General features: G+C 64.8%; 51 protein-coding genes and 2 tRNA genes (1 of these 53 only partly in view). 37 read left to right on the top strand and 16 right to left on the bottom strand.

Going from position 1 to position 56,649, the window contains the following annotated elements; translation table 11 throughout:
• Positions 1–253: 253 nt before the first annotated feature.
• The 11 genes from BJ122_RS07390 (at position 254) to BJ122_RS07440 (ending at position 11,357) form a co-directional block, all read left to right on the top strand.
• The gene (locus BJ122_RS07390) at positions 254–1,582 is read left to right on the top strand and encodes a replication-associated recombination protein A (RefSeq protein ID WP_110780469.1); all 1,329 of its coding nucleotides are present in this window, start codon (positions 254–256) and stop codon (positions 1,580–1,582) included.
• Positions 1,583–1,638: 56 nt separating this feature from the next.
• On the top strand, positions 1,639–2,094 hold the full coding sequence (locus BJ122_RS07395) for a DUF2721 domain-containing protein (protein ID WP_110780470.1): 456 nt from the start codon (positions 1,639–1,641) through the stop codon (positions 2,092–2,094).
• Positions 2,095–2,115: 21 nt separating this feature from the next.
• Entirely contained in the window at positions 2,116–2,535 is a 420-nt protein-coding gene (locus tag BJ122_RS07400; protein WP_103010956.1) for a secondary thiamine-phosphate synthase enzyme YjbQ, read from the top strand.
• Between the two features lie 149 nt (positions 2,536–2,684).
• Entirely contained in the window at positions 2,685–3,749 is a 1,065-nt protein-coding gene (locus tag BJ122_RS07405; protein WP_110780471.1) for a linear amide C-N hydrolase, read from the top strand.
• A gap of 184 nt (positions 3,750–3,933) precedes the next feature.
• Entirely contained in the window at positions 3,934–5,364 is a 1,431-nt protein-coding gene (locus BJ122_RS07410; protein WP_110780472.1) for an RluA family pseudouridine synthase, read from the top strand.
• Positions 5,365–5,404: 40 nt separating this feature from the next.
• Positions 5,405–5,728 (top strand): hypothetical protein, encoded by a 324-nt coding sequence (locus BJ122_RS07415; RefSeq protein WP_110780473.1) that lies wholly within the window; start codon positions 5,405–5,407, stop codon positions 5,726–5,728.
• 12 nt (positions 5,729–5,740) lie between these two features.
• Positions 5,741–6,523, top strand: coding sequence for an ATP12 family chaperone protein (locus BJ122_RS07420; protein WP_110780474.1), 783 nt, complete (start codon positions 5,741–5,743; stop codon positions 6,521–6,523).
• Between the two features lie 61 nt (positions 6,524–6,584).
• Positions 6,585–8,357 (top strand): flagellar hook-length control protein FliK, encoded by a 1,773-nt coding sequence (fliK, locus tag BJ122_RS19805; RefSeq protein WP_110780475.1) that lies wholly within the window; start codon positions 6,585–6,587, stop codon positions 8,355–8,357.
• Complete coding sequence (locus tag BJ122_RS19810; protein WP_110780476.1) at positions 8,354–8,620, top strand: EscU/YscU/HrcU family type III secretion system export apparatus switch protein; 267 nt, start codon at positions 8,354–8,356, stop codon at positions 8,618–8,620. Before fliK ends, BJ122_RS19810 begins: the two co-directional genes overlap by 4 nt.
• An 82-nt stretch (positions 8,621–8,702) precedes the next feature.
• Positions 8,703–9,521, top strand: a complete 819-nt coding sequence (locus tag BJ122_RS07435) for a penicillin-binding transpeptidase domain-containing protein (protein ID WP_110780477.1) — start codon at positions 8,703–8,705, stop codon at positions 9,519–9,521.
• A gap of 303 nt (positions 9,522–9,824) precedes the next feature.
• Positions 9,825–11,357: an acyl-CoA carboxylase subunit beta gene (locus BJ122_RS07440; RefSeq protein ID WP_110780478.1), complete on the top strand. Its 1,533-nt coding sequence runs from the start codon at positions 9,825–9,827 to the stop codon at positions 11,355–11,357.
• A gap of 101 nt (positions 11,358–11,458) precedes the next feature.
• Here BJ122_RS07440 and BJ122_RS07445 read toward each other — a convergent pair whose 3' ends face one another.
• On the bottom strand, positions 11,459–11,776 hold the full coding sequence (locus BJ122_RS07445) for a GCG_CRPN prefix-to-repeats domain-containing protein (RefSeq protein ID WP_110780479.1): 318 nt from the start codon (positions 11,774–11,776) through the stop codon (positions 11,459–11,461).
• Positions 11,777–12,033: 257 nt separating this feature from the next.
• Between BJ122_RS07445 and BJ122_RS07450 the strand changes: the two genes are divergently transcribed.
• Positions 12,034–12,843: a DUF1295 domain-containing protein gene (locus BJ122_RS07450; RefSeq protein ID WP_110780480.1), complete on the top strand. Its 810-nt coding sequence runs from the start codon at positions 12,034–12,036 to the stop codon at positions 12,841–12,843.
• A 103-nt stretch (positions 12,844–12,946) separates the two neighbouring features.
• On the opposite strand, the gene BJ122_RS18980 is transcribed toward BJ122_RS07450, so the two are convergent.
• Entirely contained in the window at positions 12,947–13,411 is a 465-nt protein-coding gene (locus tag BJ122_RS18980; protein WP_146227167.1) for a hypothetical protein, read from the bottom strand.
• Between the two features lie 134 nt (positions 13,412–13,545).
• On the opposite strand from BJ122_RS18980, the gene BJ122_RS07465 reads away from it, so the two are divergent.
• The 5 genes from BJ122_RS07465 to BJ122_RS07485 all read left to right on the top strand — a co-directional run bounded on the left by BJ122_RS07465 (position 13,546) and on the right by BJ122_RS07485 (position 22,731).
• Positions 13,546–17,034 carry an indolepyruvate ferredoxin oxidoreductase family protein gene (locus tag BJ122_RS07465; protein ID WP_110780483.1) on the top strand — a complete coding sequence of 1,163 codons (3,489 nt, stop codon included), beginning with the start codon at positions 13,546–13,548 and terminating at the stop codon, positions 17,032–17,034.
• A gap of 144 nt (positions 17,035–17,178) precedes the next feature.
• Positions 17,179–18,039 carry a MaoC/PaaZ C-terminal domain-containing protein gene (locus BJ122_RS07470; RefSeq protein WP_110780484.1) on the top strand — a complete coding sequence of 287 codons (861 nt, stop codon included), beginning with the start codon at positions 17,179–17,181 and terminating at the stop codon, positions 18,037–18,039.
• Positions 18,040–18,101: 62 nt separating this feature from the next.
• Positions 18,102–19,052 (top strand): dihydrodipicolinate synthase family protein, encoded by a 951-nt coding sequence (locus tag BJ122_RS07475; RefSeq protein WP_110780485.1) that lies wholly within the window; start codon positions 18,102–18,104, stop codon positions 19,050–19,052.
• 68 nt (positions 19,053–19,120) lie between these two features.
• On the top strand, positions 19,121–19,927 hold the full coding sequence (locus tag BJ122_RS07480) for an NUDIX hydrolase (RefSeq protein WP_110780486.1): 807 nt from the start codon (positions 19,121–19,123) through the stop codon (positions 19,925–19,927).
• A 119-nt stretch (positions 19,928–20,046) separates the two neighbouring features.
• Positions 20,047–22,731 carry a PAS domain S-box protein gene (locus BJ122_RS07485; RefSeq protein ID WP_110780487.1) on the top strand — a complete coding sequence of 895 codons (2,685 nt, stop codon included), beginning with the start codon at positions 20,047–20,049 and terminating at the stop codon, positions 22,729–22,731.
• 22 nt (positions 22,732–22,753) lie between these two features.
• Here the strand turns inward: BJ122_RS07485 and BJ122_RS07490 are convergent, their stop codons facing one another.
• Entirely contained in the window at positions 22,754–23,677 is a 924-nt protein-coding gene (locus tag BJ122_RS07490; RefSeq protein ID WP_110780488.1) for an AraC-like ligand-binding domain-containing protein, read from the bottom strand.
• 279 nt (positions 23,678–23,956) lie between these two features.
• Between BJ122_RS07490 and BJ122_RS19220 the strand changes: the two genes are divergently transcribed.
• Complete coding sequence (locus BJ122_RS19220) at positions 23,957–24,118, top strand: hypothetical protein (protein ID WP_181418898.1); 162 nt, start codon at positions 23,957–23,959, stop codon at positions 24,116–24,118.
• Between the two features lie 1,051 nt (positions 24,119–25,169).
• Here the strand turns inward: BJ122_RS19220 and BJ122_RS07495 are convergent.
• Positions 25,170–25,246: transfer RNA gene (locus BJ122_RS07495), tRNA-Arg, on the bottom strand.
• A gap of 245 nt (positions 25,247–25,491) precedes the next feature.
• Here BJ122_RS07495 and BJ122_RS07500 point away from each other — a divergent pair.
• The gene (locus BJ122_RS07500) at positions 25,492–25,932 is read left to right on the top strand and encodes a hypothetical protein (RefSeq protein WP_110780489.1); all 441 of its coding nucleotides are present in this window, start codon (positions 25,492–25,494) and stop codon (positions 25,930–25,932) included.
• A 57-nt stretch (positions 25,933–25,989) separates the two neighbouring features.
• Here the strand turns inward: BJ122_RS07500 and BJ122_RS07505 are convergent, their stop codons facing one another.
• The 3 genes from BJ122_RS07505 to BJ122_RS07515 form a co-directional block, all read right to left on the bottom strand.
• The gene (locus tag BJ122_RS07505) at positions 25,990–27,162 is read right to left on the bottom strand and encodes a GGDEF domain-containing protein (protein WP_110780490.1); all 1,173 of its coding nucleotides are present in this window, start codon (positions 27,160–27,162) and stop codon (positions 25,990–25,992) included.
• Between the two features lie 617 nt (positions 27,163–27,779).
• A complete protein-coding gene (locus BJ122_RS19560; RefSeq protein ID WP_110780491.1) occupies positions 27,780–28,166 on the bottom strand; it encodes a histone in 387 nt (128 codons plus the stop codon).
• A gap of 94 nt (positions 28,167–28,260) precedes the next feature.
• A complete protein-coding gene (locus BJ122_RS07515) occupies positions 28,261–29,712 on the bottom strand; it encodes a cryptochrome/photolyase family protein (RefSeq protein WP_110780492.1) in 1,452 nt (483 codons plus the stop codon).
• Positions 29,713–29,837: 125 nt separating this feature from the next.
• Here BJ122_RS07515 and BJ122_RS07520 point away from each other — a divergent pair, with 125 nt between their 5' ends.
• The 5 genes from BJ122_RS07520 to BJ122_RS07540 all read left to right on the top strand — a co-directional run bounded on the left by BJ122_RS07520 (position 29,838) and on the right by BJ122_RS07540 (position 34,731).
• Positions 29,838–30,239 (top strand): DUF2177 family protein, encoded by a 402-nt coding sequence (locus tag BJ122_RS07520; RefSeq protein WP_110780493.1) that lies wholly within the window; start codon positions 29,838–29,840, stop codon positions 30,237–30,239.
• A 356-nt stretch (positions 30,240–30,595) separates the two neighbouring features.
• Positions 30,596–31,171 (top strand): hypothetical protein, encoded by a 576-nt coding sequence (locus BJ122_RS07525; RefSeq protein WP_110780494.1) that lies wholly within the window; start codon positions 30,596–30,598, stop codon positions 31,169–31,171.
• A gap of 379 nt (positions 31,172–31,550) precedes the next feature.
• Positions 31,551–33,566, top strand: a complete 2,016-nt coding sequence (locus tag BJ122_RS07530) for an acetyl-CoA carboxylase biotin carboxylase subunit (RefSeq protein WP_110780495.1) — start codon at positions 31,551–31,553, stop codon at positions 33,564–33,566.
• Complete coding sequence (locus tag BJ122_RS07535) at positions 33,566–34,435, top strand: isocitrate lyase/PEP mutase family protein (protein WP_110780496.1); 870 nt, start codon at positions 33,566–33,568, stop codon at positions 34,433–34,435. The genes BJ122_RS07530 and BJ122_RS07535 overlap by 1 nt, the downstream gene beginning before the upstream one ends.
• On the top strand, positions 34,432–34,731 hold the full coding sequence (locus tag BJ122_RS07540; RefSeq protein WP_110780497.1) for an acylphosphatase: 300 nt from the start codon (positions 34,432–34,434) through the stop codon (positions 34,729–34,731). The genes BJ122_RS07535 and BJ122_RS07540 overlap by 4 nt, the downstream gene beginning before the upstream one ends.
• Positions 34,732–34,747: 16 nt before the next feature.
• Here BJ122_RS07540 and BJ122_RS07545 read toward each other — a convergent pair whose 3' ends face one another.
• Positions 34,748–35,641 (bottom strand): PepSY-associated TM helix domain-containing protein, encoded by an 894-nt coding sequence (locus tag BJ122_RS07545; protein ID WP_110780498.1) that lies wholly within the window; start codon positions 35,639–35,641, stop codon positions 34,748–34,750.
• 95 nt (positions 35,642–35,736) lie between these two features.
• Positions 35,737–36,447 (bottom strand): lipoyl(octanoyl) transferase LipB, encoded by a 711-nt coding sequence (gene lipB, locus BJ122_RS07550; protein WP_110780499.1) that lies wholly within the window; start codon positions 36,445–36,447, stop codon positions 35,737–35,739.
• 60 nt (positions 36,448–36,507) lie between these two features.
• On the opposite strand from lipB, the gene BJ122_RS07555 reads away from it, so the two are divergent.
• The 3 genes from BJ122_RS07555 (at position 36,508) to BJ122_RS07565 (ending at position 37,540) form a co-directional block, all read left to right on the top strand.
• Entirely contained in the window at positions 36,508–36,750 is a 243-nt protein-coding gene (locus BJ122_RS07555; protein ID WP_110780587.1) for a FliM/FliN family flagellar motor switch protein, read from the top strand.
• Between the two features lie 88 nt (positions 36,751–36,838).
• Positions 36,839–36,923: transfer RNA gene (locus BJ122_RS07560), tRNA-Leu, on the top strand.
• 242 nt (positions 36,924–37,165) lie between these two features.
• Positions 37,166–37,540: a hypothetical protein gene (locus BJ122_RS07565; RefSeq protein WP_110780500.1), complete on the top strand. Its 375-nt coding sequence runs from the start codon at positions 37,166–37,168 to the stop codon at positions 37,538–37,540.
• A 98-nt stretch (positions 37,541–37,638) separates the two neighbouring features.
• Here the strand turns inward: BJ122_RS07565 and BJ122_RS07570 are convergent, their stop codons facing one another.
• Both BJ122_RS07570 and BJ122_RS07575 read right to left on the bottom strand, forming a co-directional pair.
• Positions 37,639–38,937 (bottom strand): polysaccharide deacetylase family protein, encoded by a 1,299-nt coding sequence (locus tag BJ122_RS07570; protein ID WP_110780501.1) that lies wholly within the window; start codon positions 38,935–38,937, stop codon positions 37,639–37,641.
• Between the two features lie 114 nt (positions 38,938–39,051).
• Complete coding sequence (locus BJ122_RS07575) at positions 39,052–39,882, bottom strand: polysaccharide deacetylase family protein (RefSeq protein ID WP_110780502.1); 831 nt, start codon at positions 39,880–39,882, stop codon at positions 39,052–39,054.
• A gap of 502 nt (positions 39,883–40,384) precedes the next feature.
• Here BJ122_RS07575 and BJ122_RS07580 point away from each other — a divergent pair.
• Positions 40,385–41,203 carry an aldo/keto reductase gene (locus BJ122_RS07580; protein WP_110780588.1) on the top strand — a complete coding sequence of 273 codons (819 nt, stop codon included), beginning with the start codon at positions 40,385–40,387 and terminating at the stop codon, positions 41,201–41,203.
• 96 nt (positions 41,204–41,299) lie between these two features.
• Positions 41,300–42,097: a YdcF family protein gene (locus BJ122_RS07585; protein WP_110780589.1), complete on the top strand. Its 798-nt coding sequence runs from the start codon at positions 41,300–41,302 to the stop codon at positions 42,095–42,097.
• A gap of 26 nt (positions 42,098–42,123) precedes the next feature.
• Here the strand turns inward: BJ122_RS07585 and BJ122_RS07590 are convergent, their stop codons facing one another.
• Entirely contained in the window at positions 42,124–42,402 is a 279-nt protein-coding gene (locus tag BJ122_RS07590) for a DUF3253 domain-containing protein (RefSeq protein ID WP_110780503.1), read from the bottom strand.
• Positions 42,403–42,500: 98 nt separating this feature from the next.
• Here BJ122_RS07590 and BJ122_RS07595 point away from each other — a divergent pair, with 98 nt between their 5' ends.
• The 4 genes from BJ122_RS07595 to BJ122_RS07610 all read left to right on the top strand — a co-directional run bounded on the left by BJ122_RS07595 (position 42,501) and on the right by BJ122_RS07610 (position 45,238).
• Positions 42,501–43,157, top strand: coding sequence for a glutathione S-transferase family protein (locus BJ122_RS07595; RefSeq protein ID WP_110780504.1), 657 nt, complete (start codon positions 42,501–42,503; stop codon positions 43,155–43,157).
• A 232-nt stretch (positions 43,158–43,389) separates the two neighbouring features.
• Positions 43,390–43,581 carry a hypothetical protein gene (locus tag BJ122_RS07600; protein ID WP_110780505.1) on the top strand — a complete coding sequence of 64 codons (192 nt, stop codon included), beginning with the start codon at positions 43,390–43,392 and terminating at the stop codon, positions 43,579–43,581.
• Positions 43,582–43,742: 161 nt separating this feature from the next.
• A complete protein-coding gene (locus tag BJ122_RS07605) occupies positions 43,743–44,774 on the top strand; it encodes a hypothetical protein (RefSeq protein ID WP_110780506.1) in 1,032 nt (343 codons plus the stop codon).
• Positions 44,775–44,797: 23 nt separating this feature from the next.
• A complete protein-coding gene (locus tag BJ122_RS07610) occupies positions 44,798–45,238 on the top strand; it encodes a DUF1489 family protein (RefSeq protein ID WP_110780507.1) in 441 nt (146 codons plus the stop codon).
• A 148-nt stretch (positions 45,239–45,386) separates the two neighbouring features.
• Here the strand turns inward: BJ122_RS07610 and panC are convergent, their stop codons facing one another.
• Positions 45,387–46,238: a pantoate--beta-alanine ligase gene (gene panC / locus BJ122_RS07615; RefSeq protein WP_110780590.1), complete on the bottom strand. Its 852-nt coding sequence runs from the start codon at positions 46,236–46,238 to the stop codon at positions 45,387–45,389.
• Positions 46,239–46,435: 197 nt separating this feature from the next.
• Here panC and BJ122_RS07620 point away from each other — a divergent pair, with 197 nt between their 5' ends.
• Positions 46,436–47,176 carry a vWA domain-containing protein gene (locus tag BJ122_RS07620; RefSeq protein WP_110780508.1) on the top strand — a complete coding sequence of 247 codons (741 nt, stop codon included), beginning with the start codon at positions 46,436–46,438 and terminating at the stop codon, positions 47,174–47,176.
• Between the two features lie 56 nt (positions 47,177–47,232).
• Positions 47,233–47,958, top strand: a complete 726-nt coding sequence (locus BJ122_RS07625) for a DnaJ domain-containing protein (protein ID WP_110780509.1) — start codon at positions 47,233–47,235, stop codon at positions 47,956–47,958.
• Between the two features lie 272 nt (positions 47,959–48,230).
• Here BJ122_RS07625 and BJ122_RS07630 read toward each other — a convergent pair whose 3' ends face one another.
• Positions 48,231–49,958: a serine hydrolase gene (locus BJ122_RS07630; RefSeq protein ID WP_110780510.1), complete on the bottom strand. Its 1,728-nt coding sequence runs from the start codon at positions 49,956–49,958 to the stop codon at positions 48,231–48,233.
• Positions 49,959–50,282: 324 nt separating this feature from the next.
• A complete protein-coding gene (locus tag BJ122_RS07635; RefSeq protein WP_110780511.1) occupies positions 50,283–51,782 on the bottom strand; it encodes a pilus assembly protein in 1,500 nt (499 codons plus the stop codon).
• A 537-nt stretch (positions 51,783–52,319) separates the two neighbouring features.
• On the opposite strand from BJ122_RS07635, the gene clpS reads away from it, so the two are divergent.
• Both clpS and clpA read left to right on the top strand, forming a co-directional pair.
• Entirely contained in the window at positions 52,320–52,649 is a 330-nt protein-coding gene (gene clpS, locus BJ122_RS07640) for an ATP-dependent Clp protease adapter ClpS (RefSeq protein ID WP_110780591.1), read from the top strand.
• Positions 52,650–52,850: 201 nt separating this feature from the next.
• Entirely contained in the window at positions 52,851–55,250 is a 2,400-nt protein-coding gene (gene clpA, locus BJ122_RS07645) for an ATP-dependent Clp protease ATP-binding subunit ClpA (RefSeq protein WP_110780512.1), read from the top strand.
• A gap of 180 nt (positions 55,251–55,430) precedes the next feature.
• Here the strand turns inward: clpA and BJ122_RS07650 are convergent, their stop codons facing one another.
• Positions 55,431–56,649 carry the 3' portion of a glycosyltransferase family 39 protein gene (locus tag BJ122_RS07650; protein ID WP_245407654.1) on the bottom strand. It continues 752 nt past the right edge of the window, so 1,219 of the gene's 1,971 nt are visible here — the last part of the coding sequence; its start codon lies beyond the right edge, outside the window; its stop codon occupies positions 55,431–55,433.

Raw genomic sequence — 56,649 nt, forward strand, 5'->3', positions numbered from 1 at the left:
CCTCGCTTAGCCGCCCGCGGACGCTCCAAGACACACCGCAAACCTGTCCAAAGTCCCCTCAAAAACCTGCGTCATCAAATTACGCAACGATCCCCCTTGTGGGGAGGGTGACCCGGCGAAGCGTAGCGCAGCCGGGTCGGGTGGGGGTGACCCCAGCCGCAGTGCTCGCTTTACCCCCACCCGTCCGGCCCAACAGGGCCGGCCACCCTCCCCACAAGGGGGAGGGACGGCAAGCGCGGGAGCCGTCATCACTATGAGCCCGAAACGTCCGCAACCGACCGATAGCCTGTTCAGCGCTGCGGGGCTGGACCATGAGGCGCCGCATCCGCTGCCGGACCGTCTGCGGCCGCGCACGCTCGCCGATGTCGTCGGCCAGGATCACATTCTCGGCCCGGACGGCGCGCTGACGCGCATGCTGGAAACGCGCACGCTCGGCTCGCTGGTGTTTTGGGGCCCGCCCGGCACTGGCAAGACCACGGTGGCGCGGCTGCTCGCCGACGCCACCGAGCTGCATTTCGAGCAGATTTCCGCGGTGTTTTCCGGCGTCGCCGATCTGAAAAAGGCGTTCGATGCCGCGCGCGCCCGGCGCGAGATGGGGCAGGGCACGCTGCTATTCGTCGACGAGGTCCATCGCTTCAACAAGGCGCAGCAGGATTCCTTTCTGCCGGTGATGGAAGACGGCACCGTGGTGCTGGTCGGCGCCACCACCGAAAACCCGTCGTTCGAGCTGAACGCGGCGCTGCTGTCGCGCGCGCGGGTGCTGGTGTTTCACTCGCTCGACGTCGCCGCGGTGGAAAAGCTCTATGCCCGTGCTGAAACCATCGAGGGCCGGCCGCTGCCGCTCGACATCGAAGCGCGCGCCGCGCTGGTGCGGATGGCCGATGGCGATGGCCGCGCCGCGCTGACGCTGGCCGAGGAAGTGTGGCGCTCGGCGCGCGCTGGCGAAGTGTTCAATATCCAGCAATTGCAGGAGATCCTGCAGCGCCGCGCGCCGATCTACGACAAGTCCGCCGACGGCCATTACAACCTGATCTCGGCGCTGCATAAATCGGTGCGCGGCTCCGATCCCGACGCCGCGCTGTATTATCTGGCGCGCATGCTCGATGCCGGCGAGGACCCGCTGTTTCTGGCGCGGCGCGTGGTGCGGATGGCGGTCGAGGATGTCGGGCTCGCCGATCCGCAGGCGCTGGTGATCGCCAACGCCGCCAAGGACGCTTACGATTTTCTCGGTAGCCCGGAAGGCGAGCTGGCGATCGCGCAGGCGGTGATCTATGTCGCCACCGCGCCGAAATCGAACGCCGCCTACAAAGCCTATGGCGCGGCGATGCGCAGCGCCAAGCAGAACGGCTCGCTGCTGCCGCCAAAGCATATCCTCAACGCGCCGACCAAGCTGATGCAGCAGGAAGGCTATGGTGAGGGCTATCAATACGACCACGACACGCCAGAGGGCTTTTCCGGCCAAAACTATTTTCCGGACGAGCTTGGCCGCCAAAACTACTACCGCCCGCCCGATCGCGGCTTTGAGCGCGAAATCCGCAAGCGGCTCGACTATTGGGCGCGGCTGCGCGCCGCCAAGGGCTAGCACAAGCCGAGCATCGCGCCGCGCACCGTCTCCGTCATCCCCGCCAAGGAAAGCACATGCTGGCACCATCCGACGGCTTCAATGACATTGCCCGCGCCATTCAATTGGCGCTGGCGCCGGTGTTCCTGCTCACCGGCATTGCCGGCCTCTTGAGCGTGATGGCTGGGCGGCTCGCCCGGATCTTTGATCGCAGCAGCGCGCTGATCGAGAACAGGCGGGCACTGATGCTGTCGGTGCATACGACGTTGGACCGCGAGCAGGACAGTCTGGAGCGGCGGCGGCGCTACACCAGCCTCGCCATCACCTCATCGACCATTGCGGCGCTGCTGGTGTGTCTCGACATCGCGGTGATCTTTCTGGAGCTGATGTTCGACACCCCGATGAAATGGCCGATCGGCATTCTGTTCATCGCCGCGGTGCTGTTTCTGATCGTCGGGCTGGCGTCGTTTCTGCGCGAGGTGCATCTCGCCATGAAAACCACCCATATCGGCCTGGCGCCGCCGCCAAGCTGACAACGAGCAGGGGAGACAGCCATGAAGTCGTATCGCAAGGAATTGTGGTTTCAGACACCTAGCCGGCGCGCCTTCGTCAACATCACGGGCGAGGTTGAGGCCGCGCTGCGCGACAGCGGCGTGCGTGAAGGCCTGGTGCTGGTCAATGCCATGCACATCACCGCGTCGGTGTTTATCAATGACGATGAGAGTGGCCTGCACCACGACTACGAGAAATGGCTGGAGCAGCTCGCGCCGCATGAGCCGGTGTCGTCCTATCGCCACAACCGCACCGGCGAGGACAATGCCGACGCCCATATGAAGCGTCAGGTGATGGGCCGCGAAGTGGTGGTCGCCATCACCGACGGAAAACTCGATTTCGGGCCGTGGGAGCAGATCTTTTACGGCGAGTTCGACGGCGGCCGCCGCAAGCGCGTGCTGGTCAAGATTATTGGCGAGTAAATAGGTACCTAGCCGGGCATCGCTACGTTTGGTGGAGAGGCGTGAGCTGCTCCGGTCTCGCGCGATCATGTGAACGCTGCTAGCCTCTATGCGTTGGTACGCGGCGCTGCCAGCACGGCGTTGCCGCCAGCTTCGGAGGCTCGATCATCATGACCTCATCGATCGGTTTGCGCGCATTCGCTTTGGCATTGACCGCCATGATGGCCACGGCGCCGTCGCTGTCGCAGGCGTGCACAAGGCTGGTCTATCTTGGTGCGAACAATCAAGTCGTCACCGCGCGCTCGATGGACTGGCGCTATGAGATGCCGACCGATCTGTGGAGCTTTCCGCGCGGCATGGCGAGGAACGGCGAGGTCGGGCCAAACTCGCTGACCTGGACTTCGAATTACGGCAGCGTCATCACCTCGGGCTATGGCGTGTCGACCTCCGACGGCATGAACGAAGCGGGGCTGGTCGCCAATCTGCTGTGGCTGGCGGAAGCCGACTATCCGAAATTCGACAATAGCCGGCCGGGACTATCGATCGCGCTATGGGCGCAATATGTGCTCGACAATTTCGCGACCGTCGCCGAAGCGGTTGCGGTGCTCGAGAAAGACCCGTTCGTGATCTATTCGGACAGCGTGCCGGGCTTGCAGCTCGCCACCACGCTGCATCTGTCGTTGTCCGATGCCAGCGGCGATAGTGCGATCATCGAATATATCGGTGGCAAGCCGGTGATCCATCACAGTCGCAACTATCAGGTGATGACCAATTCGCCGACCTTCGACAAGCAATTGGCGCTCGATGATTATTGGAAGGAGATTGGTGGCACGGTGATGCTGCCCGGCACCAATCGTGCTGCCGACCGTTTTGCGCGCGCCTCGTTCTACGTTGGCGCGATTCCGAAGGACGACAATCCCGATCGCGCGCTGGCCGCGGTGTTCAGCGTGATCCGCAACGTCTCGGTGCCGCTCGGCATCGCAACGCAAGATCAGCCGAACATTTCCTCGACGCGCTGGCGCACCGTCGCCGATCAGCAGCGCAAGCTGTATTTCTTTGAATCGGTGCTGACGCCGAATGTGTTCTGGGTCGATCTCAAGGCGATCGATTTCTCGGCCGACAAGGGCAAGGTCAAAAAGCTCGACCTCGGCCCGCAGCAGTCCAACATCTTCTCCGGCGACGCCACGGCGCAGTTCAAGGACGCCGCGCCGTTCAAGTTTTTGGGTAAGCCGTAGCGCTTGCTGACAGCGGGGAGGGCGGGTGCACTGAGCGCGTCCAAGGCTGCTGTCAGCGAACGACGCGACTGTCTGTCGGATTACGCCCGCGTCCGCCTCCAAATCCACCGTGACCCTGGGCGGCTTTTGCGCTAGGCACTGCCTTCGTTCCCCTTGTCCCACGCCGTTACGCGAGCCGTTCCCCATGAGCCGTCAAACCAAGAAACCTCTCGCCAAGCGCGGTGCCGGCGGCGATCGCCCCAAGGGCGGCAGGCCGGCCAAAACCGGCGCGGCCAAGGTTGGGGCCAAGGGTGGAGCCAAGAGCGCGGCTCAAGGCGGGCCCAAGGGCACGATCAAGGGCGCGGTCAAAGGCGGGGCCAAGGTTGGAGCCAAGAGCGCTGGCCTGCGCGCCGATCGGTCCGCCACGGCGCGGCCGCCGCGCGAGCGTTCCGGCGAGCGGATCGAGCGGCCGGCGGGTAGCCGTTCGGCCGGTGATCGGCCGCACAGCGCGCGTCCCGGCCGTCCGCCGCAGCGCCAAAACTCGGCTGCGCCGTCCCGTGCGCCGCGTGCCGCGCGGCCGGATCAGGGCGTGCGCGAGGCTTTCGCACCCGAATCGGCCAAGCCTGCGGTGGAAGCCGCGCTGCCGACCAAGGTGCAGACCGTCACGGTCAGCGCCGATGAGAACGGCATGCGGGTCGATCGCTTTCTGGAAGCGCGCTTCCCCGGCCTGTCGTTCTCGCACATCCAGCGTATCGTTCGGAAGGGCGAACTGCGCGTGAACGGCAAGCGCGCCGACAGCAAGGACCGGCTGGAGGAAGGACAGAGCGTGCGGATTCCGCCGCTCAAGCTCGACGCACCGAAAACCGGTGGCAATCTCTCGGAGGCCCAGCAGAAGACGCTGGCGCAGCTCAAAGAAATGACGCTGTACGAGGACGCCGACGTTCTGGTGCTGAACAAGCCGGCCGGGCTTGCGGTGCAGGGCGGCTCCGGCACCACGCGCCATATCGACCAGATGCTGGAGGTGATGCGCGACGCCAAGGGCCAGAAGCCGCGGCTGGTGCATCGCATCGACAAGGAGACCTCGGGCTGCCTGCTCGTGGCGAAAACCCGCTTTGCCGCCACCGCGCTGACCGGCTCGTTCCGCTCGCGCTCGGCGCGCAAGGTCTATTGGGCGCTGGTCGCCGGCGTGCCGAAGCCGAAGCAGGGCCGGATCTCGACCTATCTCGCCAAGGAAGAGAGCGAGGACGATTCCATCATGCGCGTCGCCAAGCATGGCGACGAGGGCGCCAGCCATGCCGTGACCTATTACGCGCTGGTGGAATCCTCAGCGCAGAAACTGGCCTGGGTGTCGCTGAAGCCGGTCACCGGCCGCACCCATCAGCTCCGCGCCCACATGGCCCATATCGGCCACGCCATTGTCGGCGATCCAAAATACTTCAATATCGAGAACTGGCAGCTGCCCGGCGGCCTGCAGAACCGGCTGCATCTTTTGGCGCGGCGCATCGTGGTGCCGCATCCGCGCGGCGGGGTGATCGACGTGTCGGCGCCGCTGCCGCCGCATATGCTGCAAAGCTGGAACCTGCTCGGCCTGGAACACGATCGCTTCGATCCGATCGAACACGCGCCGGAGGAGTGAGGCACTTGCCGCGATCGGGCAGGCACCCGACATGAGGGCGATGCGACGGCCTTTGCTGTTATCGATGGTGCTGGCGCTGCTCGGCCTTGGCCTGGCGGCGGCGCTGCCGGATGGCCGCGCCGCGGCGCAATTCCTGCCCGGCACCTCGCCGACCTTGCTGCCGCCACCCCCTCCGCCGCCGCCACCGCCGCGCATCGAAGTGCCGGTGGTGCCGAAACTCGACGCGCCGCCGCAGCAGCCCACGATGCCGCGTGGGCGCAATTCATTCAGCGACCGCGTGATCGATTGCCTCGATCAGGGCGCGGCCTATGGGCTGCGGCCCAATGATCGCGCCGCTTATTCGCGGGCCTGCGCCAATCGCTGACGAGGAGACGTGATGCGCGAATTGTTCGATGAGGTCGCCGGCCAGTCGCCGCTCGATCCGCAGGAGGCGGTGCGCCGCACCAGCCGCGGGCCGTTGCCGAAACGGTTTTACCAGGAGGCCGGCTGCACCGCCGCCGAGCCATCCGGCTTTGCGATCGTGCTCGACGGCAAGACGGTGCGCACGCCGTCCAGGCAGCCCTTGGTGGTGCCGCAGCGGGCGCTGGCCGCGGCGATCGTCGCCGAATGGCAGGCGCAGCAGGAACAGATCGATCCGACCACCATGCCGCTGACCCGGCTCGCCAACAGCGTGATTGACGCGGTGCAGGATCGCGTGGCCGCGGTGCGCGACGACGTCGCCAAATATTTCGAGTCCGATTTGCTGTTCTATCGCGCCAGTTTCCCGGCCGAGCTGGTGGCGCGTGAAGCCGAGCATTGGGACCCGGTGCTGTTCTGGGCCGCAGATACGCATAACGCCCGCTTCATCCTCGCCGAAGGCGTGATGCATGTGCGCCAGCCGGAAGCCGCGGTGGCGGCGGCGCGCGCGGCGTTGCCCGATGAGCCCTGGACCATCGCGGCGCTGCATATCGTCACCACCATCACCGGCTCGGCGTTGCTGGCGCTGGCGCTGCATGCCGGGCGTCTCGACGCCGACCAAGTCTGGGCCGCCGCCCATGTCGATGAGGACTGGAACATCGAGCGCTGGGGCGCCGATGACGAAGTCTTGGCGCGCCGCGCCGCGCGGCAGCGCGATTTTCAGGCGGCCGCTCTGGTGCTGACGAGTTTACGCGCAGGTTAACGAGACCTTTACGCGCCACCATTAAGCTCGGATCGTCAATTGCTTGGCGATCCGAGGGCCCATGCCGCTTGCCGTCAATACGACCTTGCCGGTCGTCACCGTCCAAGGCAGCGGCGCGCCGGTGGCGTTGCAGCCCGGCGCGGTGGTTTCGGCGCGGGTGCTGCACGTCGCCGATAGCGGCCAGGTGCAGATCAATATCGGCGGCCAGGCGCTGACGGTGCGCTCCGAAGTGCCGCTGCAGCCCGGCCAGACCCTGCAACTTTCGGTGTCGCAAACCGCCGATGGCGTGCGCCTTGCGGTGGTGCCGCAGCAGGCCGCGACCGCCAATCCGGCGCAGTTGGCCGCCGCCATGCTGAGCGGCGACGCCGTGCTGCGCGAGGCCGCGCTCGCCGCCAAGGGCATCAATCTCGCCAGCCTGGCCAGCCAATTGCCGGCGCCGACCGTAGCGCTGTCGAGCGCGCTGACCCTGCCGGAAACCGTGGTGGTGTCCACCGCCGCGCAGGCCGCAGCGGCGCGCCAGGGCAGTCTGGCGCAGCTGTTTGCCAATCTCGATGCCATCGATCTGTCGACGCTGCCGCCGCAATTGCAGGCCGCGGTGACGCAACTCAAGGCGCAGCGCCCGGCGCTGACCGCGGCGCTGAGCGCGGCCGATCTCAAGCAGGCGTTCCAGGCCTCCGGGCTGTTCATGGAAGCGACGTTGGCGTCCGGCACCAGTGCCGCAACCGTTGCGACCGACCTCAAGGCGGCGCTGATGCAATTGCGCCAGGCGCTGACCTCAACACTGGCGACCGCGGGCAATGTCGGCGGCGCTGCGACCAATGCCCAGGCCGCCGCGCTATCGACCGTCAGCGTCGATGAGCTGATCGCTCAGCTGACCCAGGCCAAGGCTAACGGCACCACCTCGACTGCAACCACGACCACTACTGGCTCAGCGGTCAACACCGTGGCATCGCCGACCATCGCGCCGACGCTCGCCGAGACCAGCCAGGCCAAGGTCACGCAGCAAGTGGTGGCGGCGCTGACCGAGGACGGCGCGGCGTTCCAAAATGCCGCGCAGCCGGCCAGCACAGCGGCGACCGCGCGCACTGAAAGCGGTGCGCTGCTGACCGCGCTGCAGGAAGCGCTGCAGGCCAATCCGCAGATCGCCGGGCAGACCGCCAAATTGCTGCCGGGCAGCGCGGCGCTATTGTCGCTGGTGCATCTGGTGTCGGGCGGCCGCATGCCGGTGCGCTCCGACGACGAGATTGCCATGCAGCGCCATCCGCCGCCGCCGCCAATCCGCGGCGCGCTGCCGAGCGTGCAGCCGGTGGTGCAGGCCACCCTCGATCTGCATAGCCCGCTGCATGAAACCAGCCGGCAACTACTCGCTGATACCGAGGCGGCGCTGGCGCGGCAGACGCTGCTGCAAGTCGCCTCGCTGCCCGACCGCGCCGATGCGGGCAGCGCGCGCGCCGATGGCAGCAATGCGCGCTGGGCCTTTGAAATTCCGTTCGTGACGCCGCAGGGCACCGCGGTCGCGCAATTCGAGATCTCGCGCGATGGCACCGCGCAGGAAACCGACGCCGCCAAGCGAGTCTGGCGCGCGCGCTTCACGCTCGATGTTGAGCCGGCCGGGCCGGTGCATGCGCTGGTCACGCTGACCGGCGAGGATATCGCCGTGAAAATGTGGGCGGAGCGACCGGCCACCGCCGCGCAGATGCGCGCCGAATCGGGCCTGCTCGGCCAGGCGCTGAGCCGCGCCCAGCTCCATCCCAGCGAGATCGTGGTGCGCGAAGGTGCTCCCAACGAGCCGGCGCCGCCCAGCGCCGGCTATTTCCTGGATCGCGCGCTATGACCACGCCGACCAACCAAACGCTCGCGGTCGCGCTGCATTACGATCAGCAGGGCGCGCCGCTGGTGGTTGCCAAGGGTAAGGGCACGATCGGCGCCAAGATCATCGAAGTCGCCAAGGCGCACGACATCCCGATCGAGCAGAACGAGGTGCTGGCCGGGGCGTTGTCCAAGGTCGAGATCGGCGACGAGATTCCGCAGGAACTGTACAAGGCAGTGGCCGAGGTGCTGGTGTTCGTGTTGCGGCTGTCCGGCCGCGGGCGCTGAACCAGCGTCATCGTTTCACCACCATGGCGCGGCGAGATCGCCGACCTGCCATCAGCGCCTTCCAACAGCACAGGTCATCGCCGTGATCGATCGTCGCCGAATTTTGCAGTTGCTGGCTGCCGCCAGTGTCGCGCCGGGCGCAGCGCTCGCCGAAGTGGCGCCGCCGCGCAGCGAAATCCGCCCGGCGCTTGCAAAACTGTTTGCCGACGCCGGCACCGAGGGCACCTTTGTCGGCTACCGCACCGACGATTACCTGATCATGGCCAGCGACACCGAGCGCTCCGGGCGCGGCCAACTGCCGGCCTCGACCTTCAAGGTGCCGCATTCGCTGATCGCGCTCGACTGCGGCGTGGTCGCCGATCCCGACCAGGATATTTTCAAGTGGGACGGCGTGACGCGCGATTTCCCTGGCTGGAACCAGGATCACACGCTGCGCTCGGCGATCGCGGTCTCGGCGGTGCCGGTCTATCAGGAGATCGCCCGAAGGATCGGCGCGGAGCGCATGCAGCGTTATCTGACGCTGCTCGATTACGGCAATCACGACATCGGCGGCGGCATCGACCAGTTCTGGCTGCGCGGCGCGCTGCGCATCGATCCGATGCAGCAGATCGACTTTTTGGACCGGCTGCGCCGCGGTGCGCTGCCGGTTTCGGCGCGCAGCCAAGCTTGGGTGCGCGACATCCTGCCGGTGACCCCGGTCGGCGATGCGGTGATCCGCGCCAAAACCGGGCTGCTCGGCGCCGAAGCCGGCAAGCCGACGCTCGGCTGGCTGGTCGGCTGGGCCGAGAAGGGCGGCGGTGCCACGGTGTTCGCGCTCAATCTCGACATTCGCGAACCGCGCCATGTCGGCGACCGCATGGCGCTGGCGCAGCGCTGCCTGCACGAAATCGGCGCACTCTGAACGCCGGCACGGCGCACGAAGGGGGCGGCGGACGGGCCGGGCGCGAGCCGACAGCCATTCGCAACACCGCCGGCAGGGGTGCCGAACCGGGGGGCAGACCGACGAAGCTGTGCAGGATTTTGGCCGCGCGGCGGCGCCGCTGTCAGCAAGACGTTGAACCCGTCACGCATCTCGGCTATCCGGAAGGGCAATTCCTCCCTCGAATACCCCGTGTTAGAAGGCCCCCGGCTGTTGCGGCAATCGGGTGGCAAATCCGATCATTTGCGGTAGCACGGGATCTTCAAAAACGCGGTCTGAGAACACATGAAGCACATCCTCGAATCTCTGGAAGCCCGGCGCACAGCGGCCCGTTTGGGCGGCGGCGAGAAGCGCATTAACGCTCAGCACGAGCGTGGCCGGCTCACGGCGCGCGAACGCATTGAGCTTCTGCTCGACAAGGGCTCGTTCGAGGAGTTCGACATGTTCGTCGAGCATCGCTCGGTCGAGTTCGGCATGGCCAAGAACAAGATCCCCGGCGACGGCGTCGTCACCGGCTGGGGCACGGTGAACGGCCGCAAGGTGTTCCTGTTCGCCAAGGATTTTACGGTGTTCGGCGGCTCGCTGTCGGAGACCCACGCGCAGAAGATCTGCAAGATCCAAGACATGGCGCTGAAGGCGCGGGCCCCGATCATCGGCCTGTATGACGCCGGTGGCGCGCGTATTCAGGAAGGCGTCGCGGCGCTGGCCGGTTACTCCTACGTGTTCCGGCGCGTGGTGCAGGCCTCTGGCGTGATCCCGCAGATCAGCGTCATCATGGGCCCGTGCGCCGGCGGCGACGTCTATGCGCCGGCGATGACCGACTTCATCTTCATGGTGAAGAACACCAGCTACATGTTCGTCACCGGCCCGGACGTCGTGAAGACCGTCACCAACGAAGTGGTGACCCCGGAAGAACTCGGCGGCGCCAGCGTGCACGCCACCAAGTCGTCGATCGCCGACGGTGCGTTCGAGAACGACGTCGAAACGCTGCTGCAGATGCGCCGGCTGCTCGACTTCCTGCCGGCCAACAGCACCGAAGGCGTGCCGGAATGGCCGAGCTTCGATGACATCGAGCGCGTCGACTATTCGCTCGACTCGCTGATCCCGGAGAACCCGAACAAGCCCTACGACATGAAGGAGCTGATCCTGAAGGTCGTGGATGAGGGCGATTTCTTCGAACTGGCGGATGCGTTCGCGAAAAACATCGTCACCGGCTTCGGCCGCATCGCCGGCCGCACGGTGGGCTTCGTCGCCAACCAGCCGATGGTGCTGGCCGGCGTGCTCGACAGCGACGCCTCGCGCAAGGCGGCGCGCTTCGTGCGGTTCTGCGACAGCTTCAACATTCCGATCGTGACCTTCGTCGACGTGCCGGGCTTCCTGCCGGGCACCGCGCAGGAATATGGCGGTCTGATCAAGCACGGCGCCAAGCTGCTGTTCGCCTACTCGCAGTGCACCGTGCCGCTGGTGACCATCATCACCCGCAAGGCGTTCGGCGGTGCGTTCGACGTGATGGCCTCCAAGGAAATCGGCGCCGACATGAACTACGCTTGGCCGACCGCGCAGATCGCGGTGATGGGCGCCAAGGGCGCGGTGGAAATCATCTTCCGCAAGGACATGGACGATCCGGACAAGATCGCCGCCCGTACCAAGGAATATGAGGACCGCTTCCTGTCGCCGTTCGTCGCCGCCGAGCGTGGCTATATCGACGACGTGATCATGCCGCATTCCACCCGTCGCCGGATCGCCCGCGCCTTGGCGATGCTGCGCGACAAGAAGATGGAACTGCCGATCAAGAAGCACGACAACATTCCGATGTGATCGTCTGGGGCAGGGCCGTCGATCCGGTGCCTGCCCCGACCACCATGTCGGCAAAAAAAGACCCCGCTCGCGCGGGGTCTTTCGCGTTTGAGGCGGACAGCTTAGCGCCAGCAGCGGCCACCGCGCCAATAGGTGCCGGGCGGGCAAACGCGGCGCGGAGCAACCACGACCGGAGCCCGATAGACCGGAGCCCGATAGACCGGAGCCCGATAGACCGGGGCGCGGTACACCGGACGCGGCCCATAGATCGGGCGGCAGCGGCCATAGGGGCCACGGGCCCAGCCGGGACCGCAGCCCTGCGCCACCTGGATGACGCCGGCGGTGTCGGCTGCGCCGAGCGGTGCGAGCGGCATGGCGCCAGCGGCACCGGCGCCGGAAATCGTGGCTGCAAGCACAGCCGCTGCAAACAGGCTTTTCATAGTCTCTCCCTTGAACACCCGGAATCCGGGGAATGTAAATGCGGGGTCCGCCAGCGCGCAATCGGCTGCGCAACATCGTGAAACTGCGGCAGTAAACGCCATTCACCCTGAACGCGGCATGAATGTGTCGCGAAATGCCGTCAATGGGTTCGGTCGGCCGCGCCAAGCGGTCGAGGCCCCGGCGGCCAACGCCCGGATGACGCCGGACCAGACTCGGACTAAAATTCCGCCAGCCTGTCAGCGGATCGGGTGGCGTCATGTCGATACCTTGGGGTTTTGTTGCGCTGAGCCTGTTGCTCTGCCTGGTCGTTTCAGCACCTGGCCTGAAGCGCGTCTATTACTTCGTCAGCCTGTGCTACGCCGGCGCGATTACCGCGCAAGCCGTGCTGATCTGGATCGTCCATCACGACACTGCTTCTGGTTTCACGCTGCTGATGCTGGTGCTGCTGATGCTGTATGGCGTGCGGCTCGGCGGCTTCCTGCTGCGCCGCGCAAGCCTTCCGCCCTATGCTCAGGTGCTGGCCAGCGTCGAACAGCGCACCGCCGGCATGACCGACCGGCAGAAGCTGATGATCTGGGGCGGTGTCAGCGTGCTGTACACGTTACTCGCGCTGCCGGCTTGGCTGGCGGCATCCGCGCAGGCGGCGGGCGAGAGCACGATGTCGGTGCCGCTCGGCGTGCTGGTGATGATAGCGGGATTGGTGATCGAAGCTGTCGCGGACTGGCAGAAATCCAGTTTCAAGGCGGCGCAGCCGACGCAATTTTGTGACATCGGGCTGTACCGAATGGTCCGGTTCCCGAATTACTTCGGCGAGATGGTGTTCTGGCTTGGCGTCTGGATCGCCGGTATCTCGGCCTATGGCACGGTGGCGGCCTGGCTGCTGACCACGCTGGCGCTGGTCTACATGGTCCTGCTGATGGTTGGCGCCGCGCGCAGCCTGGAGCTGAAGCAGGACGAGCGCTATGGCGAGCAGCCGCGCTACCAGGAGTTCGTCCGCACCGTGCCGGTGCTGGTGCCGAAGCTGCCGGTTTACTCGCTACGCGCTATCAAGATCCCGATCCGTTAGTTGCGCTCATTTAGTTGCGCTCATTCGCGGCTCGCATAGTCCGGCGCCAGTGCCGCCGTGCGAGGCCGCTGCCAGGGGCGCGCGGCCGTCGCTCTATCGCGCATTAGCGCGCGGGATTGGTCGTCGAATTGCTCGGCGGGGGCGCCGGCGTTTGCGGCGCAGCTGGCGCGCTGCCGGTGGTGGTGCCAGAATTTTGCGCGGCGGTCGATGACGGCGTCGTGGACGACATGTTCATGCCGTAGAACAGCGCGCCGATCAGCACCACCACCGCCAGGGCCGCCAATATCATCCGGCTGCTGGTGATACGGTTGTCGGGCAGCCCGGAGTTTTCAATACCCTGGTTGAGCCGCGTGGTTGACCGATCCGGATCGTACGGATCATTAGGATTGCGTTGTAGCGCCATGAAGCTCTCCTCGTTGCAATGCGGGGACAATGCCTTGCCGTCGGCAACGTTCCGCAGCGCGGTCGTTTCGTTCAGAACCGGCCCGCTGCACAGGGCGCGACAGTTTGTTGCGGCGGGGGCGGGCGCGGCGATCTTTGATGCCCGTTCAAGCTGGTACAACGTCATGAAATTGCGGCGCAAGAGGGCGCACGCCGCGCCGATTATTGTGATGCGCCGCTGTCTTGATCCGACGTAAACTCGACAAAAATCATGATCAGGCGCCGCTTGCGGTCCGTTGATCAGGGCTACACGAGGGCGGAATGGGAATCGACCAAGGTCAGATCAGTCTCGATCAGAAATACGTTCAGCAGTCGGGACAAATCTTCCTCAGCGGCACGCAGGCGCTGGTGCGGCTGCCGATGGCGCAGGTGCGCCGCGACCGCGCGTTCGGCCTCAACACCGCGGGCTTCGTCACCGGCTATCGCGGCTCGCCGCTTGGCGGTTACGACCAGCAGCTCCACGCCGCGCGCAAGCATCTCGAGCAATACAACGTCAAGTTCCAGCCGGGCGTGAACGAGGACCTCGCCGCCACCGCGATCTGGGGCACGCAGCAGCTCAATTTGTCGCCCGGCGCGCGCTACGACGGCGTGGTCGGCATCTGGTACGGCAAGGGCCCGGGCGTTGATCGCTGTGGCGACGTGTTCCGCCATGCCAACGCCGCGGGCTCCGCCAAGCATGGCGGCGTGCTGTGCCTGGCCGGCGATGATCACGGCGCCAAATCCTCAACCGTGCCGCATCAGTCCGACCATGCCTTCATCGCGGCGCTGATGCCGTATCTTTATCCGTCATCGATCCACGAGATCATTCAGATGGGGCTGCTCGGCATCGCGATGTCGCGCTACTCCGGCTGCTGGGTCGGCATGAAGGTGATCACCGAGACGGTCGAGACCACGGGCCAGGTCGATCTCGCCGATGAGATGACGCCGTTCGTGCTGCCGAGCGATTTTGAAATGCCGCCGGGCGGGCTCAATTTGCGCTGGCCCGATGATCGCTTCGATCAGGATCGCCGGCTGCAGGATTATAAGGGCTTTGCCGCGATCGCCTTTGCGCGCGCCAACGCCATCAACCGCGTCACGCTCGACAGCCCGCAGGCGCGCTACGGCATCATGGCGTCCGGCAAGAGCTATGAAGATGTCCGTCAGGCGCTGCGCGAGCTTGGCGTCACCGAGCAGGTGGCGGCGCGGATCGGGCTGCGGCTGTACAAGATCGGCATGCCGTGGCCGCTCGAGCCGGAAGGCGTGCGGCAATTCGCGGTCGGGCTCGAAGAGATTCTCATCGTCGAGGAACGGCGCGAGATCGTCGAGAACCAGGTCAAGCAGGCGCTGTTCAATTGGCGCGGCGATGTGCGGCCGCGCATCATCGGCAAGATGGATGAGCGCGATCATCGCTTCCTGCCATTCGCCAAGGAATTGTCGGTGGCCAAGATCGCGACCTCGCTGGTCGATCGCCTGCTGGCGATGGAGATCGATCCGACCATCGCGGAGATGCTGCGCGCCAAGGCCGACTGGTTCCACGGCCGCGAGGCTTCGCAGGTGCAGGCCTCAGTGCCGGTGGTGCGCACGCCGTATTTCTGCTCGGGCTGCCCGCATAACACCTCGACCAAGGTGCCGCAGGGCAGCCGGGCGCTCGGCGGCATCGGCTGTCACTTCATGTCGCTGTGGATGGACCGCTCGACGGAAACGTTTACCCATATGGGCGGCGAGGGCGTGCCATGGACCGGCATCGCGCCGTTCACGGATGAGAAGCACATCTTCGCCAATCTCGGCGACGGCACCTATTTCCATTCCGGCTCGCTGGCGATCCGGCAGTCGATCGCCTCGAAAGCCAACATCACCTACAAGATCCTCTACAACGACGCGGTGGCGATGACCGGCGGTCAGCGCCACGACGGCGATCTGTCGCCGCAGCAGATCACGTTCCAACTGCACGCCGAGGGCATTCGCGCCATCTATCTGGTGTCGGAAAATCCGGGCGCCTATCCGGCCGCGACCATCGCGCCAGGCACTATTCTGCGCCACCGCGACGAACTCGATGCGGTGATGAAGGAATGCCGCGAGATCAAGGGCGCGTCGGCGATCGTGTTTGTGCAGACTTGCGCCGCTGAAAAGCGCCGGCGCCGCAAGCGTGGTCTGTTGGAGGACCCGCCGCGCCGGGTCGTGATCCACGACATGGTGTGCGAGGGCTGCGGCGATTGTTCGGTGCAGTCGAACTGCATTTCGGTGGAGCCGTTGGAAACGCCGCTCGGCCGCAAGCGCACCATCAATCAGTCGAGCTGCAACAAGGACTATTCCTGCCTCAAAGGATTCTGTCCGTCATTCGTCACCATCGAGGGCGGGCAGCCGCGGCGCCGCGCCCCGGCCGATCTCGGCGCGCTCGGCGAGCTGCCGGAGCCGGCGAGCCGGCCCAATTTCGATCGGCCTTACAACATCGCGGTTGGCGGCGTCGGCGGCACCGGCGTTTTGACCATCGGCGCGTTGCTCGGCATGGCGGCGCATATCGAAACCAAGGCGTCGATGATCCTCGACATGTCCGGGCTGGCGCAAAAGGGCGGCGCGGTGCTCAGCCACGTGCGGCTCGCCGCTACGCCGGAGGAGGTGACCTGTTCGCGGATCGTCACCGGCTCGGCTGATCTGTTGATCGTCGCCGACGAAGTGATGGCGATTTCCAAGGAAACGCTGTCGCTGTGCGAGCCGAGCCGCACTCACGGCGTGGTCAACACCCACCTCATTCCGATCGCTGATTTCATCAAGAACCGCGACTTCGATTTCCAGAACGCCAAGGTGAGTAGCGTGCTGCAGGCCGCGCTGCACAAGGACACGGCGTTTGTCGATTTCACCACGGTGGCCGAAGCGCTGCTCGGCGATGCCATCGCCACCAACATGATGATGTTGGGCTACGCCTATCAGCAGGGCTTGCTGCCGCTCCAAGCCAGCTCGATCGAAAAGGCAATCGAACTGAACGCCGTTTCGGTCAAGATGAACACCGGCGCGTTCCGGCTCGGGCGTCTTGCGGCCGCCGATCCGGCGCGGCTCGCTGGGCTGATGCGCGATGCGCAGGCGAGTGCGGCACCCAAAACGCTGGAGACGATGTCGCTCGATGAGATCATCGCCCATCGCAAAGCGCTGCTCACCGATTATCAGAACAGCAAGCTCGCCGAGCGCTATGCGGCGCTGGTCGCCAAGGTGCGTAGCGCGGCCGACGCCGGCGGCTATGGCGACGCGCTGCCGCGTGCGGTGGCGATCAACTACGCCAAGCTGCTCGCCTATAAAGACGAGTATGAGGTGGCGCGGCTGCTGACCGATCCAGCGTTCGAGCGCAGCATTCACGAGCGGTTCGAGGGCGAGTTCAAGGCCAACTTCCATCTCGCGCCGCCGAGCCTGCCCGGCGTCGATGCCTCCGGCCGGCCGAAGAAGCGGCAATTCGGCGAAGCGATGCGGCCACTGTTCCGCGTGCTGGCGAAAGCGCGCTTCCTGCGCGGCACGCCGCTCGATCTGTTCGGCTATCATCCGGAACGCAAGCTCGAGCGCGCCTTGATCGCCGATTATGAGGCCGATGTCGGCCGGGTGCTGGCGCAGCTATCGCCGCGCACGCATGAACTCGCGATCGAGATGCTGTCGCTGCCGGACCGGATCCGCGGCTATGGCCCGATCAAGGAACAGGCGGCACGCGAGGCCAAGGCACGCCATGCCGAGCTGCTGCGGCTGATGTCCGATCCGCCGCCGCTGCCGCTGCCGCAGGCTGCCGAGTAGCAGCCAAAAGGCCGGCCGGGATTTCAGCCCGGCCTGCATGCTCCGCGCGCTCTCGCCGCACGGAATTCTCACCCCTTGCCAGCCGCGCGGCTCGCAGCACAAAATCCTGTGAGCCAAAGCAACAACACGCATCCGGGAGTGACAATGTCGTCGAGGTACGATGAGCTGATGGCGCTGCGCAGCCTGGGGCAGGCCTATGCCTATAGCGACCGCGAGGTGATGCTCTATGCCTGCGGCATCGGCATGGGCACCGATCCCTTGAACGAGCAGGAATTGGCTTTCGTCAACGAGGCGAGTTATGCGGCGCGTCCGCTCAAAGTAGTGCCGACCTTCGCGTCAGTGGCGGCCTGGGGCGCTGGCCCCGGCGACATGAAGCTCAATATGCTGATGCTGGTCGATGGCGAGCGCGACATCCGCTTTCATCAGAAGCTGCCGGTGGCGGCGCGCATCACCGCGGATTCCAGGGTCACCGGCGTGTGGGACAAGGGCGCCGACAAGGGCGCGGTCATTCAGACCGAAACCGTGCTGCGCGATGACAGCGGCGCCGCGCTGGCGACGTTGGTGGCCTCGCGTTTTGCGCGCGGCGATGGTGGCTTTGGCGGCCCCTCGGACGGCCAGCCCGCGCCGCATGCGGTGCCGAGCCGCGCCCCCGACCTGCGCGTCGAGATTGCGACGCGGCCCGATCAGGCGCTGCTGTACCGGCTGTGCGGCGATCGCAATCCGCTGCATTCCGATCCGGAATTCGCGCGGCGCGCCGGCTTTCCACGTCCGATTCTGCACGGCCTATGCAGCTATGGCATCACCTGCCGCGCGGTGTTGCAGACCTATGCTGACTATGATCCGGCCGCGTTCAAACGCCACGCGGCGCGCTTCTCCGCGCCGGTGTTTCCGGGCGAGACCGTGTCGGTGGCGCTGTGGAAGGATGGCGACGTGGTGTCGCTCGAGGCGGCGGTCAAAGAGCGCGGCGTCACCGTGATCAGGAACGGCATCACCGTGTTAGGATGACTATTCCCGATCGACTCGGCGGCAGGCTGCCTGCAGCCGGGACAGTGACCAAGAGGTAAACTATGACTCTCAGTGCCGCTGCCAACGGCGTGTTCGCAATCGCTCCGACGCCCTTTCATGACGATGGCCGCATTGATGAAGCGTCGATCGACCGGCTCACCGATTTTTATGGCGAGGTCGGCTGCGACGGCGTCACCGTGCTCGGCATTTTGGGCGAGGCGCCAAAGCTCGATGCCGCTGAGGCCGAGATCGTGGCCAAGCGCTTCATCAAACGCGCCGGCCAACTGCAGGTGATCGTCGGCGTATCGGCGCCGGGCTTTGCCGCGATGCGCGCGCTGGCGCGGACCGCGATGGAGGCCGGCGCCGCCGGCGTGATGATCGCGCCGCCGCCGAGCCTGCGCACCGACGATCAGATCACCACCTATTTCCGCCAGGCCGAGGAGGCGATCGGCGAGGGCATTCCCTGGGTGCTGCAGGACTATCCGCTGACGCTGTCGGTGGTGATGACGCCTTCGGTGATCCGCCGCATCGTGATGGACAGCCAGGCCTGCGTGATGCTCAAGCACGAGGACTGGCCGGGGCTGGAAAAGATCTCGGCGCTGCGCGGCTTTCAGCGCGATGGGTCGTTGCGGCCGCTGTCGATCCTCACCGGCAATGGCGGGCTGTTTCTGGATTTCGAGATGGAGCGCGGCGCCGACGGCGCCATGACCGGCTATGCCTTCCCGGACATGCTGGTCGATGTGGTACGGCTGTCGCGGTCCGGCGCGCGCGATCAGGCCCATGATCTGTTCGATGCCCATCTGCCGCTGCTGCGCTATGAGCAGCAGCCGGGCGTGGGCCTTGCGGTGCGCAAATATGTGCTGCAGCAGCGCGGCGTGATCGCCTCAGCCGCTCAGCGCAAGCCCGGCGCCACCATCGGCGCTACCGCCAAGGCCGAGGTCGATTATCTGCTCGCCCGAGTCGCGCGGGTCGATCGCCGCGCGGCGCTATCGCGCCCGCACGCCGCGGAGTAAACGCGGCGCAACAACAAACACCGGCTGGCACCAGGCCGCCGGCCACCAATAATGAGGGAGCGAAACTGATGTCCACTGAGCCTGCCGCGGCGCGGCCCGCTTCGACCATCCTGCTGCTGCGCGATGCCGCCGCGGCGGCGGAGATCGAAGTGTTCATGATGGTGCGTAACCGGCAGATCGAATTTGCCTCGGGCGCGCTGGTGTTTCCGGGCGGTAGCGTCGATGCCGACGACCGCGCCATCATCGAACGCCCCGAACTATATCGCGAGACGCCGGGCGATGATCCGGAGACCCTGAGTTTCCGGATCGCCGCGATCCGTGAAACGTTCGAGGAAAGCGGCATTCTGCTGGCGCGGCCGCGCGGCGCGGACGCTCTGATCTCGGCCGAGCGGGCGGGCGAGATCGAAGCCAGTCACCGCGCCGCGTTGTGTGCTGGCGAGGCGTCGTTTGCCGAGATCGTCGCCGGCCATGATCTGGTGCTGGCGCTTGATCAGCTGGTTCCCTATGCGCGCTGGGTGACGCCGGTACCGCTGCCCAAACGGTTCGACACCTGGTTCTTCCTGGCCGAGGCGCCGCCCGAGCAGCTCGGCTGTCACGACGGCCATGAATCGACCGACTCCATCTGGCTGTCGCCGCGCGAGGCATTGGTGGGCGCCGACGACGGCCGCTTCAAGCTGCCGTTCCCGACCACCCGCAATCTGGTCCGGCTCGGCCAGCAGCCCAGCGTCGCGGCGGCGCTGGAGGAGGCGCGGCAACGCCCGGTGGTGACGGTGATGCCGGAACTGACCAAACAGCCGAACGGCAAGGTGCAGCTGCGGATTCCGGCCGCGGCCGGCTATGACGGGGAACTGTTCGAGGTCACGAGTCCGGTGTAAGCGACGGCCGCGCGGCGCGCGGGCGGCGACTGGCGCCGCCGCGCATGCGCATTCGGCATGTTCCCAGCCGATGGAAAGTCGGCTTATAATTATGGCGGTTCGGAGACAGCCGCATCGCCATGTCGTCTGCCACCCCAGCGTCCAGCACCCGGCGCAAGCCGCCGTCGATCCGACAGCTCACCTATGGCAGCATGCTGCTGCTGCTGTCGTTGATCGCGCTGACCAGCGTTGCCAGCGTGCTGGCGCTCCGCAAGATCGACGCCACCTTCGCCGAGCTGCAGCGCCTGCAAAGCGTCGATGATCTCGCCGAGGAGATCGACCAGAAGGTCAGCGACCTGCGACTTGCGGCCCGTGAAATCGTCACCGATCCCGGCAGCCAGCCCGGCCGGGTCTGGGAGGCGACTTCGGCGCTCAATGCGCTGATCAAGAAGACACGCATTCAGCTCGCGCCAGATCAGCAGCAGATGATCGACGGCGTTTCGGACCGGCTGCAGAATTATCGCGAAGCAATCGAGCGCATCACCGCGCTGATCCCGCGCCGCGCCGAGGTGGTCGCCATGCTGCCGGCGCTGCGCCAGAGTTTTGAGGCGGCGGTCGATCGCATCGATGATCGCAACATCGCCGTGAACCTCTATCGCGAACGCAGCCGGGTGACGGCCGCGCTGTTGTCGAATGATCCGGTGGCTGCCGAGCAGGCCGCCAAGGCGCTGCGCGCGCTGCCGATCGACGACACGGCGCTGCGCAGCGCGGTGCGCGATTTCACCGACGTGCTGATTTCGCTGGCCGCCCTCGACCGGGAAATCGCCGAGCTCGACCAGCAGGTGCTGGGCGCGGAGGGCCAGCAGATCGGCAAGGTCACCGATCTGTTGCGCAGCCTCAGCGCCGAACGCGGCAAGGTGTTGGCGCGCGATTTCGCCAGGACGCTGGCCGAAGACAAATGGCAGAGCATCGTGATCGGTACGGCGGGCGTGCTGGCCGGCTTGCTGGCAGCCGGTTACTTGGTGCGGCGCACCGTCGATCCGCTGGCCGCGATTGCCAAGGCGATCCGCGCGCTGGCCGGCGGCCAGCAGCACATCACCATCCCCTCGATCGAGGTCCAGAACGAGATCGGTGACATCGCCCGCGCCGCCGAAGTGTTCCGACGTACCCTGGTCGAAGCCGATGCGGCGCGGCTGGCGGCGGTGCACGCGCTCGCCGAGCAGCGGCTGGCGGAGGAGAGCTATCGCAAGCTGTTCGAGGGCTCGATCGACGGCATCTATGTCACCACGCCGGAGGGCGCGTTGCTCAATGCCAATCCGGCGCTGGCGCGGATGATGGGCTACGACAGCCCGAATGAGCTGATGACCCGGATCGGCGATGTCGGCAACTCGCTCTACGTCAATCCGGCGATGCGCTGGCACTATCGCCAGATCATGGAACGCGACGGCTTTGTGCGTGAATTCGAGTATCAGGCGCGGCGCCGTGACGGCGACATTCTTTGGATGTCGGACAGCGCCACGGCGATCCGCGACGAGGCCGGTCAGATCATCCGCTATGAGGGGGCGGTACGCGATATCACCGACCAGAAGCGCGCGGAACAGGCGGTGGTGGAAGGCCGCAGGCTGTTGCAACAGGTGATCGACACCGTGCCCGCGGTGATCAACGTCAAGGACCGCGAGCTGCGCTATCTGCTGATGAACCGCTACATGGCCGGCATTTTCGACATTGAGGCCAAGGATGCGATCGGGCGCACCACCACCGAGCTGATGTCGCGCTATGGCTCGCAGAAGACCGATGCCAATGACCGGCGCGTGCTCGCCACCGGCGAGGGGCTCGGCTTCTATGAGGAGGAATATCGCGACGCCAAGGGCGTGATGCGGCAATGGCTGGTCAACAAGATGCCGCTCAAGGATGCCGAGGGCAGGATCGAGCGCATCGTGACGGTGGCGCTCGATATCGGCGACCGCAAGCGCGACGAACAGGAAATGCGGCGCGCCAAGGAAGCGGCGGAAGCCGCGCTCAAGAACCTCAAGGAAACCCAGGAATCGCTGATCGAGGCGGAAAAGCTCGCCGCGCTCGGCCGGCTGGTGGCCGGCGTCGCCCATGAGGTCAACAGCCCGGTCGGCATCAGCCTGACGGTGGCATCGTCGCTGGAGATCAAGACCGAGCAATTCGCCGCCGAGGTCGAGAGCGGCAATCTGCGGCGCTCGTCGTTGAACGATTTCCTCAAGGCCAGCCGCGATGCCGCGGGGCAACTCGTCGCCAATCTCAACCGCGCGGCGGAACTGGTGCAATCCTTCAAGCAGGTCGCCGCCGACCGCAGCTATTCCGACCGGCGGGTGTTCGATCTGGCCGATCTCACCGAGCAGGTGATCACCAGTCTAAAACCGGGGCTGCGCCAGCAGAACTTGGCGCTGAGCGTCGATTGCCGGCCCAATCTGATCATGAACAGCTATCCCGGCCCCTATGGCCAGGTGCTGACCAATCTGTTCTTCAATTCGGTCGCCCATGCTTTTCCCAATGCCGAGGGCGGACAGGTCGACATCAAGATCCGCGAAGCGGGCGATGATCACGTCGAGATTCTGTTCGAGGACAATGGCTGCGGCATGACGCACGACGTCAAACGCCGCGCCTTCGATCCGTTCTTCACCACGCGCCGCGATCAGGGCGGCACCGGGCTCGGTCTGCACATCGTCTACAGCATCGTCACCAACCGGCTCGGCGGCCGCATCAGCCTCAATTCCGAGCCGGGTGAGGGTACGCGCATCAAGATCGTGCTGCCGCGCAACGCGCCGGTGGAGGCCGAAGCGCTGGCCTCAGCGTGACCGCGCCGCGACCGTTAGCCAGTCATTGGCGTTGCTTGGCGCGGCTCAGCGTGTCGGACGGCAATTCGCCAAAGGCCAGTCGGTAGTCCTTGGCAAAGTGACCGGGATTACCGAAGCCGCAGATGAACGCCACGCTGGTGACCGACGTGCCGGGCACTCCGGATTCCAGCATCTTGCGGGCGCCGTTCAGCCGGGTGCGCTTCAGGAACGTGTGCGGTGTGTAGCCGCGGTGGCGCAGAAAGGCACGCAGCAGCGTGCGCGACGACACGCCGGTTTCGGTGGTGAGCTTTTCGATCGTGATCGGCTGCTGCCAATTGGCCTCGATGAACGCCTCGGCGCGCCGCACATGCGCCGGGGCGCCGTCTCGGCTGTCGGCGCGCAGCAGGTCGCTATAACTGTGCCGGCTGGCATAGAGGAAGGCGATGATGATCGCCTGTTCGAGTTCGGCGATCAGCAGCGGCGGCAGCGTGGTGGCGTGTTCCTGCAGCTGCGCCGCAAAGAACATCACCAGCTGCCGCAGCGTGCGCGCATGCGGCTGGTCGCCGCGCATCGCCGGCTCGAACTGCAGCGAGCCGCCTTTCGGCAGAAAACCGAGAATCCGGCTGATCTGCTGCTCGAGCGCGGGGCGCTCGATGCGCAGCAGGAATTGTTCGTAGCCGCGGCCGAACCGGAGCGTGGCGATTTGGTTCGGCGATGAGATGCAGCTGCAGTCGGGGTGGATCTGCGTGGTGATGCCTCCCGAATAGGTCGAGGCAAAGCCGCGCAGCCCGATCTGTAGCCGGACGAAATCGGTTTCCGGAAACTGCACAGTGGCCTCCGAGCCACAACTGCAAAAGCCGATCGACACCGCGCTATAGGCAACGAAATTGATGCGGCCATAAAAGTCGGGATCTTCCGGGATGTGGCACGAGCTGGCACCAAACCGCATCAGCATCGCATCACGCATCACGTCCGGGTCTCGGGTGCGGACTACTTGGAACCGCCGCAGAGGTTCGTCTTTGTGATCTGGCAAAATGAATCGAATCTAATTGAATAACGATCAAGTAACTTTGAACGTGGTGATCGCCTCTGGCAACCAACTTTAAGAACTAGGTCAATCAAACGGCGATCTTGAGTTGTGATGATCTGCCGCAATGCTAATCAAAGTACACAAAAAGGCTGCTGCTGGTCAAAATAGCTCGGGTTTCCCCAATAATGCGGCGCGCCGCGAGTAAACGATCTGCGCATGCGTGATTATGTTCGCCATCTGAAGAGGCGACGCCGCACCCAACGTGCCGTCGATAGCGTTTATGACAGAAATATGACGCTCGTCATTGCAGCGCAGATGCCGGCTCGGCAACGTTTGTTGATTGTCGCAGCCTGCTTTCCTCAACGATCAAATCTCTGAGGGCCGCCGCATGCCGGGTATGCGCTGGTTTCATGTCGTGTTCGCCGCAAGCTCAGAGGCGCTGAGGCTGCAGTGGTGAAGTGAATGCAATGCGGTTGTGGTGATCATACTACTCGCCTAGATCGTGAATTATAACGCAGCCGTTGTTATCAGCGAAAGCGAGGCGAATCTTCGTGCGCGGCGAGCGCGCGGTCTCAGAAAATCCGACCATGGCTGGTGTGATGGCGACGTAGCGCTCGACGCTGTGCGAGTGGTCGTGCCTGCAGCGCGCCCGCCGATGCGAGTATAGGATACGCTTGCCGACCGCGTAACACCACCCGGCCTGTCCCAGTTCGATCTGGCGGAGTTCACGCTTGCCGCTATGGAGCAGAAGGGGGAGTGCGCAGGCGGATTGCCGGACTACATACGATCAAAGCTCGCCTTAAGAGCCTTTGCATCAACTACGCGCTGCAAATCGAGCAACAGCTCAAAGTAGAGCGACAACAGGGAAACTTCCTGCACAGCGTGCAGGGGGGAGGTGTATAATCACTTTTGAGGCGGTCCGACGACGTCGTATCGAAGCTATTCAAGGCCGGCCGACTGGCTGCATCACTGATGGCGAAGATTGGGCTCTCGTGCTGACCGAGGTGAGTCGCGTTTTGAAGGCGGCCGCCGATCTGTTCTGGCCGGTCACGAGCGAGGACTGGGCAACTTCGGCGGACGGGAAGCAACGCAAGCTCGGCGACCAGCAATACCTGAACCGCCTGCAGGAATTCACTCGGGTCAAGCTGAGTAATTCTCGCTCGCTAGATTTGCTGACGGCTGAACTCGATCATCTTGACGCTTTCTTCCGGCAGCTCAACGACCTCGTATCCAAGGGGGCATTCCGAGGTCACCGCTGGCGAGACCCGTCAAGGGCTGGTAGGCCTCTATTTCTTCCTGTCGAACCTAATCCGGCATCTGGTCTCGGTCGAGCCGCAGACCGCGCAAAGAACGTAGCCACCAGTGCCAGCAATGGTGTTAGATACAGTCCTGCGGAGAATGTCTGTCGCGACCTAGCGGCGCTGACGGCTGGCGCGCTCGGAGAGATTCGAACTCCCGGCCCTCGGAATCGAAATCCGATGCTCTATCCAGCTGAGCTACGAGCGCATGGCTGCCACCATACAGGCGCGCGCCGCAAATGCCAGTCCTGCGGCGGCTATGGGATACCGAATTTCCCCATCTCTTTCAGCGCCGTGGACCGGTCGGGGCTGCCGAGGGGCCCGGCGGGCGCAAAATTCTGCCGCTTTGCCATGCTTAACGACTTGCTAACACAGTAAGGCCAGAGTCCTGCCATCAGGTGGATGGTCGCTAGGCGCATTCGCCCAAAATCTCAATTTCGGTTCTTTTCGACCATGCGTTGCTTCGTTCTCGCTCTGGTGCTGCCCGCTGTGCTGATCTCGCCTGCGCGGGCCGATCTGCGGATCACCCGCGATCACGGCGGCTATGTCGAGGAATACAAGGCGAAGTATGAGCGCATCCGGCAGAACGGCGAGCGCGTCATCATCGACGGCATCTGCAATTCCGCCTGCACGCTGGTGCTCGGCATCGTGCCGAACAACCGGATCTGCGTGACGCCGCGCGCCAGCCTCGGCTTCCACCAGGCCTATTATGACAAGGCCTATACATTCGGCATCCGGGTCACCAGCGTTGAGGGCACCTCCGACCTGATGGCCTATTACCCGCCGCCGGTGAAGGATTGGATCCGGCGCAATGGCGGCCTGACCCCGGAAATGAAGAAGATCAAGAACGGCGCCGATCTCTGGCGGATCGTCGATCCCTGTCCGGGCGAGTAACGACCAGCCATCATTCGCACAGGCTGCCCCCGCGCGGTGCCGGAACGGGGTTGTGCGTTAAGCGGCGACGCGGTCGCGTCCGCCTCGTTTGGCTTCATAGAGCGCGCGGTCGGCGCAGCGCAGCGCCTCCACCAGATCTTCCGAGAGCGACGCGCTATAGGCGCCGATGCTGACGCTGACATAGCAGTCCGGCCCAAGACCGGGATGGGCGATCCGTTGCTCGGCCACCATGGCGCGCAGCCTTTCGCCGACCACCAGCGTTTCCAGCAGGTCGGCTTCCGGCAGCACCACCGCGAATTCTTCGCCGCCATAACGCACCAGCACGTCGTCAGAGCCGCGCAGCCCTTGCTGCAGCGTGGCCGCGATCTGCCGCAGACAGTCGTCGCCATAGAGATGGCCGCAGCGGTCGTTGAGCAGCTTGAAGCGATCGATGTCGATCATCAGCACGCCATAGCCGGCATAGGGCGCGATCGACCCGGTCAAGCGGTCCAAAAACCCTTCCAGATAGCGGCGATTGAACGCGCCGGTCAGCGGATCGGTGCAGGACAGCAGCGACAGATCGCGGTTGGCGCGCCGCAATTCCGAGGCGTGGGTGCTATCGCGCACGCGCAGATCGATGATCTGCGCCAACTGCCGATCCTTGCGCCGGCGCAGCAGCAGCGCCCCTGCGGCGGCGACCACGCTGAACACCGCTAGGTCGAGATTGCCGACATGCGGTGGTGCGTTCAGCCCGGTGACGACAATGGTGGCGACCACCAGCGCAGTGGATACCGTCATCCAATGAGTGGTGCGCCACGGCAGCGATGCCGACAGCGCCGCGCCGAACAGCACGAACAGCGTCGCCATCACATAGCGGCTGGATTGCGGTTCGCTGGCGAACTGGCCGATCACGGTGCCGACGATCACAAGGCCCATGATCGCCAATGCAGTCGCGACCACCGCCGCGCGGGTGTTGCGGCCGAACCGATACAGCAATAGTCCCGCGATCACGATCGGCGGCACCACTGCCAGCCGCAGCGCCAGCGCCAGTCCAAAATGATCGCCGAGCAGCAGCCAGTCGACCAGGATCGCCAGCACGTCGACCGCTCCGACGCCGATCAACAGCTGCGCGATCCTCAACCGGCGCGGCAGCAGCGGATCGGCATCGGAACCAAGATCCGAAGCCGGGTCCGTCGCGGCCAATCCGGCGTGCGTATCCGCCGCCTCTGATCGTGCGGGATGAGTTGTCATCGTTCCTGTTGCGAAGCTGTGCCTCTTAATGGCGGCCGGAGGATAGAACTCGGAGATCAGATTTCAACGATCGAAGCCCGTTGCACCCATGCGCACGCCCTCATGACCAAGGCCCCGTAAAGGATTTTTGCGCGATTTGATTCAAATGCCCCCGATGTCACGGCGCGCGGTATGCCATGGTGCTCGGCCGGGCTGATGCTGGTATCGCGATCGCCTGGCGGAGCTGATGCAACCGCAGCGGCGGTGTGAGCTGCGCTCTGTGCGAGCGTCGCGACCTCGGCGCCGCGGTGCGCCAAGGCATCGCGGCGGCATCATGGCTGGCTTGGCGGGGAGGAGGGGGTAGACCGAGCGCGGCCGAGCGGCAGGCCGACGCGCATCGGGTCACGATGCGCGAACTGGGGGATGAGCGGCGGAGCCGCTTCAAAATACCGGGTTACGGAACAGACCGGTCACGCGCAGCAGAAGCTGCGCAACAAAACCAAGAGGCCGATTGACTGCGGGATTACGATGAAGGCGCAGCCTCACTACGCAGCAACGACGCTGCGGGAAAGCTTAGGCCAGCGAGCGATTGGCGGCAGCCTCCGCTCGGAGGCATGCCGCCAATCGGCGCGGCGCCATCAGCGCTTGGCCTTCTTCGCTTTCTTGGCCTTCTTGGCGGCCTTCTTCGGAGCCTTCTTAGCGGCCTTTTTGGCGGCTTTCTTGGTCGCCTTCTTGGCTACCTTCTTCTTCGCTGCCTTCTTGGCGGTCTTGGTCGCTTTCTTGGCTGCCTTCTTCGCCGTCTTCTTGGCTGCTTTCTTCGGGGCCTTCTTAGCGGCCTTCTTCGGAGCCTTCTTAGCGGCCTTCTTCGCGGCCTTCTTGGTCTTCTTCGCTGCCTTCTTGGCTTTCTTCGCCGAGGTCTTGGTCGCGACCTTCTTGGCAGCGCGGCGCGTCTTCTTGGCGGGTTTGGCGGCTGACTGATCGGCGGCGTCGCCGGCTACTTCCAAGTTGGGTGTATCATCGTCCATGTAATCCCCCAGGGTTCTGATCGTTCGTCAAAGTTCGATCAGAAATGAACGTTAGCCGATTCGTAGCTACTGTGTTGCAGCTGGCAAGCCACTATTAGTTCTTGCGCACAGTTGCGTAAGCGGCGAGGGCACGTTCGCGGCCCAGGCGGTGATCAACGATCGGGGCGGGATAGTTCTTACCGAGCGTTACGCCCGCGGAAGCCAGCTCCAGCGGCGTTGCCGTCCAGGGCTGATGAATGATCGCGGCCGGCAGCCGCGCGAGTTCGGGCACGAAGCGCCGGACATAGTCGCCGTTAGGATCAAACTTCTCACCCTGCAGGATCGGGTTGAACACGCGGAAATACGGCGCGGCGTCTGCGCCGCAGCCAGCGACCCATTGCCAGTTGCCGGGATTGCTGCCGGGATCGGCATCAACCAGGGTGTCCCAGAACCACTGCTCGCCGTGGCGCCAGTCGATCAGCAGATGCTTGACCAGGAAGGATGCGACCACCATGCGAACACGGTTATGCATCGTCCCGGTCTGCCACAGCTCGCGCATGCCGGCATCGACGATCGGATAGCCGGTCAGGCCGCGCTGCCAGGCGCGTAGTGCGGCTTCGTCATCGCGCCAGGGAAAGCGATCGAACGAGGTTTGCAGGTTTTGGGTCGTCAGCGCGGGCTGATCGAACAGCAGTTGCCGGCAGAAATCGCGCCAGCCGAGTTCGCTCAGGAATTTGTCGACGTCGGCGCTGATCGCCGGCTGTGCTGCGGCCGCAAAGCGCGCGGCATGCCAGATCTGGCGCGGGCTGATTTCGCCAAAGCGCAGATGCGGCGACAGCCGCGAAGTGGCGTCGCGGTCAGGGCGGTCGCGATCACTGGCATAGCCGGCGATCGCTTGGTCCAAGAATTGTTGCAGTGCACGCTGCGCGCCCTGTTCGCCAGGCTGCCAGCAGTCACGTAGTCCGCCGGCCCAGTCCGGGGTGGTCGGCTGCAGCGCCCAGCTATCGAGCTGATCACTGGCGGGCGCGGGCGCTGCGCTCACTTGGCTCGGGGCGGCCAGCGGCTGCGGCGGTGCGCCGAGCGCCAGCAGCCGCTTCCAGAACGGCGTGAATACTTTGGGGCCGCGGCCGTCCTTGCCGCGGATCAGCTCCGGCGCGGCGAGCAGGTCGCCGAGGTGACTATGGGTGGTGATGCCGAGAGCGGCGAGCCGATCGTTAAGCTCTGCGACAACGGCACGCGCCGGCACCGTGGCGACATCGTTGAAATACACCGCTGCGGCGCTGCTGTGCTGCGCCAGCTCGGTGATGATCGCCGCCGCTGCGCCGCGGCGCAGAACGAGATCGGTGCCGGCCGCCGACAGGCTGCGTTGCAGGCTGCGCAGCGACTGCGCCAGCCACCAGCGGCTGGCGCCGCCATGCGGCCGCATGCCTTCGCTCACTTCATCGAGCACGTAGACGCACAGCAGCGGACGTCCGGTGCTGGCGGCAGCAGCGAGTGCGGGGTGGTCTGACAGCCGCAAATCATCGCGGAACCAGACCAGCGCGGGGCGAGGCGAGGTGGAAGTCATGGAGAGCGGTCGTCTTTCTATTCGTTGAGTTCAGGCTATTCGTTGAGTTCAGGCGTTCGGCGCTGCAACCGAACGCGATGTCGCGCGTAGCTTCGGAACCAGTGATCCGTACACGGGAGGCCGATGTGAAGCGCAACGCAATTCTCTACCTGGCAACGTTCCTGATCCTTATTCCAGTCGATTTCCTGTTTCTCGGAACGATCGCGAAAAACTTCTTCACGGAACAGGTCGGCACCATGCTGGGTGAGGTCAGGCTGTTGCCAGCGGTGCTGTTCTATCTGCTGTACGTGTTCGGTGTGCTGGTTTTCGTCAACGGCGCGCCTGATGCCACCTGGCAGTCGGCGCTCACCAAGGGAGCGCTGTTCGGCCTGTTCTGCTACGCGACCTTCGAGCTGACCGCGATGTCGCTGCTCAAGCACTGGACCTGGCCGGTGGTGGCGCTCGATATTTCCTGGGGTGCTTTCATGACCGCGGTGTCGGCGACGCTGGCGCTGTTGGTGGCGGACTGGCTGGCACCGCGCGCCTAAGCCAGCGCAGCCAGCATCGCTCAGCAGCGCTGTGCGGCCGCCGCGACGGCGTGCCGCATCGTGCGCTATCCTATTGGATTGGAACGATGATCGCCGTTTTGCGGGCGGCGCGGCCGCGCGCCGCGTGCGCTCGCGCGCCGGCTTCAAAATCATTCCTGCTTTCCGCCCCGATAAAGCCTCCGAGCTGGGCGATAGCTCTCCTCAGCCCCGGGCCAATGACGCCGCTTGTCGCGGTGCCCACGTGCCCGTCGTTTCCGGCGGTTCGACCAAAGTCGATGGACTTAACGGATCGTTCACGCCGGCGTGGAAAATCCGGGGATGGAAAGCCATAGAGCAAGTTCGAGAAAGAGTACGAGATGACTGCCTCAGCCATAGCCGATCCGATCGGCATCATTGAACCCGCCAAGATCGCGGACCGATATTCGGCGGCGCTTGCGCTCGGCATCGTGCGCGACGGGGTGATTACGGGCGAAGGGCCGACCACCAAGGGACGGATTCACTATTCCCGCGCGCTCGACGTCGAAGACGCGGTGCTGTGCAGCAAGATTTTGACCGCGGCCGCGGTTGAAAAGCAGCCGGTCAGCCGCGCCGAGGCCGAAGCGTTGTTCGAGATCGACGCCGCTGCTGCCGATCGCAGTGACGATGGCCTGTTCGACGATTTGTTTGCCAAGGCGGTGGTGCACCACGCCGCCGCAGTGTCCGGTCTGCCGGTGCCGTCGCGCGCTGTGGCGCTCGCGCCGGAAACGGCGATCGAGAGCTGGGCGCCGCCGCGGGCCGGCAACGTCAACACCGAGGTGCTGGAGTGGATTTCGCGGCAGATGCGCAGCAGCCGCCGCAGCAATCACCGTCTGGAGCGCCTGGTCGGCGCGCTGGTCGGGACCGCGACGCTGCCGATGGTGCAATCGCCCGGCATCCTCGATTTCGGCATGTGAACTGCCGAACATCAATGAACGAAACGGCGGGCCGCGCGGCTCGCCGTTTTTGTTTGCGGTGGCGCGTTTTCGCTAGCGGTGGCAACAAAGTGCCTGCCAGCGGCCGTGCCAGCGCAATATTACAATCCGACATCCCCGCCTTGAGACATAAACAGTTGCGATGCTTCGCAATCTGGGCGAAAGCCGTGGGCAACATCGCTGAGACTCCGCCAAGTCCTGCTGCGGTTGCAGTTCACTGCACGTCTTCCTTGCCGAAAGTCGTGTCCAGAATTGTCAACTTGCGGCAATATTTGGGTTTTCTCAGCAGCCGATATTGTTACAAAGCTACCGCCGGCCTCCGTCGGGAAGCGAACCACGCCTTAGGGTTGCAAATAAGCACATGTTCAAACGAATTCTGATCGCCAACCGCGGTGAAATCGCCTGCCGGGTCATCAAGACTGCTCGGCGCATGGGTATTGAGACCGTTGCCGTCTATTCCGAAGCCGATCGCGACGCGCTGCATGTCGAGATGGCCAACGAGGCGGTGCTGATCGGGCCGCCGGCCGCGGCGGAAAGCTATCTGGTGATGGACAAGATCATCGAGGCTTGCCGCAAGACCGGCGCTGAGGCTGTGCACCCGGGCTACGGCTTCCTGTCCGAGCGCGAGGCGTTTCCGCGCGCGCTGGCGGATGCCGGCATCGTCTTCATCGGTCCCAATCCGGGCGCCATCGCTGCGATGGGCGACAAGATCGAATCGAAGAAGGCGGCGGCGCTGGCCAAGGTCTCGACCGTGCCCGGCTTCCTCGGCGTGATCGAGGATGCCCAGCATGCGGTGAAGATCGCCGACGAGATCGGCTATCCGGTGATGATCAAGGCGTCGGCCGGCGGCGGCGGCAAGGGCATGCGCATTGCGCGCTCCAAGGCCGAGGTTGCGGAAGGCTTTGATCTGGCGCGCGCCGAAGCCAAGGCGTCGTTCGGCGACGACCGGGTGTTCATCGAAAAGTTCATCGTCGATCCGCGCCACATCGAAATTCAGGTGCTGGGCGACAAGCACGGCAACGTCATCTATCTCGGCGAGCGCGAATGCTCGATTCAGCGCCGCAATCAGAAGGTGATCGAAGAGGCGCCGTCGCCGCTGCTGGACGAGACCACCCGCCGGCTGATGGGCGAGCAGGCCGTGGCGCTCGCCAAGGCGGTGAATTACGACTCCGCCGGCACCGTCGAATTCGTCGCCGGCCAGGACAAGAGCTTCTACTTCCTGGAGATGAACACCCGTCTGCAGGTCGAGCATCCGGTCACCGAGCTGGTCACCGGCATCGACCTCGTCGAGCAGATGATCCGCGTTGCCGCCGGTGAAGAACTGGCGATCAAGCAGGAAGACGTGCAGCTCTCCGGCTGGGCGGTCGAGTCCCGTGTCTATGCCGAAGATCCGTTCCGCAACTTCCTGCCGTCGATCGGCCGGCTGGTGAAGTATCGCCCGGCCAAGGAAAGCTGCCAGGACGGCGTCACGGTGCGTAACGACACCGGCGTCCAAGAGGGCGGCGAGATCTCGATGTTCTACGACCCGATGATCGCCAAGCTGATCACGCACGCGCCGTCGCGTGCCGCGGCGATCGAGGCGCAGACCCACGCGCTCGACGCATTCTATGTCGATGGCATCCGTCACAACATTCCGTTCCTGTCGGCGCTGATGACCCATCCGCGCTGGCGTGAGGGCAATCTCTCCACCGGCTTCATCGCCGAGGAGTTTCCGAAGGGCTTTTCGGCGCGGGTGCCGGAAGGCGAAATCGCCCGCCGCATCGCGGCGGTCGGCGCCGCGATCGACCGCGTGCTCGGCGAGCGCAAGCGCCAGATCTCTGGCCAGATGATCGGCCGCGCGGTGATCCGCGAGCGTCGTCGCTGCGTCTGGCTGGAGCGGACCGAAATCCCGCTCGACGTGATCCGCGAGGGCGAGGGCTTTGTGGTGCGCTTTGCCAATCCCGATGGCTCGCTCGGCCAGCCGCATCTGCTGCAGTCGCCGTGGGTGCCGGGTGATCCGGTCTGGGAAGGCACCATCGACGGCCGCCCGATCGCCGTGCAGGTCCGGCCGATCCCGAATGGCGTCCGGCTGGCGCATCATGGCTATGAAGTCGGGGTCAACGTCTTCACCCAGCGCGAGGCGTCCGCTGCGCGGTGGATGAAGGAAGTCGACAAGGCCGACACCGGCAAGAAGGTGCTGTGCCCGATGCCGGGCCTGATCGTCTCGATCGCGGTCGAGGAAGGCCAGGAGGTCAAGGCCGGCGAGACGCTGGCGATCGTCGAGGCCATGAAGATGCAGAACGTGCTGCGCGCCGAAAACGACGGGGTGGTGAAGAAAATCCACGCCGCCGCCGGTGCGACGCTGCCGGTCGACGCCTTGATCATCGAATTCGCGTAATGGATCGGCGAAGTCGCCGCAGTGCCTTGCGGGCGGCCCTGGCCGGGCCGCAATGCCTGCGGCCGGCTTCGGTCTATGACGCGATCTCGATGCGAATTGCCGCCGATCTCGGTTTCGAGGTCGGTATGCTCGGCGGTTCGGTGGCGTCGCTGGCGATCCTCGGTGATCCCGACGTCGCGCTGATCACGCTCACCGAACTGGCCGATCAGGTGCGGCGCATGACGCGGGCCGCGCCGCTGCCGTTGGTGGTCGATGCCGACCACGGTTATGGCAACGCCCTCAATGTCCGCCGCACCGTGCAGGAACTGGAAGCGGCCGGCGCTGCGGCGCTCACCATCGAAGACACCTTGCTGCCGCAGGCGTTTGGCGAGCCCAAGCCGCAGCTGATTGCGCTGGCCGAAGGCGTCGGCAAAATGCAGGCGGCGCTGGAAGCGCGCAGCGATCCGGAGCTGGTGATCGTCGGGCGCACCGGCGCGGCCACCATCAGCTCGCTCGATGATGCGATTAAGCGGGCCCAGCATTATCAGGCCGCCGGGGTGGACGCGCTGTTCTTCACCGGCATCAAGAGTCGCGACCAGCTCGACGCCATCGCCGCGGCGACCACGCTGCCGCTGCTGCTCGGCACGCCTGGCGAAGCGATCTGCGACTTTGATTATCTGGCGTCGCGGCGCGTCAGGATCGCGGTACAGGGCCACGCGCCGATCGCGGCCGCGACCGAGGTGGTGTTTCAGACCTTGCAGGCCATCCGCGGCGGTGCCGCGCCCCAGCAATTGTCGGGGCTCGCCTCGGCCAAGCTGATGCAGAGCGTGACGCGCGGCCAGGATTTTGCCGACTACAGCGAGCGTTTTCTGGGATTGAAGCAGCAATGACCGATGTGATCCGTCAGGTCACGGTGCGCGGCCGGGTGCAGGGCGTCGGCTTCCGCGCCTTTGTCGAATTTCAGGCGATCAAGCTCGATCTCGAAGGCTGGGTACGCAATCGCCGCGACGGCAGCGTCGAAGCCTTGTTGGCCGGGCCGGAGGCGGCGGTGGCCGCGATGATCGAACTGTGCCGGCAGGGGCCGTCGGCGTCGCATGTCGCGGCGCTGGCCGATGAGCCAGCCAGCGCCGATGCATTGAACCTGCGCCGGGCGGGAGAGCGGTTCTCCACGCTGCCGACGCTGTAGGGACGGCACGCTTAGTCTAGGAGCGCGCCGGCCGCCGGCGGAAGGTGCGCCGCGCCCAGATCCAGGCGCCGGTCACCAGCAGCACCAGGAACGCCAGCGCGGTGACGGCATTGGCCAGCGCCGGGCCCGCACCCATCCAATTGCCTTCATGCAGCAGCCGCGGCCAATTGCGCGCGGTCGGCAGCAATTCCTCGCGGCTCACCGCGAACACCTTCATCTCGCCGCCGTCGTCGAGCCGGGCCAGCATCTGGCCGCCGCGCGGCCTGATCCAGATCAGATGCGACAGGTCGTATTTGGCGCCGACCACCTGCACCGCCTCCTTGAGGCTCGGCCACGCCGCGCCGTCGATATGGGGCGGGGGCGCGGAGAAGCTGATGCCGAACGCCAAGGCAAGGCCGGTGAGCGGGCTCAGCACCAAAAGCGGCAAGCCGAACCAGCCGGCGCCCTTGTGCCAGCCTGACACCGAATTGCGCAGCCGCGGCCAGCCCATCACCACGCCGACCACGATCAGGAACAGAAGGCCGATGGTCGAACCGATCACCAGCCAGCTCAGATTGAACAGCATGTGCTCATGCAGCTGCCGGGACGATTGCATCAGCCGGGCGACCATACCGGGCGCCGCGATCTGTTCATTGCTGGCCAGATCGATGTGCTTCATGCCTTCGCGGCGCGTGCCGATCGATGCGGTGCCGTCATAGGCGCGCATCATCAGCGTATTGGCCTTGCCGTCGGGATCGTGCTTGGCGATCAGCGTTTTGACCTGATCGGCGCTCAGCGAGGCGCGCTCGGCGCCATTGTCGATCAGGATCGGCTCGAACGACAAAATCAGCCCGGTGACGAACAGAATCATCAACGGCACTGACAGCGCCAGGGCCACCCAGCGGTGGAGGCGCAACAACCACATCTTCATCTTCAACCTACGAATTGTATTCAGAACTGGAGGCACGCTAAGGCCGTAGCCGGCGCGCGCAACTTAACGATGGTTCATGTGCGCGCCGAACGCGGTCAAACCGTGATGCTCAGGCCGAACACCTGGCCAAACGCCGCCCGGAGCGCAGTGTCGACGTCATCCATGGTCACCGGCAGGCCGAGATCGACCAGGCTGGTCACGCCATAGCGCGGATCGGTGATGCCGCAAGGAATGATCGCCGAGAAATGTGACAAGTCTGGTTCGACGTTGATGGCAATGCCATGCAGCGACACCCAGCGCCGCAAGCGCACGCCGATCGCCGCGATCTTGTCTTCGCAGCCCGGGCCCTTGTCGGGCCGTGCCACCCAGACGCCGACTCGGTCTTCGCGCCGTTCGCCGCGCACGTTGAAATGCGCCAGCGTTTCGATGATCCACTGTTCCAGCCCGGCGACATAGGCGCGAACGTCGGGGCGCCGCCGCTTGAGATCGAGCATGGCGTAGGCCACGCGCTGCCCGGGGCCGTGATAGGTGATCTGGCCGCCGCGTCCGGTGGCGAACATCGGGAAGCGTGATTCGAGCAGATCGCTGCTCTTGCCGCTGGTGCCGCAGGTGTAGAGCGGCGGATGCTCCAGCAGCCAGACCAGTTCCGCGGCCTCGCCGGCGGCAATGGCGCTGGCGCGCGCTTCCATGGTCGCCACCGCCTCAGGGTAGGGCACCTGGGAATCGGAGATCCGCCAATGCACCGGGATGGCCGGTTCCATCGGAAAAAGTCGATCCAATTCAAGTGTTTCGCGGCTGTTAATCATTGGCTAACCATAACGTGGTGTGCTCGCACGGCAATCCCGCAGCGGTGAGTACCTTTGCCCGTGTCGACTCTCGACAAAGTCTCCGTCGATCTCATGGTGGTTTTGGGAACCACCTCGATGCCCGTCCATCAAGTGCTGCGCCTGAGCCGCGGCGCTATCATCGAGCTCGATGCCACCGAGGCGGACGAGGTGAAGATTCTCGCCAACAATCTGCCGATCGCCAGCGGCATGGTGTTGGTCGATCGCAATCGCATTGCGGTGGAAGTCAAGCAAATGTTGCCGCGATCCCCTGATCGAAGGTAATGCACAGCAGCACTTGTACTGCCATCTTCGATTTGTTACATGGGCGCCGTCGATCCGGTCGGGCGCCGAGCCCAGTACCGAGTTTGATGCGCTCGTGGCGGAATTGGTAGACGCGCTGCCTTGAGGTGGCAGTGAGTAACATCGTGGGGGTTCGAGTCCCTCCGAGCGCACCACCTCCCCAACATCTTCTTCACATCGAAAACACACAGCAACGCCGGCCTTGAGCCGCGTCCGTAGGTGGCTGTGCGCGTGGTTGCTGCAACGCATTCGCTGCTTGCGGCGGCTTAATCGATTGCTGACGATGAACTGCATTGCGGGTGGCTGCGACAAGGTGCGCGGTGCCATTGCCGGCGATGCGGCGCACGGTGGGTCATGCTGACGGGATGCCGCCGGCATCCGAGCTTGCGTGACTGCCATGACCTTCCTCAGCCTGCTGTATCGCTTCGTCTCCAATTTCGCGCTGTTGATGCTGGCCTATTACAGCCTCAACGCGCTGGAGAACTATCAGCAGCGCTCGATCCTGGCGCTGCTGATCCTGATCTATGTGCTGACGCGGGCGGTGTCGGCCTGGCGCTCGTTCAGCTTCTTCCAGAGCATCGAGCGTTTGGAGAACGAAGCGCGGCGCATCGGCTCGCTGTTGGGCTTGCGGCCGGATCAATCGCTGATCAAACGGCAGATCATCAACGACGTGACGGAGAAGCGCCGCCACGGCGAGTTCAAGAGCTATATCGATCTGTTGTTTCTGACGATCGTCGTGGTGCTGTGCGTCACCAAGATCGTCTCGGAGTGAGCCCGCGGCGCGCGCTGGCGAGCGGCGAGGCATTTTGGGACGGCGCCTTGCGAGGGCGGGGTCGTCACAGCGGCCGCGTGTGAGCGGGCCGCGGTCGTTTAGCGGGCTACGATGTCGGAGCGCGGATAGACCTGAGCCACCGGCGCGAACAGCCGGCGACGCAGGCCGCCGCCATCGAGCGTGAGCTGGCGCGCCGCCGGATCGATTTCGGGGCGGGCGGGCGCCGGCGCCTCGGCGCGGCGCGGCAGCGGCGTCAGCACATTGAGGTTCGCCTGCGAGCGGCTGCGCACCTGGAACAGCTCACGCGCCGGCACCGGCAGCTCGGTCTTGGCCTCGTCCGGGGCGAGCAGCGACCATTGCCGCGGCCACGGCGCCGCCTGCGGCAGCGGCACTTCGCCTTGCGCCAACCGGCGCGTGCGCGGGGTGGCGGGCAGCACCAGCTGGCCGTCATGCAGGTCGGAATCGGTGACCGCGGGCGCCGGCAGCGACGAGGTTTCGGCGTAGACGAAATTCGGGATAGCGGGCCAACGCGACTTGGCCACCTGATCGCTGACCGGATGCAGCCGCCACTGGCTCGGTTCTGTCGCGGTTTTCGGGCGATCGGGGCTCGCCGCCACCACATGAACCACGCGATAGCCCTTGGCCTTCAGCTCTCGCAGGAAGGCGGGCAGGGCGCCGGCGGTGCGCGGCTGGATGTCGTGCAGCAGCACGATGCCTTTGCCCTTGGCTTCCAGACGCTGCATGGCGATCTGGAACACCTGGGCCGCGGTTATCGGGCGCCAGTCGTCGGCCGGGAAATCCGCGCTCCAGGCCTGCAACCCCTGTTCGGCCAGATAGCTTTCGACCGCCTGGGCGCGCAGCAGGCCCGGAATCCGGAAGAACGGCGACAGCGCCGCCCGGTCGCCGAGCACGGCCGCGGTCGAGGCGATGCCGGCGTCGACCTCCTGCTTGGCCTGTTCGACCGACATGCGGTGGAAGCTGAGCGGATGATTCTGGCTGTGCGTGCCGATGCTGTGGCCGGCGTCGCGCATCCGGCGCAGCCCTTCAGGATAGGCCTGCGCCATGCGGCCGACCACGAAGAACGTCGCCTTCACGCATTCGGCGGCCAAGATATCGAGAACCTGGTTGGTGTAGCGCGGCAGCGGGCCGTCATCGAAGGTCAGCACCACCTCGCGATCGCGCAGCGGCAGCGTCTCGCTGTACTGCATGGTGCCGATCCGCGGATGCTCGCGCGGATCGACCACCAAGGTGCGCGAGGTGCCAAGCGCGTCGGGGCGACCGGCGCAGCTGTCGGCAGCAAAGGCGGGGGACATGCTGGCAATGGCCGCGCCAAACAGGCTGCAACCAAGCAGGGTCCAAAGCCGGCCGCGCCGGCCGGTGGGGTGAAGAACCGGCATCACATACCGCAAAGTTAATGGGTGACTGTTATTGCCTGAAAATTACTGGCAACGCGATGAATGACTTCTTAACCGATTTGTCGCTCACAACATTTTCAGAGCTGCCATCACGGATCAGCGGGGCTGGGCGCTGGCGGCGGCCGATCTGGCCACCACGTGCACCACCCGATAATCATTGTCGCGCAACCAGCGCAGGAAATCCGCAATCATGGCAGCGGTTTGCGTGCGCGGATCGTGGAACAGGATGATGCCCTTGCGGGCTTTCTCGAGCCGCTCGGTGACCAGCTTGAGCTGTTGCTGCGGCGTCATCGGATTCCAGTCGCTGGCCCACAGATCGGCACCGAATACCACGATGCCGCGCGATTGCAGATGGGCGAGCAGCTCCGGCGTCGAATCGAAATAGGGGAAGCGGAAGAACGGCGTGGTCGGCGTGCTGCTGGCCTTGCCGTTGAGCGCGGTCTCGTCGCCGGCGATGCCGCGATCGATGTCCGCGACCGCTTCGGCAAAGCTCATTTTCTTGAGATCGCTGTGCGACCAGCTGTGGTGGCCGATGCTGTGGCCGTCGGCGGCCATGCGTCGAATCAGTTTTGGCTGCGCGACCGCGGTGCTGCCGACCAGGAAGAAGGTGGCGCGGGCGCATTGCTGGCGCAGCGCGTCCAGCACCTTGGGGGTGGTCGCGGCCGGGCCGTCGTCGAAGGTCAGCACCACTTCCTTGTCGGCGAGCGGCAGCGTCTGCGCAAAACTCTTGGTGCCGACCTGCGGGGTGCTGGCGGCATCGACCTCGAGCACCCGCGCGGTGCCGAGCGCATCAGGGTTCTGGCAATCGGTGGCCGCGCTCGCTGCACTGCCGGCGATCGCAGAAGTGGCAATCGCGGCGGCGGTAAACCAGCGCGCGACAAAACGGCGGCCGCCAAGGCGCGCGAACAAGGGAGGCAATGGCTGCATCGACAAAAGACTCTAAGCTATGAGCGGGCGATAGTGCATGTCGCTTGCGATCGCGCAAGCCCAGCGACCAGGTCCAACGACCAAGTCCAGCGACCAAGTCCAGCGGCCAAGCCCTGCGGCACCGCCGCGTTCAGCCTAACGCGGCAAATGTGGCGGCTTCACGGGATGCTCGATCCGCCTGGCGACGCGCGTGGGTGATGGCACCGGCTTGTGGATCGGATAGGCTGTGAGCTGCGCCGGTGCCGTGCTTACGGAACTAAGCGCTGATCAAACGAAGGTTGATAGCGGCCAACTAAGTCTCAACTAATCGACTTCATCGGGAATTAACGAGGTTGGCGGACCATCAGTCAACAACGGTGGAGCGGTGCGGCCAGCGAGCCGTCGAAAGTAAGGCAGGTACTGCCGGGGGCTGCGAATGGCGCGGGGGCGCACGCAGCGGCCCTGCACACGATCAGGAACCGGCCGGGACGTTGTGAATGCCCGGGCCGGCGAGGAGATCAAAATGCAGTTCGTCGAGTCGCATGGCGCCAAAATCCCGATCATCGGCCTTGGTACTTGGGAGCTGCGCGGCCGCGCCTGTTCGCGGCTGATCGAACAGGCCTTGCGGCTTGGCTATCGTCACATTGATACCGCGCAGGTCTATGAGAACGAACGCGAGGTCGGCTGGGGTATCCATGCCTCCGGCGTGCCGCGCGACGATATCTTCGTCACCACCAAGGTCTGGACCACCCATTTCGCGCCGAACGATCTGATGCGCTCCACCAAGGAAAGCTTGATGAAGATGCGGCTGTCGGAGGTCGATCTGTTGCTGCTGCACTGGCCGAGCAAGCATGTGCCGCTGTCGGAGACGCTGGGCGGCCTGGCGCGCGCCAAGGAATTCGGCCTGACCCAGCATATCGGCCTGTCGAATTTCACCGTCGCGCTGATCGAGGAGGCGGTGCGGCTGTCGCCGGCGCCGCTGGTGTGTAATCAGGTCGAGTATCACCCGTTCCTCGATCAGACCAAAGTGATCAATGCCTGCGATCAGCATCATCTCGCGGTGGTCGCCTACAGCCCGATCGCCAAGGGCAAGGCCAAGAGCGCCGAAGTGTTGAACCGGATCGCCGAAGCGCACGGCAAGACCGCGGCGCAGATCTGCCTGCGCTGGATTGTGCAGCAGGACATCGCGGCGATTCCGCGCACCTCCAAGGTCGAGCGGCTGTTGGAAAATATCAGCGTGTTCGACTTCGCGCTCAGCGATGCCGAAATGAACGCGATTTTCGCGATGGCGCAGCCCGATGGCCGGCTGACCGATTTCGGCTTCTCGCCGCAATGGGATTGATGCCGGACGGGTGGTGATATCACCTGCCATGGGATTGACCGCGCGCGAGCCGTGCGGCGTGATGCGTTGCTGACGCGCATGCACGGGGACGACACGGTGTTCTTCATCGCATCGAAGGTTTTGGGCTTCTTCTTGGTGCCCTCGAATCTGATCGCGCTTTTGTGCGCGATCGGCGCGCTGCTGACGCTGACGCGCGCGCGGCGGCGCGGTGTCAAACTGCTGACGGTTGGTGTCGCGCTGCTGCTGGTCGCCGGCTATACGCCGCTCGGCAATGCGCTGCTGCTGCCGCTCAGCGAGCGTTTTCCGCCCTGGCAGGACAATGGCCGTGCGCCGGATGGCATCATCGTGCTTGGCGGTGCCATCAATTCCGATCTCAGCGCGGCGCGCGGCGTGCTGGAACTTGAGGCCTCGGCCGAGCGGATCGTGACGGTGCTGGAGCTGGCGCGGCGCTATCCGCAGGCGCGCATCGTGCTCAGCGGAGGCAGCGCCAATCTGCTGGCGCCGGGCAACGCGGAGGCGCCATTTGCCGGCCGGTTGCTGCAGGCCTTCGGCGTCGCCCCCGAGCGGATCGCGCTGGAGAGCGGTTCGCGCACCACCACGGAGAATGCAGTGCAGACCAAGCGGCTGGTGGCGCCCAAAGCCGGCGAACGCTGGCTGCTGGTGACCTCAGCTTTTCACATGCCGCGTTCGATCGGCGCGTTTCGTGCCGCCGGCTTTGAGGTCGAGGCCTATCCGGTCGATTGGCGCACGCGCGGCTGGAACGATCTGTGGTGGCCGTTCGAGCGCCTCAGCATGGGGCTCGCCCGCACCGATCTTGCCGTGCACGAATGGGTCGGGCTGATCGCCTATCGATGGGCGCGCCGGTCCACCGAACTGGTGCCGGGGCCGCGCTGATCATGCGCGGATCGCTGCGCCGCCGATCAATCCTGGCGCGGCAAGCCCAAGCGATACACGCCGCGGAAGTCGGTCGGATCGACCGGCTTGCCCTTGCGATAGATCACCAGCCGTCCCGCCAGGGCCAGCTCGACCGCCGTGCGGCGGATCGGCGTCAGCAGCGTATGCCACTGGTCATCGGCCGCGATCGCGTGGGCGATTTCCGGCGCACTCAGCGTGCCGCCGCGGTGTTGTTGCAGCACGTTGACGATCGCGGAGGCGAGGGAAGCGCTGGGTGAAGAAGCCGTCGAATCTTGCAGTGTCATGATGGCTCGGTGTGACGCATCGCTCGGCGCCCGGCAACCCCGGCGCCGTTGATCACTGCGCACGGCTGATGCAAGCTGCGCGCTCAGGAAGAGGGGGCATGACTGTGAAGCTGGTGATCGGCAACAAGAATTACTCATCGTGGTCAATGCGGCCGTGGCTGGCGCTGCGCGGCGCCGGCATCAGCTTCGACGAAGTCGTGATTCCGCTCTACACCGGCCCCGCCGACAAGCAGCGCATCCTGGAATTCAGTCCGGCCGGCAAGGTGCCGGTGCTGATCGATGGCGATGTGATCGTCTGGGACTCGCTGGCAATCATCGAATATGCCGCCGAACGGTTTCCGGAGGCCAGTCTGTGGCCGAGCGATCCGGTGCGGCGCGCCCATGCGCGCTCGGTCTGCGCCGAGATGCATGCCGGCTTTGCCGCGCTACGCAGCGAATGCGGCATGAATCTGCACCGCGCGGTGCGCGCCAAGCCGCTGTCGGACGCTGCGCAGGCCGATATCGCGCGCATTCAGCAGCTCTGGTCGCAGTGCCGGCAACGCTACGCGCCGCACGGGCCGTTCCTGTTTGGTGAGTTTTGTGCCGCCGATGCGTTTTACGCGCCGGTGGTGCATCGGTTCCGGACCTATGACATCGCGGTCAATGACGAAGCGCGCAACTATATGGCGACCATGATGGCGCTGCCGGCGTTTCAGGAATGGACCGCGGCAGGATTATCGGAAAGCTGGGTGATCGATAAGTTTGAGAGCGATTAGTTCGCGCCTCGAACCCATCGGCGAAATCGCGGATCAAGAGGCGGTACTTAGGTCCCGCGCACCGCGGAACTCATCACATCTGCCTGAATTGCCTGCAAATTTTGCGCCTTTGCCATGCCCCTTGGGGGTGGCTTGTAGCGGTAGTTGCGTGCTATACTCAGCTTACGCTGTAAGCGGGCTGCGCTGGTGGGCACGGGGGCGGAGCCTGCGTTCTGTGTGATGGAGAGAGTCGTTGAAGCATAAGTTTGGAATTGGAGAACGCGTTTATTTCACTGCCAGTAATGTATCCCGCCCGGCCGCGGGTGGTGTTTATCAGGTGATCCGCCTGCTTCCGACCGACGGCGATGATTGCCAATATCGCATCAAGAGCTCCAGCGAAGCGTTCGAGCGGGTTGCAAAGGAAAGCCAGTTGCAGCTTTGCTGACTAACTCGGTTCCTGGAACCGTGTGTGACAACAACGTGTGACGAACAACCAGGCCGCTGCCTTGACCGGGGGCGGCCTTGTTCGTTGGGTTTCCGCCCAAACTAGCGCATAATTCAACGTTATTATGAATTTCCGATAACGTCGCGTAGGGGACGACGCGCATGAACTGGGCGGCTTCAATCGATCAACTGTGGCGTACACCCGGCCTTTCGGTCTGGATTGTTCTGATTGCCGCGGCTTTTTTGGGCATTTTGGTGCTGGTGGCGCTGCTGCGCGAACGCTCTCTGGCCAACACCGTATTGGCGGTGATTGCGGTGGCGGCGATCGTCGCCAACGCGATCATGACATTGCGCAGCGATTCAGGCGCGGCGGCGATCGAGCGCGCGCCTGCTGCTGCCAGCGATGCGTCGAGCCTGTCTCATCCAGCGCTGGCCTGTCTTGAAGAAATGGCCGGAGAAACCGTGCTGGCGGCCTGCGAGAAGGTCGTATTCGGCTCGGCTGATTCAGTCGCCGCGGCGGTGTCGCACACCGTGAGCCGGCTCAATCGGCTCAATGCCGCCGGCGATCTGAACGCCTCCGGGAAAGCCGCGGAACTGACCGCGCTGCGCCATTCGCTCGAGCGCGATCGCTATGGTCTGGTCGCCTATGTGCTCACCAGCCGCGACGGCTGCCAGCCGGGTGAATGCGCCGCCTTTGCCGTGCTGCCCGATCACAAGCAGATCGCCGCCAATATGGAAGAACGGCTCTATGACACGCTGGTGCAGCGTTATGCCGGCGCGTGGGGCAGCGGGCAGGGCGGAGCCGCCGCCACTGGCGCGCTGACGCCGACCGCGGCACTGACCAGTTCGGTTCCGACCGGCAAGCCGACCAATGCCGATTTCCCGACCTCCAATTCGATCCCGCCGGTCAGCATCATGACCGCTGAACCGCCAGCGCCGTCCAAGCCAGCCGCTGCGCCGGTGGCTGCGGCGCCAGCCGCCGCCGCGCCCGCGCCGAAACCGGCCGCGCAGCCGGCCCGCAATCACGCCGCCGCGGCAGCCCCGGCCGCGGCGCGCAGCCAGCCGTCGGCCCCGGCGCAAGCCCAGGCCGCGGTGCGCTCAGTGCCGCCAAAAAATCCGTCAGCGCCGCCCAAGCAGCAGCCTAAGCCCGCCGCTCCGGTGCAATTGGCGCCGGCCGCCGCTGGCGCGGAGTAACGCGAGACTGTTGCCGGCCTTTGATGACGCTGAATCTGATCAAACTTGCGGTCGGCGCCGAGTCGACCAAGGATCTCACTGACTGGATCGCCGAGCGCACCCGTGCCGCCAAAGCGCGCGGTCTGCCGCCTTATTATGCCCACGTCACCCGGATGACGCCCAAGCGCGAGGACGAGCTGCTGGCCGGCGGCTCGCTGTATTGGGTGATCCGCGGCGTGATCTCCGCGCGCCAGCCATTGGTGGCGATCGAGCCGTTTCGCGATGGCGAGGGTGTCAGCCGCTGCCGGCTGCTGTTGGCGCCGGAGGTGGTCGCGGTGGCGCCGCGGCCGATGCGGCCGTTCCAGGGCTGGCGTTATCTGAAAGCCAGCGACGCGCCGCCCGATCTCAGCCAGTCGGAGGCCGACGGGCTGGCGGCGATGCCCGAGGAGATGCGGCGCGAGCTGCGCGAACTCGGGCTGCTGTGATTAAACCATCGGGTCGTACCAATCACCGTCATGCCCGCGCTTGTCGCGGGTATCCACGTCTTGAAATCGTTGCAAGATCAAAGACGTAGATGGCCGGGACGAGCCCGGCCATGACGTGCGGAGTGGTTGGTATCATTCGCCGAAGCTATTATACCGCGATATTGTCGATCAGCCGGGTGGTGCCGATCCGCGCCGCCACCAGCAGCCTGACCGGGCCGTCCGCCACCGAGCGGATCGGCGCCAGCGTTTCGGCGTGGCGCGCTTCTAGATAATCGAGCTCAAAGCCGGCGGCGGTGATCAGCTTGGCGCCGCCAGCGAGCGCGGCCTTGATCTTGTCGCCGTCGCGCAGGCGCCCTGCGGTCTCTTTCAGGCTGCGATACAGCGCCGGCGCGGCGCGGCGCTCCTCGTCCGACAGGTAGACATTGCGCGACGAGCGCGCGAGGCCGTCACGCTCGCGCGAGGTGGCGATGCCGATCACCTTGACGCCGAGGTCGAGGTCTCGCGCCATCTGCGTCACGACGCGCAGCTGCTGAAAATCCTTCTCGCCGAAAATCGCGATGTCGGGCCGCACCTGGGTGAACAGCTTGCCGACCACCGTGGTCACGCCGCCGAAGAAGTGCGGCCGAAAGCGGTCTTCCAGGCCGGCCAGCGCCGGGCCCTCGGTCAGAATCTTGCTGGCAAAGCCGGGCGGATACATGGTTTTCGCATCCGGCCCCCAGACCAGATCGACATTCTCGGCGGCGAGCTTGGCGAGATCGGCCTTCCAGGTGCGTGGATAGGAGCCGAAATCCTCATTGGGCGCGAACTGGGTCGGATTGACGAAGATCGACACCACCACCTTGGAGGCGCGCCGTTTGGCCTGTCGTACCAGAGAAAGATGGCCTTCATGGAGCGCGCCCATCGTCGGAACCAGGGCCACGGTGGCTTTGCGGGCGCGGAGGGTGTCGAGCGCGCGGCGCAGGGCCGGCAGCGTCCGGGCGACAATTGGGGTGCGGGACATCAGAGACTCAAAGTTGCAGTGCTTGCGAACGCGGAACTGTAGCAAGCCAAACAACGGCTCGCCACTTGCGATCAGCGGCGGTCTGATGGCGATGGCAAGCGCAGCTCGACGGGCGCAACGCGGTGACGCAGCCGCCGCCGCCCCGATTGACGGTGCGGCGTCGCGACGCCACATAGCCGGCGAAGGAACATCAGATCATGACGCGCGATCGCACTCCGTCTCCTCTCGACCGGCCGGCCGATCACGACAGCGCCACGCCGGCGCCGCTGTCGGCCTCGGACGAGATCGCCGCGTTTGTCGCCAAGGCGCGCGCGATGTCGCCGCATGCCAGCGGTGCGCGCGGCCGGCTGGTGTTCGCGCTTGATGCCACCATGAGCCGGCAGCCGACCTGGGACATGGCCTGCCATCTGCAGGCCGACATGTTTCGCGAGGCGGCTGCGCTTGGCAGCCTGGATATCAAGCTGGTCTATTACCGCGGTCTCGCCGAATGCCGCGCCAGCGGCTGGGTCTCGGATTCGGACACGCTGGCGCGCTTGATGGGCAAGATCGATTGCCGCGGCGGCCATACCCAGATCGGCCGGGTGCTGGCCGAGACCAGGCGGCAGGCGGTGGAGTCTGGCGTGCGCGCGCTGGTGTTCGTCGGCGATGCCGTCGAGGAGCCGATTGATGATCTGTGCGCGACCGCCGGCGAGCTCGGCTTGCTGAAAGTGCCGGCCTTTGTGTTTCAGGAGGGCGCCGATCCTGGCGCTGAACAGGCGCTGCGCGAGATCGCACGGCTAAGCGGCGGCGCCTGGTGCCGGTTCGATCCGGGCGCGGCCGGCCAGCTGCGCGAATTGCTGCGCGCCGCCGCGGCCTATGCGGCCGGTGGCCGCGACGCGCTGCGCCAGCTCGCGCAATCAGCCCATGGGGCGGCACTGCTGCTCGGCCAGATGCGTTAGCTCGGCCTGGAACAGCTGTCCGTGCATTCGATCATCAATCACGTTATATCCAGGCCATGCCCACACTGATCGCAGGTGTTGTCGCCGTTATCCTGTTGTACTCGCTGCTGCAGATGGTCCGCACAGCGAATCCAGCGAAACTCGCCCGTGTCATCAAACTGGGCGGCGGCATCCTGTGCCTGGCGGTGGCCGCGATCACCGGGTTCAAGGGCCAGCTCGCCATCGCGATTCCGGTCGGGCTGTTCGGCGCCGGTCTGCTCGGCTGGGGGCCGGGGCTGGCGATGTTCGGCAATTTCGGCGGCATCTTCCGCGGCATGGGGCGGCGTTCGACCGGCCAGACCTCGACGGTGCGCTCGCCATTTCTGGAAATGACGCTCGACCATGACAGCGGCGCGCTGACCGGCCGCCTGGTGGCGGGCCGTTATGCCGGTCGATCGCTGGATGAATTTGGGCTGGCGCCGCTGGCGGCGCTGCTGCCGGAATTCGACGCGGAGAGCTGCGCGTTACTTGAAAGCTATCTTGACCGCCGGTTTCCCGCTTGGCGTCAGAACGCGCAAGGCGAGCGGACAGGGCGGCGTGGCAGCGAGGCGTCGAGCGGTAAAATGACGGACGAGGAGGCCTACCAGATCCTTGGCCTGCAGCCGGGGGCGAGCCCCGACGAGATCGGGCGTGCCCACCGTTCCTTGATGAAGAAACTGCATCCCGACCAGGGGGGGTCGACGTACCTGGCTGCCCGCGTAAACACGGCCAAGGATACCTTGCTTCGCACTCATCGCAACTAACTCCGCACGCCACGCTACGCGATTGACTGCGAGTTGCTGCCTGCTCTCTACCGACGCCAGATGCCTCCCGTCATTTTCCCGACGTGGTTAAGCACCCTGCTGTGTTGTAGCGGCGATATATTGACGAGTGGTTTTCAGCGCGTCTGTTTCAGCAGCCGTCAACCATGTGTGTTCACCAAGACACACGGTCGATTGTCGCAGCTGGACGCTGAAACGAAAACGGCGCGCGTCCGGTCAGGAGACGCGCGCCGTGTCGTCGGAGCGATGATGACTCAGTTCTTGATGGCGATGCAGGAGATGTCCGAGCGCTTCAGCGTGCGGCACGCCGCTTCGGCCTGATCGCGGTCCAGCACCGCAAAGCGGGCGCGGTACAGCTTCTTGTCACCCTTGGCGACGGTCTCGGTGAACGACTCCGCCTTGGCGAGCAGGCCCTTGGACCGCTCACGCGCCGCATTGAGCCGCGACTTGGCTTCTGTCTCGCTTTCCAGCGCGCCGACCTGAATGATCCAGCCGGCATGAATGGCGGGCTTGGTGCTGGCCGGCGCCACCACCGGCGACGACGGCTGGACGCGCGCCGGATCGGCATAGGCCATGCTGCTGCGGCCGCCGTTCATGGTCGAGGAAGCCGGCAACACGCCCAAAATGCCCTGGCCGGTGCCGTGCGCGGCCGGCTGTTGCGGCAGGTCGGCGCTGTCGCCACGATCGGACTTGGCAATCACGGCGGCCGAGGTTTCGGCGACTTCGCTGCGAGCCGGAATGGCGCTGGTCACCGCCGGGGCGGGATGGCTCGGGCCGGCCGAAGCCACCTTTACCGTGCCAGCTTTCACTTGAACGGTTTTGACCCGCACCGGCTTCATCGGTTCGCTCGAGCCGGGGATCGCGGCGAGTTGCTGATTTTGGATCACGCCGTTGTTGAGCGGGCCGGCTTCAGGCTTTTGAGCGGCCGGGGTGGGCGCTGCCGCGCGGGTGGCGGGCTGCGGGCGAACCACCGGCTCGGGATCGGCATCGGCCACCTGGGTAACCGGGGCCGGACGGGCGACGCTGCGCTCTTCCGCCATGTCGTCCTGACCGCGGACATCGCGCTCGGTGATCGCGGCCACGGTGCGCTGGCCGGAAGCCTTGTCGAGGTTTTCGGCGAGCAGATTGCGCATGATGGCATCGCGCGAACCGCCGCTGCGGCCGCCGAGCACCACGCCGATCAGGTGGCGGTTGCCACGCCGCATCGAGCTGACCAGGTTGAAGCCAGAGGCGCGGGTGTAGCCGGTCTTGATGCCGTCAACGCCCTCGACCACGCCGAGCAGGCGGTTGTGATTGCGGATCGGGTGGCCCTTGTAGACGAACACGCTGGTGGCGAAATAGCGGTAGTAGCGCGGGAAGCGATCCTGAATCGCCCGGCCGAGGGTGGCCTGATCGCGCGCGGTGGTCACTTGGTCATCATTGGGCAGGCCGGAGGCGTTGCGATAGACCGTGCGCGACATGCCGAGCGCGCGCGCCTTCTTGGTCATCATCCGGGCAAAACTGTCTTCGTCACCGGCGATCGCTTCGGCGATCACCACGGCGGCGTCATTGGCGGAGCGGGTCACCAGCGCCTTGATCGCGTCTTCGACCCGCAGGGTCTGGCCGGGGCGCAGGCCGAGCTTGGTCGGGGCCTGGATCGAGGCGTGCTCGGACACGTCCATCTGGGAGTCGAGCGACAGCTTGCCGGCCTCCAGCCGCTCGAACAGCATATAGAGCGTCATGATCTTGGTGAGCGAGGCGGGGTGGCGCAGCGAGTCGGGATTGTTGGCGCTCAGGATCGAGCCGGAATTGCCGTCGACGATGATCGACGCGAAGGCCGGGTTGTAGCTCGGGGCCGAAACGTGGTTGCGGGCATGATGCCGGTGATTGCGATGGCGGCGGGCGTCAGCAGTGTCGGCGGTGAAGACCACGGCGGCAGTGACGGTGGCTAGCCCAAGGACACAAGCCCTCAGGGCGCGCGAAACTGAGGTGTTGTGATGCATAAACGTCCCCGTCTTCTGTCCACAGGATCACTGGTTCGTGAGGCCAAAATAAGCCCGTCTCCGAAAGCCCTGTTTTGCGTCTTGAGCTGTGCTGGTCCGCCGTTTGCGACGGTGACCGCGCTCTTCGGCTAATTCGCTGCATTGGCGCGGTTTTCACACAAAACTACGCGCCTATAGCGCCTGGCAGCCTAGGCTTGGCGGGTTTCAAAAAGGTTAACCAACCGTTGCGTAGATGCGCGGGATTTGCGGCGACTGCGCGGGTTTGTTCGCTATACGGCCGACCGCCCCTGGGGAGCGGCCGGCCGATCGCCTGGCGACTGGTGGTTACTTGGACAGCCGCAGTTTGGTCAGCGAGGAGCCGATCGCCTGGAACGCGAGCTTAATCTGGTCGGCGCTGGTGGACTGATAGAACTGGCCGTCATTGGCGCAGTATTTCAGCACGGCCGATTCAGGGTCGTTGGTGGTGTTAACCTGGATCGTGAACACCGTGGTATTGCCATTGGCGGGGTTCTTGATGTTTTGGCACAGCGTCCGCTGCCGGGCGTCGACCTCGGGCGAATAGTTCGAGCCGTCGCCGTTCCAGTAATTCTTGGTGTTGACGCCGTCGGACAGCAGGATGATGGCGTCGGTGTATTTGTAGCCGTCTTCCTTGGCCGGGCTGTTGAACGGCGGGCTCTGCAGTTGCAGCGCCATCCACGCCCAATGCATACCGATCGACTGGTTGGTGGCGCCGACCGCGGTCAGGCTGTTGATACGGCCCTTGATGGTGGTCGGGTCAGTCGACGTGTCGGCTTCATTGGCCTCGAAAGCCGATTTCATCGGCAGCATCGAGGGACCGCACTGAGAATAGTATTTGGCGACGAACAGGGTCGCCGGTTCAGCGACCGTCGGGATGACCTTGGTGGTATCGTTGTCATAGGTGTGCAGCAAATCGCGATCGGTGACGCAGCCCTTCCACTCTTTGCTGCGCTTTTCAGTCCAGGTTTTGCCACGTGATTGGCACTCGCTGGCGGTCTCATATTCGTCGTCGCTGCATTCACCGAAGAAGGTCCAGACTTTGTTGCCGGCCTTGCACAATTCGGCAGTGCGGTATTTCAGATTGCTGCTGCTGCAGCTGCCGTATTCCTTTTTGCTGTCATACTGATTGTCATAGAGCTTGCCGTGCCAATCCAGCCAGCTGGCGTTGATCTTGTCGGTGCCGACATTGACCATCTGGTTGAACGGGATGATGGCGATATAGACGTCATCGCGGGTGGTCGCCGAAGCTTTCAGCGTGTTGACCAACTGGACGGCGGCCAACTTCATCGCTGGCAGCTTGCCGTCGTAATTCATCGAACCGGTGATATCGAGCGCAATTGCCACCCGCAGCCGGGTCGCGCCCCAGGTCGAGGTTGCGGTGGCATTGAACGGGATGTTGTCGACGCCGGCCAGCTTGAGGAAATTGGCGGGCATGTTTCCAGCCGCGGTGACCAGCACAGTCGAGGTGCCGTCGCTGGACTTCTTGGTGAAGGTGGTTGACACCGTGACGTTCGAGGCATCGCTGGCGGTGTACAGCGCGCGGAAGTAGCTATCGACCTTTGCCGGAATCTCGCTTTCGCGGATGATGCCGCTGCCATAATCCTTGGATGCCATCAGCGCGGCGGAATCCACCGCCGATTGCATGGCGGTGCGGGCCGACGCGGCGCGACTGTAGTCGATCGCGACGCCGACTGACACGATGATGGGTATGCTGGCAATCCCGAACAAGACAGCGACGTTGCCGTCACGGGCGGCGAGAAACGTTGCTATCGACTTCCGGAGCCGGGGGGGAACAAGACTGATCATGACAAACCCCGAAGTCCGCTGCACTGCCCTCCATTTCTGCCGCGACGGCTAAACATGGGGTAAAACTGTTCACAGAAAGCTGGTCAAATCCCTAGGGTCGCCGCGCCCAAGGCCGCGCGTGCTCAAGAGATCGTCAACAGACCGTCAATTCTGCCTTAAACGCAGGCCGCTGGTTCCGGCTGACGGGGTAAGCTTTGCTTAACCAAGCCGAGGGTGATAGCGGCACTGCACAACTCGCGCGGCTCGGTGCCGTACGGAGCGGCGGAGCGGCCAAGGCGCTTGCGGCATTGCTTCCGCTGACCCATATTGACCCGGTCTGACGGTCGCAGGATTCGGCGCGTGCCGCGAGGCTGGCGCCGAAGGTGAGTCAGACACAATCGGAAGTTTTGTAGGGGGCTGATCGGCATGCCGGGCGCTCCCGGGATATTGTCGAACACTCGAGCTATGCCGCACGCCCGTTCAAATATTGCCACCCTTGAGTTGGAGCCGAAATTGGCGGAACTCGGCGCCCGGTCCGACGCGCATCTGTCGACGCGGATGGGCGACGAAGGCCGCTCCGGACATCCCGGCAGCCCGACCACCTCGGTCATTACCAAGACCAAGCCGCGGACCAAACGCCCGAACATGTACCGGGTTTTGATCCTCAATGACGATTACACGCCGATGGAATTCGTCGTCCACGTCTTGGAGAAATTCTTCAATATGGACGTCGAGGCCGCGACCAAGGTGATGCTGCACGTTCACCATCACGGCATCGGCGAATGCGGCATCTTCACCTACGAGATCGCAGAGACCAAAGTGACGCAGGTGATGGATTTCGCCCGCAAGCACCAGCATCCTCTGCAATGCGTGATGGAAAAGAAATAACTTTCTGGCACCGTCGCCGAATTGGGAATGGGTTTTGCATTGTGTTCTTTTGCATTGTGTTCTGTGGTGATGACCGACGACAGTTGCGTCGGCCGGCTCGGAACCGTGATTACGTCATGAGGTTGTCTAACTCCATGTAGAAGTTGTTGTTGCCTGACCCGGCGACGGCAGCCATGATAGGCGGGGCCACAGAGGACGAGAATGCCAACATTTTCCCAGAGCCTTGAGCAATCCCTGCACCGCGCCCTCGCCATCGCGAATGAGCGCCATCATCAATACGCCACGCTTGAGCATCTGTTGTTGTCGCTGGTCGATGATTCCGACGCCGCGGCCGTGATGCGGGCGTGCAGCGTTGATCTCGACAAGCTGCGCGGCAGCCTCGTCAACTACCTGGAAACCGAGTTCGAGAACCTCGTCACCGATGGTTCCGAGGACGCCAAGCCGACCGCCGGCTTCCAGCGCGTGATCCAGCGCGCGGTGATCCACGTGCAATCCTCAGGGCGCGAGGAGGTGACCGGCGCCAACGTGCTGATCGCCATTTTCGCCGAGCGCGAAAGCCATGCCGCTTACTTCCTGCAGGAGCAGGACATGACGCGGTATGACGCCGTGAACTACATCAGCCATGGCATTGCCAAGCGGCCCGGCGTGTCCGAGGCGCGGCCGGTGCGCGGCGTCGATGAGGAGACCGAGACCAAGAGCGGCGACGACTCCAAGAAGAAGGGCGACGCGCTCGAGACCTATTGCGTCAACCTCAACAAGAAGGCGCGCGAGGGCAAGATCGACCCGGTGATCGGCCGCAACGCCGAGATCAGCCGCGCCATCCAGGTGCTGTGCCGCCGCCAGAAGAACAATCCGCTGTTCGTGGGCGAGGCCGGCGTCGGCAAGACCGCGATCGCCGAAGGGCTCGCCAAGCGCATCGTGGAAAGCGAAGTGCCGGAAGTGCTTGCCGCTGCCACCGTGTTCTCGCTGGACATGGGCACGCTCTTGGCCGGTACCCGCTATCGCGGTGACTTCGAGGAGCGGCTCAAGCAGGTGCTCAAAGAGCTGGAGGCGCATCCCAACGCCATCCTGTTCATTGATGAGATCCATACCGTGATCGGCGCCGGCGCCACCTCCGGCGGCGCGATGGATGCCTCCAATCTGCTCAAGCCGGCATTGGCATCGGGCAGCATCCGCTGCATGGGCTCGACCACCTACAAGGAGTATCGCCAGCATTTTGAGAAGGACCGCGCCTTGGTGCGCCGGTTCCAGAAGATCGACGTCAACGAGCCGACCGTCGAAGACGCGATCGCGATCCTCAAGGGGCTAAAACCTTATTTCGAGGACTATCACAAGCTGAAATACACCGGCGAGGCGATCGAGGCCGCGGTGCAGCTGTCGTCGCGCTACATCCATGACCGCAAGCTGCCGGATAAGGCGATCGACGTGATCGATGAATCCGGCGCGGCGCAGATGCTGCTCGCCGAGAACAAGCGCAAGAAGACCATCGGCATCAAGGAGATTGAAGCCACGGTCGCCACCATGGCGCGGATTCCGCCCAAAAGCGTGTCCAAGGACGACGCCGAGGTGCTCAAGCATCTCGAGCAGACCTTGAAGCGGGTGGTGTTTGGCCAGGATCGCGCCATCGAGTCGCTGGCCGCCTCCATCAAGCTGGCGCGCGCTGGCCTGCGTGAACCGGAAAAGCCGATCGGCTGCTACCTGTTCTCTGGCCCGACCGGCGTCGGCAAGACCGAGGTCGCCAAACAGCTCGCTTCCACCTTGGGCGTCGAGCTGCTGCGCTTCGATATGTCGGAATATATGGAACGCCACACCGTCTCGCGGCTGATCGGCGCGCCGCCCGGCTATGTCGGCTTCGACCAGGGCGGCCTGCTGACCGACGGCGTTGATCAGCATCCGCATTGCGTGGTGCTGCTCGACGAAATCGAGAAGGCGCATCCTGACCTGTACAACGTGCTGCTGCAGATCATGGATCACGGCCGGCTCACCGATCACAACGGCAAGCAGGTCAACTTCCGGAATGTGATCTTGATCATGACCACCAATGCCGGTGCCGCTGATCTGGCGCGGCAGGCGTTCGGCTTCACCCGCACCAAGCGGGAAGGCGACGACCACGAGGCGATCAACCGGCAGTTCGCGCCGGAATTCCGCAACCGGCTCGATGCGATTGTGTCGTTTGCGCATCTGAACGCCGACGTGATCGGCATGGTGGTCGAAAAGTTCGTGCTGCAGCTCGAGGCTCAGCTCGCCGACCGCGACGTCACCATCGAACTGTCCGAGCCGGCCAAGGCTTGGCTGGTGCAGCATGGCTATGACGAGCAGATGGGCGCCCGGCCAATGGCGCGGGTGATCCAGGAGCACATCAAGAAGCCGCTGGCGGATGAGGTGCTGTTCGGCAAGCTCAAGGGCGGCGGCCATGTGCGCGTGGTGCTGGTGCCCGATGAGGCGAACGCCGAGAAGGAGGCCGAGAAGATCGGCTTCGAATATCTCGACGGGCCGATCACGCCGAAGCCGGAAAACCTGCCGGCCGCCAAGAAGCGCTCGGCGCCGCGCAAGCCGAAGTCCGGCCCGGGCGGCTCCAAGGAGCCGCTGGTCAAGGCGTAGTTACGCGGCTGCGTATCGTGGGCTACCGGTGTTCCGGCAGCCCGCGGTCACGTTTCATGGCGCGCAGAATTTGTTTCATGGCGCGCAGAATTTCATGGCGCGCAGAATTGAAAAAGGGCCGGTCACGCGACCGGCCCTTTTCTTATGCGAGTGTCACAGGCGCCGGAGCCGCAAGCGCGATCAGCGCCCGGGCTCCGGTGGCAGCATCACAGCCCAGCCATAGGTCTGTGACTTGCCGTGGCCGAGCGGCAGCACCAAGGTGCCGAGCGTCGGCGTTAGCCCCTCCAGCGCCTTGCGATAGGGCTCTGGGATCTCGTCGGTGCGTGGGAAGTCGGCGGTCGACCACAGCACCAGCGTGCCCGAAGCTTTCAGCCGTTCCGGGGTGATCCAGGGGCTTTTGCGGAAATCGCCATCGATGAACACCGATGGCCGCGGCGAAGCGTACAGCGCCACAAAGCCGGCCTGCTTGAAATCGCCGGTGACGATGTCGAAGCGGCGGAAACTCTTGCCATTCCAGATCGACTGCATGGCATTGGACAATTCGCGCGCCGGCCACATCTGGGTCGGCACCTGGCCGGAGCCGCTGGCCTTGGCGTAATTGAAGGCAACATGCCCAATCGGCAGGCCGATCAGTACCAGCAGCCAGATCGTGGTCACCAGCCGCGGCGCGCGCAGCACCAGTTTCTGCGGCAGCAGCATCACCATCGCCAGCCCGGACAGCGCCACCAGCGAGCCGCCAATCTCCGGGCGCTGATCGACGCCGGCATAGGCGGTCATCGCGCCGATCATGAGCAGCGGCAAGAACGCCGCCATCAGCACCAGCGACTTGTCGAAGGTTTTGGGCTGTTCCAGCTCCAGCGTCACCGGCTCGCCCTGCAGCGGCAGTTTGGGGATCATCGCCAGCAGCACGATCACGATCATGCCGGCGTGATAGCCGACCTGCGACCCCAGGAATTTCAGGCCGGCGAACAGCTTTGCGAACACGCCTTCGACCGGCGGGCGGTCGAACGCGAAGGTGAACGGCAGGAAATCGTTCTGCACCAGCCAGATCAGATTGGGCAGCAGCAGCGCCGTGCCGACCAGCACCGCCAGATACGGGCCGCGCGTGGCCAGCGCCCGGCGCCCCTGCGGCATCAGCAACAGATGCAGGCCGAGCACCGCGAGCAGCAGCGCACCCGAATATTTCGAGTACATCAGCAGCGCGGCGGCGACGCCGAACAGCGCCCAATTGCCGATCCGATTGTCGAGCACCGCCTTGCGATAGATGTAAACGGTGGCGGCGAAGATCGGCAGCTGCCCGACGTTGTGACTGTACATCGTCACCGGCGGGCCGAAATAATAGATCAGGATGGTGAGCGCGATCGCCAGCACCGCGCCGGTCTTGCCGACGGTTTCGATG

The organism is Rhodopseudomonas faecalis, from assembly GCF_003217325.1.
In the GTDB taxonomy this organism is placed as follows: Bacteria; Pseudomonadota; Alphaproteobacteria; order Rhizobiales; family Xanthobacteraceae; genus Rhodopseudomonas; species Rhodopseudomonas faecalis.

Bases quoted from the DNA above. Each gene is read 5' to 3' on its own strand.
- BJ122_RS07445 (WP_110780479.1), bottom strand. From the start codon at position 11,776: ATGAAAAGCCTGTTTGCAGCGGCTGTGCTTGCAGCCACGATTTCCGGC.
- BJ122_RS18980 (WP_146227167.1), bottom strand. From the start codon at position 13,411: ATGACGTTGTACCAGCTTGAACGGGCATCAAAGATCGCCGCGCCCGCC.
- BJ122_RS07405 (WP_110780471.1), top strand. From the start codon at position 2,685: ATGACCTCATCGATCGGTTTGCGCGCATTCGCTTTGGCATTGACCGCC.
- BJ122_RS19810 (WP_110780476.1), top strand. From the start codon at position 8,354: ATGACCACGCCGACCAACCAAACGCTCGCGGTCGCGCTGCATTACGAT.
- BJ122_RS07610 (WP_110780507.1), top strand. From the start codon at position 44,798: ATGACGCTGAATCTGATCAAACTTGCGGTCGGCGCCGAGTCGACCAAG.
- BJ122_RS07505 (WP_110780490.1), bottom strand. From the start codon at position 27,162: ATGACAACTCATCCCGCACGATCAGAGGCGGCGGATACGCACGCCGGA.
- BJ122_RS07410 (WP_110780472.1), top strand. From the start codon at position 3,934: ATGAGCCGTCAAACCAAGAAACCTCTCGCCAAGCGCGGTGCCGGCGGC.
- BJ122_RS07525 (WP_110780494.1), top strand. From the start codon at position 30,596: ATGACTGCCTCAGCCATAGCCGATCCGATCGGCATCATTGAACCCGCC.
- BJ122_RS07635 (WP_110780511.1), bottom strand. From the start codon at position 51,782: ATGATCAGTCTTGTTCCCCCCCGGCTCCGGAAGTCGATAGCAACGTTT.
- panC (WP_110780590.1), bottom strand. From the start codon at position 46,238: ATGTCCCGCACCCCAATTGTCGCCCGGACGCTGCCGGCCCTGCGCCGC.
- BJ122_RS07630 (WP_110780510.1), bottom strand. From the start codon at position 49,958: ATGCATCACAACACCTCAGTTTCGCGCGCCCTGAGGGCTTGTGTCCTT.
- BJ122_RS07620 (WP_110780508.1), top strand. From the start codon at position 46,436: ATGACGCGCGATCGCACTCCGTCTCCTCTCGACCGGCCGGCCGATCAC.
- BJ122_RS07590 (WP_110780503.1), bottom strand. From the start codon at position 42,402: ATGACACTGCAAGATTCGACGGCTTCTTCACCCAGCGCTTCCCTCGCC.
- BJ122_RS07420 (WP_110780474.1), top strand. From the start codon at position 5,741: ATGCGCGAATTGTTCGATGAGGTCGCCGGCCAGTCGCCGCTCGATCCG.
- BJ122_RS07415 (WP_110780473.1), top strand. From the start codon at position 5,405: ATGCGACGGCCTTTGCTGTTATCGATGGTGCTGGCGCTGCTCGGCCTT.
- BJ122_RS07565 (WP_110780500.1), top strand. From the start codon at position 37,166: ATGACCTTCCTCAGCCTGCTGTATCGCTTCGTCTCCAATTTCGCGCTG.
- BJ122_RS07395 (WP_110780470.1), top strand. From the start codon at position 1,639: ATGCTGGCACCATCCGACGGCTTCAATGACATTGCCCGCGCCATTCAA.
- BJ122_RS07485 (WP_110780487.1), top strand. From the start codon at position 20,047: ATGTCGTCTGCCACCCCAGCGTCCAGCACCCGGCGCAAGCCGCCGTCG.
- BJ122_RS07540 (WP_110780497.1), top strand. From the start codon at position 34,432: ATGACCGATGTGATCCGTCAGGTCACGGTGCGCGGCCGGGTGCAGGGC.
- BJ122_RS07605 (WP_110780506.1), top strand. From the start codon at position 43,743: ATGAACTGGGCGGCTTCAATCGATCAACTGTGGCGTACACCCGGCCTT.
- BJ122_RS07580 (WP_110780588.1), top strand. From the start codon at position 40,385: ATGCAGTTCGTCGAGTCGCATGGCGCCAAAATCCCGATCATCGGCCTT.
- BJ122_RS07500 (WP_110780489.1), top strand. From the start codon at position 25,492: ATGCGTTGCTTCGTTCTCGCTCTGGTGCTGCCCGCTGTGCTGATCTCG.
- BJ122_RS07440 (WP_110780478.1), top strand. From the start codon at position 9,825: ATGAAGCACATCCTCGAATCTCTGGAAGCCCGGCGCACAGCGGCCCGT.
- BJ122_RS07625 (WP_110780509.1), top strand. From the start codon at position 47,233: ATGCCCACACTGATCGCAGGTGTTGTCGCCGTTATCCTGTTGTACTCG.
- BJ122_RS07490 (WP_110780488.1), bottom strand. From the start codon at position 23,677: ATGCGTGATGCGATGCTGATGCGGTTTGGTGCCAGCTCGTGCCACATC.
- clpS (WP_110780591.1), top strand. From the start codon at position 52,320: ATGGGCGACGAAGGCCGCTCCGGACATCCCGGCAGCCCGACCACCTCG.
- BJ122_RS07470 (WP_110780484.1), top strand. From the start codon at position 17,179: ATGTCGTCGAGGTACGATGAGCTGATGGCGCTGCGCAGCCTGGGGCAG.
- BJ122_RS07475 (WP_110780485.1), top strand. From the start codon at position 18,102: ATGACTCTCAGTGCCGCTGCCAACGGCGTGTTCGCAATCGCTCCGACG.
- BJ122_RS19560 (WP_110780491.1), bottom strand. From the start codon at position 28,166: ATGGACGATGATACACCCAACTTGGAAGTAGCCGGCGACGCCGCCGAT.
- BJ122_RS07575 (WP_110780502.1), bottom strand. From the start codon at position 39,882: ATGCAGCCATTGCCTCCCTTGTTCGCGCGCCTTGGCGGCCGCCGTTTT.
- BJ122_RS07530 (WP_110780495.1), top strand. From the start codon at position 31,551: ATGTTCAAACGAATTCTGATCGCCAACCGCGGTGAAATCGCCTGCCGG.
- BJ122_RS07535 (WP_110780496.1), top strand. From the start codon at position 33,566: ATGGATCGGCGAAGTCGCCGCAGTGCCTTGCGGGCGGCCCTGGCCGGG.
- BJ122_RS07390 (WP_110780469.1), top strand. From the start codon at position 254: ATGAGCCCGAAACGTCCGCAACCGACCGATAGCCTGTTCAGCGCTGCG.
- lipB (WP_110780499.1), bottom strand. From the start codon at position 36,447: ATGATTAACAGCCGCGAAACACTTGAATTGGATCGACTTTTTCCGATG.
- BJ122_RS07465 (WP_110780483.1), top strand. From the start codon at position 13,546: ATGGGAATCGACCAAGGTCAGATCAGTCTCGATCAGAAATACGTTCAG.
- BJ122_RS19220 (WP_181418898.1), top strand. From the start codon at position 23,957: ATGCGTGATTATGTTCGCCATCTGAAGAGGCGACGCCGCACCCAACGT.
- BJ122_RS07400 (WP_103010956.1), top strand. From the start codon at position 2,116: ATGAAGTCGTATCGCAAGGAATTGTGGTTTCAGACACCTAGCCGGCGC.
- clpA (WP_110780512.1), top strand. From the start codon at position 52,851: ATGCCAACATTTTCCCAGAGCCTTGAGCAATCCCTGCACCGCGCCCTC.
- BJ122_RS07545 (WP_110780498.1), bottom strand. From the start codon at position 35,641: ATGAAGATGTGGTTGTTGCGCCTCCACCGCTGGGTGGCCCTGGCGCTG.
- BJ122_RS07450 (WP_110780480.1), top strand. From the start codon at position 12,034: ATGTCGATACCTTGGGGTTTTGTTGCGCTGAGCCTGTTGCTCTGCCTG.
- BJ122_RS07570 (WP_110780501.1), bottom strand. From the start codon at position 38,937: ATGCCGGTTCTTCACCCCACCGGCCGGCGCGGCCGGCTTTGGACCCTG.
- fliK (WP_110780475.1), top strand. From the start codon at position 6,585: ATGCCGCTTGCCGTCAATACGACCTTGCCGGTCGTCACCGTCCAAGGC.
- BJ122_RS07595 (WP_110780504.1), top strand. From the start codon at position 42,501: ATGACTGTGAAGCTGGTGATCGGCAACAAGAATTACTCATCGTGGTCA.
- BJ122_RS07515 (WP_110780492.1), bottom strand. From the start codon at position 29,712: ATGACTTCCACCTCGCCTCGCCCCGCGCTGGTCTGGTTCCGCGATGAT.
- BJ122_RS07480 (WP_110780486.1), top strand. From the start codon at position 19,121: ATGTCCACTGAGCCTGCCGCGGCGCGGCCCGCTTCGACCATCCTGCTG.